At 57.8% G+C, this 56057-nt stretch carries 56 protein-coding genes, 1 pseudogene and 1 other annotated feature (2 of these 58 cut by a window edge); of the genes and pseudogenes, 34 read left to right on the top strand and 23 right to left on the bottom strand.

Features of this window, described 5'->3' with window-relative positions:
- The 5 genes from pstB to NKJ21_RS11155 form a co-directional block, all read left to right on the top strand.
- Window positions 1-533, top strand: the 3' portion of a protein-coding gene (gene pstB, locus NKJ21_RS11175) for a phosphate ABC transporter ATP-binding protein PstB (protein ID WP_004145006.1). Its footprint begins 241 nt before the window's first position; only the last 533 of its 774 coding nucleotides appear in the window; its start codon lies off the left edge, out of view; it ends in the stop codon at window positions 531-533.
- 50 nt (window positions 534-583) lie between these two features.
- The gene (gene phoU / locus NKJ21_RS11170) at window positions 584-1309 is read left to right on the top strand and encodes a phosphate signaling complex protein PhoU (protein WP_004145007.1); all 726 of its coding nucleotides are present in this window, start codon (window positions 584-586) and stop codon (window positions 1307-1309) included.
- A 482-nt stretch (window positions 1310-1791) separates the two neighbouring features.
- Window positions 1792-3426, top strand: a complete 1635-nt coding sequence (locus NKJ21_RS11165; RefSeq protein WP_254732896.1) for a carbohydrate porin — start codon at window positions 1792-1794, stop codon at window positions 3424-3426.
- A 38-nt stretch (window positions 3427-3464) separates the two neighbouring features.
- Window positions 3465-4631: an alpha/beta hydrolase-fold protein gene (locus tag NKJ21_RS11160; protein ID WP_012969244.1), complete on the top strand. Its 1167-nt coding sequence runs from the start codon at window positions 3465-3467 to the stop codon at window positions 4629-4631.
- A 50-nt stretch (window positions 4632-4681) separates the two neighbouring features.
- Window positions 4682-5401: a glucosamine-6-phosphate deaminase gene (locus NKJ21_RS11155; RefSeq protein WP_008806733.1), complete on the top strand. Its 720-nt coding sequence runs from the start codon at window positions 4682-4684 to the stop codon at window positions 5399-5401.
- 79 nt (window positions 5402-5480) lie between these two features.
- Here the strand turns inward: NKJ21_RS11155 and yieH are convergent, their stop codons facing one another.
- Window positions 5481-6146, bottom strand: coding sequence for a 6-phosphogluconate phosphatase (gene yieH / locus NKJ21_RS11150; RefSeq protein ID WP_008806734.1), 666 nt, complete (start codon window positions 6144-6146; stop codon window positions 5481-5483).
- Between the two features lie 170 nt (window positions 6147-6316).
- On the opposite strand from yieH, the gene NKJ21_RS11145 reads away from it, so the two are divergent.
- Window positions 6317-7654, top strand: coding sequence for an NCS2 family permease (locus NKJ21_RS11145; protein WP_008806735.1), 1338 nt, complete (start codon window positions 6317-6319; stop codon window positions 7652-7654).
- A gap of 45 nt (window positions 7655-7699) precedes the next feature.
- On the opposite strand, the gene NKJ21_RS11140 is transcribed toward NKJ21_RS11145, so the two are convergent.
- The 10 genes from NKJ21_RS11140 to rpmH all read right to left on the bottom strand — a co-directional run bounded on the left by NKJ21_RS11140 (window position 7700) and on the right by rpmH (window position 15805).
- A complete protein-coding gene (locus NKJ21_RS11140) occupies window positions 7700-8266 on the bottom strand; it encodes an NADPH-dependent FMN reductase (protein WP_008806736.1) in 567 nt (188 codons plus the stop codon).
- 36 nt (window positions 8267-8302) lie between these two features.
- Window positions 8303-8872, bottom strand: coding sequence for a 4'-phosphopantetheinyl transferase superfamily protein (locus NKJ21_RS11135; RefSeq protein ID WP_162493349.1), 570 nt, complete (start codon window positions 8870-8872; stop codon window positions 8303-8305).
- A 309-nt stretch (window positions 8873-9181) separates the two neighbouring features.
- Window positions 9182-10141 carry an HTH-type transcriptional regulator YidZ gene (gene yidZ, locus NKJ21_RS11130; RefSeq protein ID WP_004151541.1) on the bottom strand — a complete coding sequence of 320 codons (960 nt, stop codon included), beginning with the start codon at window positions 10139-10141 and terminating at the stop codon, window positions 9182-9184.
- Window positions 10116-11294 (bottom strand): MFS transporter, encoded by a 1179-nt coding sequence (locus NKJ21_RS11125; protein ID WP_012543311.1) that lies wholly within the window; start codon window positions 11292-11294, stop codon window positions 10116-10118. Before NKJ21_RS11125 ends, yidZ begins: the two co-directional genes overlap by 26 nt.
- 99 nt (window positions 11295-11393) lie before the next feature.
- On the bottom strand, window positions 11394-11813 hold the full coding sequence (locus NKJ21_RS11120) for a GNAT family N-acetyltransferase (RefSeq protein WP_012969248.1): 420 nt from the start codon (window positions 11811-11813) through the stop codon (window positions 11394-11396).
- A 119-nt stretch (window positions 11814-11932) separates the two neighbouring features.
- Window positions 11933-13297: a tRNA uridine-5-carboxymethylaminomethyl(34) synthesis GTPase MnmE gene (mnmE, locus tag NKJ21_RS11115; protein ID WP_008806740.1), complete on the bottom strand. Its 1365-nt coding sequence runs from the start codon at window positions 13295-13297 to the stop codon at window positions 11933-11935.
- A 122-nt stretch (window positions 13298-13419) separates the two neighbouring features.
- Window positions 13420-15066 carry a membrane protein insertase YidC gene (gene yidC / locus NKJ21_RS11110; RefSeq protein ID WP_012967005.1) on the bottom strand — a complete coding sequence of 549 codons (1647 nt, stop codon included), beginning with the start codon at window positions 15064-15066 and terminating at the stop codon, window positions 13420-13422.
- A 2-nt stretch (window positions 15067-15068) separates the two neighbouring features.
- Entirely contained in the window at window positions 15069-15326 is a 258-nt protein-coding gene (gene yidD, locus NKJ21_RS11105; RefSeq protein WP_004151536.1) for a membrane protein insertion efficiency factor YidD, read from the bottom strand.
- Window positions 15290-15649: a ribonuclease P protein component gene (gene rnpA, locus NKJ21_RS11100; protein WP_004151535.1), complete on the bottom strand. Its 360-nt coding sequence runs from the start codon at window positions 15647-15649 to the stop codon at window positions 15290-15292. The genes yidD and rnpA overlap by 37 nt, the downstream gene beginning before the upstream one ends.
- Before the next feature lie 15 nt (window positions 15650-15664).
- Window positions 15665-15805, bottom strand: a complete 141-nt coding sequence (gene rpmH / locus NKJ21_RS11095; RefSeq protein ID WP_000831330.1) for a 50S ribosomal protein L34 — start codon at window positions 15803-15805, stop codon at window positions 15665-15667.
- Between the two features lie 621 nt (window positions 15806-16426).
- Here rpmH and dnaA point away from each other — a divergent pair.
- From dnaA to NKJ21_RS11055, 8 genes are all read left to right on the top strand, one after another.
- On the top strand, window positions 16427-17830 hold the full coding sequence (gene dnaA, locus NKJ21_RS11090; protein ID WP_012540254.1) for a chromosomal replication initiator protein DnaA: 1404 nt from the start codon (window positions 16427-16429) through the stop codon (window positions 17828-17830).
- A 4-nt stretch (window positions 17831-17834) separates the two neighbouring features.
- The gene (gene dnaN / locus NKJ21_RS11085) at window positions 17835-18935 is read left to right on the top strand and encodes a DNA polymerase III subunit beta (protein WP_008806743.1); all 1101 of its coding nucleotides are present in this window, start codon (window positions 17835-17837) and stop codon (window positions 18933-18935) included.
- A 146-nt stretch (window positions 18936-19081) separates the two neighbouring features.
- Window positions 19082-20155: a DNA replication/repair protein RecF gene (recF, locus tag NKJ21_RS11080; protein WP_008806744.1), complete on the top strand. Its 1074-nt coding sequence runs from the start codon at window positions 19082-19084 to the stop codon at window positions 20153-20155.
- Window positions 20156-20183: 28 nt separating this feature from the next.
- The gene (gene gyrB / locus NKJ21_RS11075) at window positions 20184-22598 is read left to right on the top strand and encodes a DNA topoisomerase (ATP-hydrolyzing) subunit B (protein WP_012540255.1); all 2415 of its coding nucleotides are present in this window, start codon (window positions 20184-20186) and stop codon (window positions 22596-22598) included.
- 200 nt (window positions 22599-22798) lie between these two features.
- Entirely contained in the window at window positions 22799-23611 is an 813-nt protein-coding gene (yidA, locus tag NKJ21_RS11070) for a sugar-phosphatase (protein ID WP_008806746.1), read from the top strand.
- A 149-nt stretch (window positions 23612-23760) separates the two neighbouring features.
- Window positions 23761-24843 carry a hypothetical protein gene (locus NKJ21_RS11065; protein ID WP_074155813.1) on the top strand — a complete coding sequence of 361 codons (1083 nt, stop codon included), beginning with the start codon at window positions 23761-23763 and terminating at the stop codon, window positions 24841-24843.
- Window positions 24840-25973, top strand: a complete 1134-nt coding sequence (locus tag NKJ21_RS11060) for a BamA/TamA family outer membrane protein (RefSeq protein ID WP_080923867.1) — start codon at window positions 24840-24842, stop codon at window positions 25971-25973. The genes NKJ21_RS11065 and NKJ21_RS11060 overlap by 4 nt, the downstream gene beginning before the upstream one ends.
- A 77-nt stretch (window positions 25974-26050) precedes the next feature.
- Window positions 26051-27277, top strand: coding sequence for a DUF3748 domain-containing protein (locus tag NKJ21_RS11055; protein ID WP_046622907.1), 1227 nt, complete (start codon window positions 26051-26053; stop codon window positions 27275-27277).
- A gap of 1 nt (window position 27278) precedes the next feature.
- Here NKJ21_RS11055 and NKJ21_RS11050 read toward each other — a convergent pair whose 3' ends face one another.
- Complete coding sequence (locus NKJ21_RS11050) at window positions 27279-27611, bottom strand: YceK/YidQ family lipoprotein (RefSeq protein WP_004151524.1); 333 nt, start codon at window positions 27609-27611, stop codon at window positions 27279-27281.
- A gap of 245 nt (window positions 27612-27856) precedes the next feature.
- Window positions 27857-27932: a sequence feature (ROSE (Repression Of Heat Shock gene Expression) occurs in the 5'-region of heat shock genes and acts as an RNA thermometer to modulate expression.), on the top strand.
- Here NKJ21_RS11050 and ibpA point away from each other — a divergent pair.
- The 3 genes from ibpA to NKJ21_RS11035 all read left to right on the top strand — a co-directional run bounded on the left by ibpA (window position 27926) and on the right by NKJ21_RS11035 (window position 30691).
- A complete protein-coding gene (gene ibpA, locus NKJ21_RS11045) occupies window positions 27926-28339 on the top strand; it encodes a small heat shock chaperone IbpA (RefSeq protein ID WP_004151523.1) in 414 nt (137 codons plus the stop codon). It overlaps the preceding feature by 7 nt.
- Window positions 28340-28455: 116 nt before the next feature.
- A complete protein-coding gene (ibpB, locus tag NKJ21_RS11040; protein WP_008806750.1) occupies window positions 28456-28884 on the top strand; it encodes a small heat shock chaperone IbpB in 429 nt (142 codons plus the stop codon).
- Between the two features lie 145 nt (window positions 28885-29029).
- Window positions 29030-30691, top strand: a complete 1662-nt coding sequence (locus NKJ21_RS11035) for a putative transporter (protein WP_012540259.1) — start codon at window positions 29030-29032, stop codon at window positions 30689-30691.
- Here NKJ21_RS11035 and NKJ21_RS11030 read toward each other — a convergent pair.
- A complete protein-coding gene (locus tag NKJ21_RS11030) occupies window positions 30659-31405 on the bottom strand; it encodes a GntR family transcriptional regulator (RefSeq protein WP_008806752.1) in 747 nt (248 codons plus the stop codon). The genes NKJ21_RS11035 and NKJ21_RS11030 overlap by 33 nt on opposite strands.
- 298 nt (window positions 31406-31703) lie before the next feature.
- Between NKJ21_RS11030 and NKJ21_RS11025 the strand changes: the two genes are divergently transcribed.
- The 5 genes from NKJ21_RS11025 to NKJ21_RS11005 all read left to right on the top strand — a co-directional run bounded on the left by NKJ21_RS11025 (window position 31704) and on the right by NKJ21_RS11005 (window position 35942).
- A complete protein-coding gene (locus tag NKJ21_RS11025; RefSeq protein WP_008806753.1) occupies window positions 31704-33326 on the top strand; it encodes an alpha-glucoside-specific PTS transporter subunit IIBC in 1623 nt (540 codons plus the stop codon).
- Window positions 33323-34645, top strand: a complete 1323-nt coding sequence (locus NKJ21_RS11020; RefSeq protein ID WP_008806754.1) for a 6-phospho-alpha-glucosidase — start codon at window positions 33323-33325, stop codon at window positions 34643-34645. Before NKJ21_RS11025 ends, NKJ21_RS11020 begins: the two co-directional genes overlap by 4 nt.
- A gap of 100 nt (window positions 34646-34745) precedes the next feature.
- Window positions 34746-35093, top strand: a complete 348-nt coding sequence (locus tag NKJ21_RS11015; RefSeq protein WP_002923305.1) for a YidH family protein — start codon at window positions 34746-34748, stop codon at window positions 35091-35093.
- A complete protein-coding gene (locus tag NKJ21_RS11010) occupies window positions 35083-35445 on the top strand; it encodes a DUF202 domain-containing protein (RefSeq protein WP_012967012.1) in 363 nt (120 codons plus the stop codon). The genes NKJ21_RS11015 and NKJ21_RS11010 overlap by 11 nt, the downstream gene beginning before the upstream one ends.
- Before the next feature lie 74 nt (window positions 35446-35519).
- Window positions 35520-35942 carry a hypothetical protein gene (locus NKJ21_RS11005; RefSeq protein ID WP_064176501.1) on the top strand — a complete coding sequence of 141 codons (423 nt, stop codon included), beginning with the start codon at window positions 35520-35522 and terminating at the stop codon, window positions 35940-35942.
- A gap of 3 nt (window positions 35943-35945) precedes the next feature.
- On the opposite strand, the gene dsdA is transcribed toward NKJ21_RS11005, so the two are convergent.
- Entirely contained in the window at window positions 35946-37274 is a 1329-nt protein-coding gene (gene dsdA, locus NKJ21_RS11000) for a D-serine ammonia-lyase (RefSeq protein WP_254732899.1), read from the bottom strand.
- Window positions 37275-37291: 17 nt separating this feature from the next.
- A complete protein-coding gene (gene dsdX, locus NKJ21_RS10995; protein ID WP_012967014.1) occupies window positions 37292-38629 on the bottom strand; it encodes a D-serine transporter DsdX in 1338 nt (445 codons plus the stop codon).
- A gap of 91 nt (window positions 38630-38720) precedes the next feature.
- Between dsdX and NKJ21_RS10990 the strand changes: the two are divergent.
- Both NKJ21_RS10990 and dsdC read left to right on the top strand, forming a co-directional pair.
- A pseudogene (locus tag NKJ21_RS10990) lies at window positions 38721-38840 on the top strand (hypothetical protein); the annotation flags it as partial.
- Between the two features lie 13 nt (window positions 38841-38853).
- On the top strand, window positions 38854-39777 hold the full coding sequence (dsdC, locus tag NKJ21_RS10985) for a DNA-binding transcriptional regulator DsdC (protein WP_012967015.1): 924 nt from the start codon (window positions 38854-38856) through the stop codon (window positions 39775-39777).
- 119 nt (window positions 39778-39896) lie between these two features.
- On the opposite strand, the gene emrD is transcribed toward dsdC, so the two are convergent.
- The 5 genes from emrD to NKJ21_RS10960 all read right to left on the bottom strand — a co-directional run bounded on the left by emrD (window position 39897) and on the right by NKJ21_RS10960 (window position 43436).
- Window positions 39897-41081: a multidrug efflux MFS transporter EmrD gene (gene emrD / locus NKJ21_RS10980; protein WP_012540264.1), complete on the bottom strand. Its 1185-nt coding sequence runs from the start codon at window positions 41079-41081 to the stop codon at window positions 39897-39899.
- Window positions 41082-41256: 175 nt separating this feature from the next.
- Complete coding sequence (locus tag NKJ21_RS10975; protein ID WP_012967016.1) at window positions 41257-42090, bottom strand: DMT family transporter; 834 nt, start codon at window positions 42088-42090, stop codon at window positions 41257-41259.
- A gap of 69 nt (window positions 42091-42159) precedes the next feature.
- Window positions 42160-42606, bottom strand: coding sequence for a GNAT family N-acetyltransferase (locus NKJ21_RS10970; protein ID WP_012540266.1), 447 nt, complete (start codon window positions 42604-42606; stop codon window positions 42160-42162).
- Window positions 42607-42696: 90 nt separating this feature from the next.
- On the bottom strand, window positions 42697-42816 hold the full coding sequence (gene tisB / locus NKJ21_RS10965; RefSeq protein ID WP_004145059.1) for a type I toxin-antitoxin system toxin TisB: 120 nt from the start codon (window positions 42814-42816) through the stop codon (window positions 42697-42699).
- Window positions 42817-43268: 452 nt separating this feature from the next.
- Window positions 43269-43436: a hypothetical protein gene (locus NKJ21_RS10960; RefSeq protein ID WP_162550490.1), complete on the bottom strand. Its 168-nt coding sequence runs from the start codon at window positions 43434-43436 to the stop codon at window positions 43269-43271.
- A gap of 12 nt (window positions 43437-43448) precedes the next feature.
- On the opposite strand from NKJ21_RS10960, the gene ivbL reads away from it, so the two are divergent.
- The 7 genes from ivbL to uhpT all read left to right on the top strand — a co-directional run bounded on the left by ivbL (window position 43449) and on the right by uhpT (window position 50750).
- Window positions 43449-43544, top strand: coding sequence for an ilvB operon leader peptide IvbL (gene ivbL / locus NKJ21_RS10955; protein WP_002923286.1), 96 nt, complete (start codon window positions 43449-43451; stop codon window positions 43542-43544).
- Window positions 43545-43648: 104 nt separating this feature from the next.
- Window positions 43649-45337: an acetolactate synthase large subunit gene (gene ilvB, locus NKJ21_RS10950; protein WP_064142993.1), complete on the top strand. Its 1689-nt coding sequence runs from the start codon at window positions 43649-43651 to the stop codon at window positions 45335-45337.
- Window positions 45338-45340: 3 nt separating this feature from the next.
- On the top strand, window positions 45341-45628 hold the full coding sequence (gene ilvN / locus NKJ21_RS10945; RefSeq protein ID WP_002923283.1) for an acetolactate synthase small subunit: 288 nt from the start codon (window positions 45341-45343) through the stop codon (window positions 45626-45628).
- Window positions 45629-45780: 152 nt separating this feature from the next.
- Window positions 45781-46374: a transcriptional regulator UhpA gene (gene uhpA / locus NKJ21_RS10940; protein WP_008806764.1), complete on the top strand. Its 594-nt coding sequence runs from the start codon at window positions 45781-45783 to the stop codon at window positions 46372-46374.
- A gap of 17 nt (window positions 46375-46391) precedes the next feature.
- Entirely contained in the window at window positions 46392-47873 is a 1482-nt protein-coding gene (uhpB, locus tag NKJ21_RS10935; RefSeq protein ID WP_162542802.1) for a signal transduction histidine-protein kinase/phosphatase UhpB, read from the top strand.
- 11 nt (window positions 47874-47884) lie between these two features.
- Window positions 47885-49213, top strand: a complete 1329-nt coding sequence (locus tag NKJ21_RS10930; protein ID WP_012967017.1) for an MFS transporter — start codon at window positions 47885-47887, stop codon at window positions 49211-49213.
- 145 nt (window positions 49214-49358) lie between these two features.
- Window positions 49359-50750 (top strand): hexose-6-phosphate:phosphate antiporter, encoded by a 1392-nt coding sequence (gene uhpT / locus NKJ21_RS10925; protein WP_004202242.1) that lies wholly within the window; start codon window positions 49359-49361, stop codon window positions 50748-50750.
- Window positions 50751-50797: 47 nt separating this feature from the next.
- Here uhpT and NKJ21_RS10920 read toward each other — a convergent pair whose 3' ends face one another.
- A complete protein-coding gene (locus tag NKJ21_RS10920; RefSeq protein WP_022064559.1) occupies window positions 50798-51703 on the bottom strand; it encodes a LysR family transcriptional regulator in 906 nt (301 codons plus the stop codon).
- 105 nt (window positions 51704-51808) lie between these two features.
- Here NKJ21_RS10920 and NKJ21_RS10915 point away from each other — a divergent pair, with 105 nt between their 5' ends.
- The 3 genes from NKJ21_RS10915 to nepI all read left to right on the top strand — a co-directional run bounded on the left by NKJ21_RS10915 (window position 51809) and on the right by nepI (window position 54312).
- Window positions 51809-52261 (top strand): DUF1198 domain-containing protein, encoded by a 453-nt coding sequence (locus NKJ21_RS10915; protein WP_032691299.1) that lies wholly within the window; start codon window positions 51809-51811, stop codon window positions 52259-52261.
- Between the two features lie 102 nt (window positions 52262-52363).
- A complete protein-coding gene (locus NKJ21_RS10910) occupies window positions 52364-52888 on the top strand; it encodes a hypothetical protein (protein WP_016162009.1) in 525 nt (174 codons plus the stop codon).
- Window positions 52889-53118: 230 nt separating this feature from the next.
- The gene (gene nepI, locus NKJ21_RS10905; RefSeq protein WP_008806768.1) at window positions 53119-54312 is read left to right on the top strand and encodes a purine ribonucleoside efflux pump NepI; all 1194 of its coding nucleotides are present in this window, start codon (window positions 53119-53121) and stop codon (window positions 54310-54312) included.
- Window positions 54313-54476: 164 nt separating this feature from the next.
- On the opposite strand, the gene NKJ21_RS10900 is transcribed toward nepI, so the two are convergent.
- Window positions 54477-55856 (bottom strand): carbohydrate porin, encoded by a 1380-nt coding sequence (locus tag NKJ21_RS10900; RefSeq protein WP_012540271.1) that lies wholly within the window; start codon window positions 55854-55856, stop codon window positions 54477-54479.
- 144 nt (window positions 55857-56000) lie between these two features.
- Window positions 56001-56057: the final stretch of a PTS lactose/cellobiose transporter subunit IIA gene (locus tag NKJ21_RS10895; RefSeq protein WP_002923158.1), read on the bottom strand. Its footprint extends 246 nt past the window's final position; only the last 57 of its 303 coding nucleotides appear in the window; the start codon falls outside the window, past its right edge; its stop codon occupies window positions 56001-56003.

The following is a 56057-nucleotide window of genomic DNA, read 5'->3' as shown; positions in this document are numbered from 1 at the left end:
CCAACACCCAGGATATCGCCCTGCTGCGCGCTAAGGTTGGCATGGTGTTCCAGAAACCAACGCCGTTCCCGATGTCCATTTATGACAATATCGCCTTCGGCGTGCGCCTGTTTGAAAAGCTGTCCCGTGCCGATATGGACGAGCGCGTGCAGTGGGCGCTGACCAAAGCCGCATTATGGAACGAAACCAAAGATAAACTGCACCAGAGCGGGTATTCTCTCTCCGGGGGTCAGCAGCAGCGTCTGTGCATCGCGCGCGGTATCGCGATCCGCCCGGAAGTGCTGCTGCTTGATGAGCCGTGCTCCGCGCTGGACCCGATCTCCACCGGGCGTATCGAAGAGCTGATCACCGAGCTGAAACAGGACTACACCGTCGTTATCGTGACTCACAACATGCAGCAGGCTGCGCGTTGCTCCGACCATACGGCATTTATGTATCTTGGCGAGCTGATTGAGTTCAGCAACACGGACGACCTGTTCACCAAGCCCGCAAAGAAACAAACTGAAGATTATATTACTGGCCGCTACGGTTGATTTGCCCTTGTGCTTTCAGGCTCTCACCAGTTGGGCAATCAGGAGACACCATGGACAACCTAAATCTTAACAAACATATTTCCGGCCAGTTCAACGCTGAACTGGAGTATATCCGCACCCAGGTGATGACCATGGGTGGGCTGGTGGAGCAACAGCTTTCTGATGCGATCACCGCCATGCATAACCAGGACAGCGATCTGGCGAAACGCGTCATCGACGGCGACAAGCAGGTCAACATGATGGAAGTGGCGATCGACGAGGCCTGCGTGCGCATCATCGCCAAGCGCCAGCCGACCGCCAGCGACCTGCGCCTGGTGATGGCGATCATCAAGACTATCGCTGAGCTGGAACGCATCGGCGACGTGGCGGATAAAATCTGCCGCACCGCGCTGGAGAAGTTTTCCCAGCAGCACCAGCCGCTGCTGGTGAGCCTCGAATCGCTGGGCCGTCACACGGTGCAGATGCTGCATGACGTACTGGATGCGTTTGCGCGTATGGATCTCGACGAAGCGGTACGTATCTATCGCGAAGATAAAAAAGTCGACCAGGAGTATGAAGGCATCGTACGCCAGCTGATGACCTACATGATGGAAGACTCGCGCACTATCCCCAGCGTCCTGACCGCGCTGTTCTGCGCGCGCTCCATCGAGCGTATTGGCGACCGCTGCCAGAATATCTGCGAATATATTTTCTACTTCGTCAAAGGTCAGGATTTCCGTCACGTTGGCGGCGATGAGCTGGATAAACTGCTCGCCGGCAAAGATCCGAAAGAGTAATAATCATTCTGTCTAATTCTGGTAAATGGCTTTATCAGAATTAGATATGATTTATCTCGTGGCAGCGAGATTGCTGAGATTATCGTCACAATTAACAATCTGCCCGTTTGAGTTATTCATTTTATCGCGTAACAATCAACGCCCACTCCTGAGCTTAAACGCTCAGGGTGGTTTAAACGGATTGTGACTGCGACAGCAGGCAAAACCTGATATTGCCCCTACGGCGGCGGTATCAGGTTTTTTTGTTTTATGCGGGCCAATAATGGCTGAATGAGGGTTGCTACCGCGATGTGCGGGCAAAACCTGAAGAGGATTATCTGTTAAGGCAGATGGTCTTCTTCAGGTTTTTTTTTGCTTTTGTCTAACTGCAAAAATAACAGCCGCCGCGACCTCAAACGGTATGGATAGGGCTATTAGAACCTGCGCGGGATGGTTGTTGCTGTCGTGTTTTATTTACGCCAATGCTTATATAAAGGAATATTATGATGAGAAAAAACAGGATCGCTTCGGCGATAGTCTTGCTGGCGCCTCTTTGTTATTCCACCACTCTGATAGCAAGCCCGTTGACGGTGGAGCAACGACTTGAGCTGCTGGAGAAAGCGCTCAAAGACACGCAAAAAGAGCTCAAAAAATATCAGGACCAGGAGAGAAAAAGAGACCAGATTTGGGCCTCATGGTCTCCTCCTGCGGAAGGTCAGAAGCGTAAGACAGGGGTGGCGGCCGCCGGTCCGAAAACGGCGGTTAAACCGGATGCGGTGCTGGTTAAAAATCAACAACCTGCCACGGATGGCGCGCCAGCCTACAGCGCGATGACGCTGAAAGATTTTAGCACGTTCGTGAAAGATGAAATTGGCTTCAGCTATAACGGCTACTTCCGTTCCGGCTGGGGCACCGCCTCGCACGGCTCGCCAAAATCGTGGGCGATCGGTTCGCTTGGCCGCCTGGGCAATGAATATTCCGGCTGGTTCGATCTGCAGCTGAAGCAGCGGGTGTTTCAGGAAGGTGATAAACGCGTTGATGCCATCGTGATGCTCGACGGGAACGTCGGCCAGCAGTACTCCTCAGGCTGGTTTGGTGACAATGCCGGCGGCGAAAACTACATCCAGTTCTCGGATATGTACGTTAACACCAAAGGGTTCCTGCCGTTTGCCCCGGAAGCCGATTTCTGGGTCGGCAAACACGGGGCGCCAAAAATCGAAATCCAGATGCTGGACTGGAAAACGCAGAGAACCGATGCGGCGGCCGGCGTGGGGCTGGAAAACTGGCAGGTGGGCGCCGGGAAATTCGATATCGCATTGGTCCGCGAAGATGTCGATGATTACGATCGTTCTTTGAGCAATAAGCAGCAAATTAACACCAATACTCTGGACGTTCGCTACAAAGAGATTCCGCTGTGGGATAAAGCCAGCCTGATGGTCAGCGGACGCTATGTCGCCGCGAATCAAAGTTCCTCAGAGAAATATAAAGAGGGCAATGAAGGTTATTATCCGTGGAAAGATACCTGGATGGCAGGCACTTCGTTAACACAGAAATGGGCAAACGGCGGCTTTAATGAATTCTCTTTCTTACTGGCGAATAATTCTATTGCCAGCAGCTTCTCGCGCTATACCGGATCCAGCCCCTATACCACCTTTAACGGCCGCTATTATGGCGATCATACCAATGGCACCGCCGTGCGCTTAACCTCGCAGGGGGAAACCTATTTACGCGATGACGTTATTATGGCGAATGCCATCGTCTACTCCTTTGGTAACGATGTCTATAGCTACGAAACCGGGGCCCACTCCGATTTTGAATCCATTCGCACGGTCCTGCGACCGGCTTATATCTGGGATAAATATAACCAGACCGGCGTTGAGCTGGGATACTTCAAACAGCAAAACAAAGATGTTACCGGCAAGAAATATAACGAGTCCGGCTACAAGACCACGCTGTTCCATACCTTCAAAGTCAATACCAGTATGCTGACCTCGCGCCCGGAAATTCGCTTCTATGCCACCTATATTAAAGCGAAGGATATCGACCTGGATAAGGCAGCGAATAATACCACCAGCATTTTTGAAGACGGTAAAAACGATCAGTTTGCCGTGGGGGCGCAGGCGGAAATCTGGTGGTAAGACGATAACAGAACGGACACAACGGAAGAGGACTAACGATGAAACGACATGCAATGTATTTCGCACTGGCGCTGGCGGGCGCGGCATTTACCCTCCAGGCGGCGCCATTACCCGCGATGCCGGATCCCACCCTGCCGGTGAGCCACTTTATTACCCAGGTTAACGCGGATAAGAGTATCACTTATCGCCTGTTTGCTCCTGATGCCCGGCGGGTGTCGGTAGTGACCGGCGCCACGCCGGACTCCTTTGTCTCACACGACATGACCAAAGAGGCTCAGGGGGTGTGGACATGGAAAAGTGAGCCGATGAAACCCAATCTCTATGAATACTATTTCGATGTGGATGGCTTCCGCTCGGTGGATACCGGCAGCCGCTATCAGAAGCCGCAGCGCCAGGTGAATACCAGTTTGATTCTGGTACCTGGTAGTATTCTCGACGATCGGGCGGTCGCGCATGGCGATCTGCGCACCCTCACCTATCACTCGAAGGCACTGAACGCCGAACGTCGTCTCTATGTCTGGACGCCGCCGGGCTATAGCGGAACCGGCGATCCGCTGCCGGTGCTCTATTTCTATCATGGCTTTGGCGACAGCGGTCTGTCGGCCATCGATCAGGGGCGTATCCCGCAGATCATGGATAACCTGCTGGCGGAGGGCAAAATCAAGCCGATGCTGGTGGTGGTCCCGGATACCGAAACCGATACCCCGGAAGCGATAGCGGAAAACTTTCCGCCGCAGGAGCGGCGCAAAAACTTCTATCCGCTCAATGCGCAGGCGGCGGATAACGAGTTGATGCAGGATATCATTCCGCTGATCGATACCCGGTTTAACGTGCGTAAAGATGCCGACGGCCGGGCGCTGGCTGGCCTGTCACAGGGCGGTTATCAGGCGCTGGTTTCCGGAATGAACCATCTGGATAGCTTTGGCTGGCTCGCCACCTTTAGCGGCGTCACGACCACGACAGTGCCGAATGCCGGCGTGGAAGCGCAGCTGAAGCAGCCTGACGCGATCAATAAGCAGCTGCGCAACTTTACCGTGGTCGTCGGGGAAAAAGATTCCGTCACCGGCAACGATATCGCGGGTCTGAAACGCGAGCTGGAAAAACAGAAGATCAACTTCGACTATCACTCGTATCCTGGCCTGAACCATGAAATGGACGTCTGGCGCCCGGCCTACGCCGAGTTTGTGCAGAAACTGTTTAAATAACCGTTAGGGGGGCCTTCAGCCCCCGTTTTGTGCTTGTGAAGGACGACAAGATGAAAATGATTGTGACCGAAGATTATGAAGAGATGAGCCTGGTCGCCAGCCATCATGTTCTGGGCTATATCACGGCACCGCGGCGGGTGAATCTCGCCGTGACGGCCGGCAGTACGCCAAAGCGGATGTATGAGCATCTAACCGCCGCCGTGAAAGGCAAAGCATTCTATGATCGGGTGCACTATTACAACTTCGATGAGATCCCCTTTCGCGGCCAGTCGCGAGAAGGCGTCACGATATCTAATCTGCGCCAGCTGTTTTTTACCCCGGCGCAGATCAAAGAAGAGAACATTCACAAGCTGACGCTGGACAACGCCGCTCAGCACGATCGCCAGCTGGAAGAGGCTGGCGGCCTTGATCTGATGGTGCTGGGGCTGGGGGCTGACGGCCATTTTTGCGGCAACCTGCCGAATACCACCCGCTTTCATGATCAGACGGTCGAAGTGCCGATTCATGGGGAAATGATTGGTATTGTCGCTAACGGCGAGATGGGCGGGGATTTTTCCGTCGTGCCCGATAGCTATGTCACCATGGGGCCGAGAAGCGTGATGGCGGCAAAAAATCTGCTGTTGATCGTGAGCGGCGCGGCGAAGGCGCAAGCCCTTAAGCAGGTGGTTGAAGGCCCGGTCAGCGAGCAGGTGCCGGCGTCGGTGCTCAAATTACACCCTTCACTGGTGATTATTGCCGATAAAGCGGCAGTCACTGAATTGCAGCCATAACCAGTCGCTGATTCTATTCCCCGCTTGCACAGACGCTTAGCGGGGCTACATCGATGCCAACGTGCCGCTCACCAGGCCCTTAACGCGTGATATCCCAGCCGCGCGCTTGCCACAATGCCGGCAGCTCTGCCAGATCGGTAAAGGTCGTCACTTTGGGATGATCGATCGGCTGGTTATGCGGATCGGCGCAGAAATAAAACACCTCCATGCCGGCGGCAATCCCCGACTGAGCACCGGCGCTGGAGTCATCCACCAGGATACAGTTTTCGGCTTTTACCTGCATGGCCTCTGCCGCATGAAACATCAGCGCCGGGTCAGGCTTCCAGCGCTGAATATCATAGCCGCTGTACAAGCGGTCAGCGAAATGGTGCAGCAGGCCGGTGCGGCCAAGAGAGTGCTGCATTTTACTGACCGGGCCATTGGAAACCACGCACATCGGGACGCTTACCGCATCCAGCAGCGCCTGGGCTCCGGCAATCACCTCCAGTTCGCTATCAAACAGGCGAGCGACCTCCGCACGGTAAATTGGCTCCAGCGTCGCTTTTTGCAGGTTAACGCCATGCTCAGCGTTGATGGTGTCGATAATTTCGTACAGCTTCACCCCTTTGAAGCGCTTAAAAATCTCGGCAAGGTCCAGCGTAATGCCGAATTCCTGGAACATGTGAACGTAGGCGCGGGAGCAAATCACCTCACTGTCGACCAGTGTGCCGTCACAGTCAAAAAATACTGCTTCTGGTTGAGTCATAGTCTTTCCGTATTAACAAGTTTAACGTTTTCGTCATGCCCAATGCCGCGACGCAATCGTTGCCGTATAAGCAAAATAAATGAAAAAAATTACCATACAACTGCGCCGGGTGCCCTGTTTTGGTATAGGATAGCCTCGAATTTTCCCTCCTTTACGTTCGGAAACCGATAATGAGTCAACAACAAACCAGCCAGTCTTCTGGCCAGGGTCTGCTGGAGCGCGTATTTAAGCTGCGCGAGCACGGCACCACAGTGCGTACGGAAGCGATCGCCGGTTTCACCACGTTCCTGACGATGGTGTATATCGTTTTTGTTAACCCACAAATTCTTGGCGTAGCGGGCATGGATACCAGCGCCGTGTTTGTGACTACCTGTCTGATTGCTGCGTTCGGCAGTATCCTGATGGGCCTGTTCGCGAACCTGCCGGTGGCTCTTGCGCCGGCGATGGGTCTGAACGCCTTCTTCGCCTTTGTGGTGGTGCAGGCGATGGGCCTGCCGTGGCAGGTAGGCATGGGCGCGATTTTCTGGGGCGCCGTCGGCCTGCTGCTGCTGACGATTTTCCGTGTACGCTACTGGATGATCGCCAATATTCCGGTGAGCCTGCGCGTCGGTATCACCAGCGGTATCGGCCTGTTTATCGGCATGATGGGTCTGAAAAATGCCGGGGTTATCGTCGCTAATCCGGAAACGCTGGTCAGCATTGGTCATCTGACCTCCCACAGTGTGCTGCTGGGCATACTGGGCTTCTTTATCATCGCGATTCTGGCATCACGTAACATTCATGCCGCGGTCCTGGTGTCTATTGTGGTCACCACCCTACTGGGCTGGATGCTGGGCGATGTGCACTACACCGGCATCGTCTCCGCGCCGCCGAGCGTGACGTCGGTGATTGGTCATGTCGATCTGGCTGGCTCCCTGAACCTGGGCCTGGCCGGCGTGATCTTCTCGTTTATGCTGGTCAACCTGTTTGACTCCTCCGGGACGCTGATTGGCGTCACCGATAAAGCGGGTCTGGCTGATGCACAGGGTAAATTCCCGCGCATGAAGCAAGCGCTGTTTGTCGACAGCGTCTCGTCCGTTGCCGGTTCCTTTATTGGTACCTCTTCGGTGACCGCCTATATCGAATCCTCCTCCGGCGTTTCCGTGGGCGGACGCACCGGCCTGACCGCCGTTGTCGTTGGGATCCTGTTCCTGCTGGTTATCTTCCTGTCACCGTTGGCAGGGATGGTTCCGGCCTATGCCGCCGCCGGCGCGCTGATTTACGTTGGCGTACTGATGACCTCAAGCCTGGCGCGCGTGAAGTGGGATGACCTGACGGAAGCGGTACCGGCGTTTATCACCGCGGTGATGATGCCGTTTAGCTTCTCAATCACCGAAGGTATCGCCTTAGGCTTTATCTCTTACTGCGTGATGAAGATCGGTACCGGCCGTCTGCGCGAGCTCAGCCCGTGCGTGATTATCGTCTCGCTGCTGTTCGTGCTGAAAATTGTCTTTATCGATGCACATTAATCCGCACGCATGATGAAAAAGCCCGGCATCGCTGCCGGGCTTTTTTTATGCTTTAACCCGCCGAATATAGTCGCCAAAGGCGGTCAGCTGGCCACGCAGATGGTCGAGGGTGCTCTGATCGACTACTTCACCCGACTGCGGATCCACTTTGTTCTGGATGACGCCGCCCATAAATTCCGGTTTATTCATTACCATCGCATCAAGGAAGACCAGAATCTGGCGCAAATGATACTGGCAGCGCGCACCGCCGATGGCGCCCATTGAGCTGGTCTGAATCAGTACCGGTTTGCCGGACAGCGGCTGCTCGGGCAGGCGTGACAGCCAGTCGATGGCGTTTTTCAGGCCGCCAGGCACGGAATAGTTATACTCGGGAGTGACGATCACCACGCCATCCGCTTCGCGGATCTGTTGCGCAATATCCTGCACGCGCTGTGGGAACCCCTCTTCCTCCTGCATATCAGCATCGTACAGCGGGATATCACCGATCGACGGCAGCGCGGAGATATCCATGCCCGCTGGCGCGATGCCGGGCAGGGTGCGCGCGACCATTCCATTAAACGACCCTTTGCGCAGGCTGCCGAGTAACGTAACCACTTTTAAGGTATCTGACATGATTGCTCCTTTGTATCATGATGCCGGCAAAACCGGTCAATTGAGGGATAAGGTTTTTTCCATCGGTAAGCTGGTAAAACGCATCAGACGGGCCGACGGTTCGCGTGCGCGCTGCTGAGCATCCGGCAGGCTGCGCCATTCGCCCCCCTTAGCATCATATTCCCAGACCTTCAGCGAGCCGATATTTGGGCTGGCGGCAATCGACCACACCAGCAGCGATTCGGCATCACAGACGGCTTCGATCGGCTGGCTACCGGCGGTGCGCAGGCGGCCAGAACCCGGCAGCAGCTGCGTTGATGCTTCGCCGGTCAGTTTCAACACGCTTCGCCGCAGGGCCACCAGCTGGCTACGCGCTTCATCCGGGTCATGCTGAATGTTAATCCACAGATTTTCATTGTTACTGAAATTGTGCCGGTCGGCGTCGTGACCACGCACCGTGCGCTGCAGTTCCATGTCGAGGCCACAATCCCCCTCGGTGGTCAGCGCGACGCCAACAATATTGCCAGTATAAGAGATAGAGAAGCGAGGAAGATGACGATCGCTAAAAACCGGTCGGCCATTGGCTTCATTGATAATTTCAGGCAGCTCGCTGATACCGTAAAGCATAAACAGCAGTTCGGCGAGTAGCGAACGCGAAGCGCGAAAGCGAGCCTGACGGTATTCAGGGAGTAGGCGTGCGGATTGATGACAGGCCGCTGACAAACGTGTCGATAGCGGCTCCCCGGTACTAAGTATCCCTCTTGCAAAATGCGTTGCCATACGTCGCTCCGTGAGTAATGGTCTGGATAAAATTGCGGGCGCTATTATCGCCTGGTATTAACAGGTTTTAATGCCGAAATCCCCCCTTGAAAAGGGAATTTGTTTGAATTTTACAAATTCTTGCGCAAATAAGGGGCGATAGACACGAAACAAGGCTTACAGCGTACCGGAATAGAGTGCTTTCAGCGTATCTCTAAGCCAGACGAGCTTCGGGTTGTAGCTGTTGCGCTTATGCCATAGCAGGGTGAAGGGAACGCGCAGCTTTTCCAGATGCTGCGCCTCCAGCGGTAGCGGCCGGGAGACTAGCGGCAGCTGGTGCTGCTGATTATAGTGCTGGCAGTAGCGCGGCGCGGTAGCCAGCATGGTGTGTTGCGGTTGAGCGGCCATAAAAAGCGATTGTTCAAACCCTGGCACGGTCAGCGCCACGTTACGCTTATACCCCAGCTCCTGCAGCACATCGTCCAGCGCCCAGGTATCGCGTTGTTCCCAGCAGATAGTGATATGCGGATAGCGTAAGAATGCCGCCAGATCCCACTCTTCCCTGAGCGCTGGATGATCGGCGCGCAGCCAGACCTGCGGCAGGTCGGTGAACAGTACCTCAAAATCGATATACCACGGCAGCAGGCTCAGCAGCTCCCGCGACTGTGGATGGCTTTCACGCCCGCAGAAGCCGATATCCACCTCGCCGCGAATGATGGCGTCCAGCGAGTCGTAGTCCCAGTTGCGCAAACGAATCAATGCCTGCGGATAGCGCTGATAGATGCGCTGGGAGAGGGTATTAAACAGGATCATCAGCAGCGGCGTTTCCGCCGCCAGCTCGAATTTGAGGCCGCTGGGCATGGTGTGGTGTGGTTTATCGAGGATCTGGTTGCCCATCTGCATCCAGTCCGCCAGATCCTGCTCCATGCTGCTGACCAGCGGCGTAGGCGCCAGACCCAGCGGGGTTTTCACAAACAGCGGGTCGTCAAACCAGGCGCGCAGTTTGGCCAGCGACTTGCTCACCGCTGACGGCGAAACGTTCATCCGCTTCGCCGTACGGGTAACGCTGAGCTCCTGGGTCAGGAGCTGCAGGCAGAGGAGTAAATTAAGATCAAGACTCGACAGCGGCTTCTTCATCGTATTGCGCAACCCGCGGCGGGGTGACGACCAGTAACAAAACAAGGCTCACTATGCTACAGGCAATGAGTATCCCGATCAGCATATTCATTGCGCTGAGTCCGATGATGGCGGCGAGCCAAATCCACAGCGATGAACCGCACACCTGCGCGATGCCGAGGACCGAACTGGCGACGCCCGCGCGCAGCGTGAACGGCCCCAGCGCCTGGCTCATTGCGACGCCGAATCCGACGGAGAAGCCGGCGCAAATCATGCCCAACCCGATCAGGGTGAGGGTCTGGCGGGTGGCGAGGCTCAGTGCCAGGCCTGCCGCCAGGAACAGTACCTGCGAGGTCAGCATTAAGGTGCGGGGGGTAAACAGCGACAGGGCGAACGGCGTCGAGAAGGAGACCGCCATGCTGATCATCGCCATCAGGGCCATCGCCATTGAGTAAGTTCCCCGGTCGAACCCCATCTCTTCCATCATCAGAACCGGAGAGACGTTCACGTAGGTCAGGATCGCCGTCACGCTGAGGGTGGTAATGAGAATGCGGCTGAGAAAAAAGCGGTTCAGCAGCGACTCACTGCCGCCATGCTGCGGTGTCGCAGTCTGCGGGTGTGCCGTCGGGCGCGTCTCGCGCAGGATAAAGACCGACAGCAAACCGACCATGACGCCCATGCCGGTCATGGTGTAGAACAGGCTCTGCCACGGATATTTCAGCATAATCAGGTGGCCAAGCACCGGCGCCAGGACGGGGATAATGCAGGTAATGCCGTTGAGCAACGACAGCACCTTGGCGCGGCGGCGATCGTCCAGCGTATCGCGCAGGATAGCGAAAGCCACCACGTAGCAGCTGCCGGCGCCGATCCCCTGGATAAAGCGTCCGACGAGGAAGTGGCTGCTGGCGTGCGCCTGGGCGCAGAGCAGGGAGGCGACAACAAAGATCACCGCGCCCACAATGGCGACAGGCTTACGTCCTGACCGGTCGGCGATGCGACCAGCAAACAGCATCGCGGAGGCCATACCGGCCAGATAGACTGAAAAGGCGATATGTAATTGTGCCTCGCTGGCCCCCAGGTCCTGAGCAATACGCGGCAGGCCGACCAGATACATATCGATGCCGGAGGGATAGAGCAGAACCAGGGCGAAACTGCAGAGAAGAAAGCGTGTCATGGGATCCTCGCGATGTGAATGGCGTTCAGCATAGTGAGGAACGCGCCACAAGACGAGTTGCCATTTGGACAACACTCTTTTCCTGGCAGGAAACGCGAGTTAACGACTCCGGGTTCGCCAGACGCGGGCCATCCCTTCGCTTTCCGGCCGAACGCTTTCAAAGCCGAACTTCGCATACAGCTCCGGCACATCCGCCACCAGCGTAACGTAGGCCCCGTCAAAGGCGTTAGCGTCCAGCCAGGCGATCAGCTTCTCCATCACCAGCCGGCCTAGGCCTTTTCCCTGATGAGCCGGATCGACGGCGACGTCGACAATATCGAAATTAATCGCGCCGTCGCCGACGATACGTCCCATCGCGATCGGCGTCTCCTGCCAGAGGATATGTACGCCGTAACAGCTATGCGGCAGCCCGGCTCTGGCGCCTTCCAGGGGGCGCGGCGACATGCCTGCCGCCACCCGCAGGTGGCAAAACGCTTCGGCGGAGGGCACCTTCTCGATCACGGTATATTCAACGGTCATGCTTTAGTCTCGTGGTAAAAGGGGAGATAAAAGTAGAGAACGTTGCGCCGCAAAGGGCAAGAAAAAACCCGCATTAACGCGGCGTTAATGCGGGTGAGTGAACGTTTACGGACTAAACGTTATTTGCCGATACAGAAGCTGGAGAAGATGCGGCCCAGCAGGTCGTCGGAGGTGAACTCCCCGGTGATCTCGCTCAGCGCCTGCTGCGCGAGGCGCAGCTCTTCCGCCAGTAGCTCCCCGGCCCAGGCGCCCAGCAGCTGGGCTTTGCCCTGCTGCAGATGGTTCGCCGCCTCTTCCAGCGCCTGCAGGTGACGGCGGCGGGCGAGGAAGCCGCCTTCCATGCTGGTATCGAAGCCCATGCTCTGCTTAAGGTGGTTCCGCAGCACCTCCACGCCTTCGCCGGTTCGCGCCGACAGGCGGATCAGTGAGTGGCCATTGACTTCGCTGAGACCCAGCGCTTCGCCAGTGACGTCGGCTTTATTACGCACCACGGTAATCGGCAGTTTAGCGGGCAGGCGCTCGATAAAGTCTGGCCAGATCTCCGCCGGATCAACGGCGCTGGTGGTGGTGCCGTCGACCATAAACAGCACCCGATCCGCCTGCTCAATCTCCTGCCAGGCGCGCTCGATGCCGATACGCTCCACTTCGTCACTGGCGTCGCGCAGGCCCGCGGTATCGATGATATGCAGCGGCATGCCGTCGATATGGATATGCTCGCGCAGCACGTCGCGGGTGGTGCCCGCAATGTCGGTGACGATCGCCGCTTCGCGGCCCGCCAGGGCGTTGAGCAGGCTCGATTTACCGGCATTTGGTCGCCCGGCGATCACCACTTTCATCCCTTCGCGCAGCAGACTGCCCTGGCGAGCTTCCGCGCGGACGGCGTCGAGGTCGGCCATCACGCCGTTCAGCTGGGCTTCAATTTTGCCGTCTGAGAGGAAATCGATTTCTTCATCCGGGAAGTCAATAGCCGCTTCCACATAGATGCGCAGGTGAGTGAGCGCTTCCACAAGATGATTCACCCGCGCGGAGAACGCCCCCTGCAGCGAATTCAGCGCCGAGCGCGCCGCCTGTTCTGAACTGGCGTCGATGAGGTCGGCGATGGCTTCTGCCTGCGCCAGGTCGAGCTTGTCGTTGAGGAACGCGCGCTCGGAAAACTCGCCCGGCCTGGCGATGCGTACGCCGGGCAACGTCAGAATACGTTTGAGCAGCAGATCGAGAATGACCGGGCCGCCGTGGCCCTGCAGCTCAAGCACATCCTCCCCGGTAAAGGAGTTCGGCCCGGGGAACCACAGCGCAATTCCCTGATCCAGCGGCGTACCGTCAACGTCGTTGAACGGCAGGTAGTCGGCATAGCGCGGCTTCGGCAGCTTGCCGAGTACCGCCTGCGCGACATCGCGCGCCTTAAGGCCGGAGATACGCAGGATGCCCACCCCACCGCGTCCCGGAGGGGTTGCCTGGGCGACGATAGTGTCGTTATGGCTCATGGTGACTCTCTATGTAGATGTAAAAAAGGCGGTCCATTGACCGCCTTCTCTGGCATTAACGTTACCGTAACTACTCTAAATTATCCAAGTCGCAGATGCGTTGGCTTGAAGAATGAAGAGTATCAGGATTTCTTCTTCTCGCGGCTATGCAGGCCACGTTTCTCCAGACCACGGTAAATCAGCTGCTGCTGAATAATGGTGACCAGGTTGCTGACGATGTAGTACACCACCAGGCCAGACGGGAACCACAGGAAGAACACCGTGAAGATGACCGGCATAAAGGTCATGATCTTCTGCTGCATCGGGTCGGTCACGGTGGTTGGCGACATCTTCTGGATGAAGAACATGGTCGCGCCCATGATGATCGGCAGGATGTAGTATGGGTCTTGTGCAGACAGGTCGTGGATCCACAGGATAAACGGCGCATGACGCAGTTCAACCGAGGCGCTCAGCATGTAGTACAGCGCAAGGAAGATCGGCATCTGAATAATCAGCGGGAAGCAGCCACCCAGTGGGTTCACTTTTTCCGCTTTATACAGCGCCATCATTTCCTGGCTTTGACGTTGTTTATCGTCGCCCAGACGCTCACGCATGGCCTGAATCTTCGGCTGCAGCATACGCATCTTCGCCATGGAGGTGTACTGCGCTTTGGTCAGCGGGTACATGATGCCACGAACGATAAAGGTGATAACGATGATCGAGAAGCCCCAGTTGCCGAGGAAGCTGTGGATGAATTTCAGCAGCTTAAACAGCGGTTGGGAGATGAACCACAGCCAGCCGTAGTCGACGGTCAGATCCAGGTGCGGCGCAACGGCAGCCATTTTGTCCTGAATAGCCGGGCCGACCCACAGCACGCTCTGCAGTTTGTCGGTTTGACCTGGCTGCACCAGTACCGGCTGCGATTTGTAGCCAATAGCCACAATGCCGTTGCCGAGGTTAGCGGTGTAGAAGTTATTCGTTCCATTATTCTGCGGCACCCACGCGGTGGTGAAGTACTGCTGCAGCATGGCAACCCAACCGTTCTTGGTGCTGACGTTCAGGTTTTCGTTGTCCAGAATGGTATCGAATTTATATTTTTCGTATTTCGTATCTGAAGTCGAGAACGCTGCGCCACGGAAAGTATGCATCGTGGACAGGCCGCCGGTCTGCGTATCGCGACTGGTCGGCAGCGCCGCGGTCTGCTTCAACTGACCGAAGGTCGAGACTTCCAGAGGCTTCTCGCTGGCGTTCTGCACGCTATAACCCACGTTCACCGCATAGCCGCCACGTTTCAGGGTGAAGGTTTTGGTGAAGACGTTGCCGGCTTTGTCGGTGTAGGTCAGCGGAATGACGATTTCATCCTGGCCATCTGCCAGCACAAACGCCTCTTTATCGACGTTGTACAGCGGACGCGGGCCATTCGCCGGGTTATCCGGACCATCACGACCGGTTAAGCCGCTCTGCGCCTGGTAGACAAACTGCGGCGTGGTTTCCAGTAACTGGAACGGTTCGGTCGACTTCAGCGTTTTTGGATACGCCAGAAGCAGCGCCTGCTCAATATCGCCACCGTTGGTGTTGATAGTCAGTTCAAGCACGTCGGTTTTAACCGTAATCAGTTTCCCCTGGCCACTGGCCGGTACGCCCTGGTCGGCGGCGCTACCCGCTGCTGTGGTCGTAGTCTGCGTGGTCTGCTGCTGGGGCTGCGGATTTTTGTCCTGCTCCCAGGCTTGCCAGATCATGAAAGACACGAACAACAAAGCGATGATAAGAAGATTGCGTTGCGAATCCATCGTTAGTGTTCTCTGGTATCAAATGGTCCAGGCGGGACGGGATCGTCACCACCAGGGTGTAAAGGGTGGCATTTTAATACGCGTTTCATTGTCAACCAACTGCCTTTTATCACACCAAACCTGCGTAAGGCCTCAATTCCGTATTGAGAACAGGTTGGGGTGAAACGACAATGCGGCCCGAGTAGCGGACTAATCAGGCGCTGATAAACTCTAATCAGGCCGATCAGGACCCGCGAGCCAGGCGACAATGGCGGCGCCATAATTTTTCCAACGCTTCCGAGAGAGCACGGTTATCGAGGTCGGCAACCCCTCTTTTCGCCACCACCACGAAATCCATTGGCGGGAGTTCATGTTGACGCAAACGAAAACTTTCACGCGTCAGACGTTTAATCCGATTGCGTTCATGTGCGCGTTTCACGTTTTTCTTGGCGACGGTGAGACCGATGCGGGGATGCCCCAGCGAATTCAGGCGGCCGAGGATGGTGATTTGCGGCGTGCCAGCCCGTTGTGGCTGCTGGAAGACGAAAGTGAAATGACTGGGAGTTAACAAGCGTAACTCCCTGGGAAATGCGAGCTTAACCACGCAGGGTTAGCTTTATTACTTGGAAACGGTCAGACGAGCGCGGCCTTTAGCACGACGACGTGCCAGAACCTGACGACCATTTTTAGTAGCCATACGAGCACGGAAGCCGTGAGAACGGTTGCGCTTCAGTACAGACGGTTGAAAAGTGCGTTTCATGGCGATTTCTACCTAAACTTGAATAAATTCACTGACTTTTGCGTAGACCCGAACGAACTTCGAACGACTTACGCCTCAGCGTGGGTGATTAAAGAGGCCGGATTGTAATAATTGTACACTCCGGAGTCAATTCTCTTTCCTTATTTCTCGCACCTTGTCGCACAAAAAATAAGCTGAGACGCGTGACGAAAACGGGCATTACGCGCCGGGTGGGGGATTATACGGCCTGGCCAGTAAAGCGCAAGGATCCTGAAGGATCTTTGTTAGATCGTTTCCGCCCAAAACCAGCATAGCTCATTAATTTTTCCAATATGCGGCGGAAATCGTGCTTCACTCTCCCCAGGATCGATTACACTTACCCGGTTTCGATCCTTCCTGTGGATAAATCGGGAAGAATCTGTTGAGAAACACAAGATCTCTTTCTCAGTTTAGGCTATGATCCCCGGTCCCGATCGTGATCCACGGATCCGCAACGGGTAATAACCGCAGATAGCGGTTCGCACGTCACCCCTTTTGTGCAGGGGCTTTTCGGCTAATGCAGGGTCTTGTCGACGTGTGCCAACAATCATGATTGTTTCTGTTTTTCTTTGATATCGATTTTATGTTCGAGTGGAGTCCGCCGTGTCACTTTCGCTTTGGCAGCAGTGTCTTGCCCGATTGCAGGATGAGTTACCAGCCACAGAATTCAGCATGTGGATCCGCCCATTGCAGGCGGAACTGAGCGATAACACGCTGGCACTGTATGCGCCAAACCGTTTTGTGCTCGACTGGGTAAGGGACAAATACCTCAATAATATCAATGGACTCCTCAATGACTTTTGCGGTGCTGATGCCCCGCAGCTGCGTTTTGAGGTGGGTGCTAAGCCAGCCAGCTCGCTGCAGAAAGGAGCGGTAAGCCCGGCTGCGGCGGCCATTCCGGCGGCGCAGGTGCAGACCGCGCGCGTGGCGCCGACGATCGTGCGCCCAGGCTGGGATAATGTCCCGGCGCCAGCGGAGCCGACCTACCGCTCTAACGTTAACGTGAAACACACGTTTGATAACTTCGTCGAAGGTAAATCTAACCAGCTGGCCCGCGCGGCGGCGCGTCAGGTGGCGGATAACCCGGGCGGGGCCTACAACCCACTGTTCCTTTATGGCGGCACCGGTCTGGGGAAAACCCACCTGTTGCACGCGGTGGGTAACGGCATTGTGGCGCGTAAGCCGAACGCCAAAGTGGTCTATATGCACTCCGAGCGTTTCGTCCAGGACATGGTCAAAGCGCTGCAAAACAACGCCATCGAAGAGTTTAAACGCTACTACCGATCCGTTGACGCCCTGCTGATCGATGACATTCAGTTCTTTGCTAATAAAGAGCGATCCCAGGAAGAGTTTTTCCACACCTTCAATGCCCTGCTGGAAGGTAATCAGCAGATCATCCTGACGTCGGATCGTTATCCAAAAGAGATCAACGGCGTAGAAGATCGTCTGAAATCCCGCTTCGGCTGGGGTCTGACGGTGGCGATCGAGCCGCCGGAGCTGGAAACCCGCGTCGCGATCCTGATGAAAAAAGCCGATGAAAACGACATTCGCCTGCCGGGCGAAGTGGCGTTCTTTATTGCCAAGCGACTGCGCTCAAACGTGCGTGAGCTGGAGGGGGCGCTGAACCGCGTTATCGCCAACGCCAACTTCACCGGCCGGGCGATCACCATCGATTTCGTGCGCGAAGCGCTGCGCGATCTGTTGGCGCTGCAGGAAAAACTGGTCACCATCGACAATATTCAAAAGACGGTGGCGGAGTACTACAAGATTAAGGTAGCGGATCTGCTGTCCAAGCGCCGCTCCCGTTCGGTGGCGCGTCCTCGCCAGATGGCGATGGCGCTGGCCAAAGAGCTGACCAACCACAGCCTGCCGGAAATCGGCGATGCGTTTGGCGGCCGCGACCATACCACCGTGCTGCACGCCTGCCGTAAGATTGAGCAGTTGCGTGAAGAAAGCCACGACATTAAAGAAGATTTTTCCAATTTAATCAGAACATTATCCTCGTGACGCTATGAAATTTACCGTAGAACGTGAACATTTATTAAAACCGCTGCAACAGGTGAGCGGTCCGTTAGGTGGTCGTCCGACGCTGCCCATTCTCGGTAACCTGCTGCTTCAGGTCGCGGACGGCGCACTGTCGCTGACCGGTACCGATCTTGAAATGGAGATGGTGGCGCGCGTGGCGCTGGTTCAGCCGCACGAAGCGGGCGCAACGACCGTTCCGGCGCGTAAATTCTTTGATATCTGCCGCGGCCTGCCGGAAGGCGCGGAGATCGCGGTTCAGCTGGAAGGCGATCGGATGCTGGTGCGTTCCGGCCGCAGCCGCTTCTCGCTGTCGACGCTGCCTGCTGCCGATTTCCCGAATCTGGATGACTGGCAGAGCGAAGTGGAATTTACCCTGCCGCAGGCGACCATGAAGCGTCTGATCGAAGCCACTCAGTTCTCGATGGCGCACCAGGATGTGCGTTACTACTTAAACGGCATGCTGTTTGAAACCGAAGGCAGCGAACTGCGCACGGTGGCCACCGATGGTCACCGCCTGGCGGTCTGTTCGATGCCGCTGGAAGCGTCGCTGCCGAACCATTCGGTGATCGTGCCGCGTAAAGGGGTGATTGAGTTGATGCGGATGCTCGACGGCGGCGATACCCCGCTGCGCGTGCAGATTGGCAGCAACAATATCCGCGCTCATGTGGGCGATTTTATCTTTACGTCGAAGCTGGTTGATGGCCGTTTCCCGGATTATCGCCGCGTATTGCCGAAAAATCCGGATAAACATCTCGATGCTGGCTGTGACATTCTCAAGCAGGCCTTCGCCCGCGCGGCAATCCTCTCGAACGAGAAATTCCGCGGCGTGCGGCTGTACGTCAGCGAAAATCAGCTGAAAATCACCGCTAACAACCCGGAGCAGGAAGAGGCGGAAGAGATCCTTGACGTGACCTACGCCGGAACGGAGATGGAGATTGGCTTCAACGTTAGCTACGTGCTGGATGTGCTCAATGCGCTGAAATGCGAGAATGTGCGCATTCTGCTGACGGATTCGGTGTCGAGCGTGCAGATTGAGGATGCGGCTTCACAATCCGCCGCCTATGTCGTCATGCCTATGAGATTGTAGTGGAAAATATCAGGCTATCTTACTTGCCATTTTCAACCTGGGCTGTGCTCGCCCCTGTCACGTACTTCGTGTACGCTCCAGGGTCTGCGCGCAGTCCGCGTTGAAACTGGCTGCGCCGATAACGCCCTGGCCCAAAGAACGCTGATATGTCACTGACGCGCTTGCTCATCAAAGACTTCCGCAATATTGAAAGCGCGGATCTCGCTTTATCTCCCGGCTTTAACTTCCTGGTTGGCGCGAACGGCAGCGGCAAAACCAGCGTGCTGGAAGCTATCTATACGCTCGGTCATGGCCGGGCGTTTCGTAGTTTGCAAATTGGCCGGGTGATCCGCCACGAGCAGGAGGCTTTTGTCCTGCACGGCCGCCTGCAGGGCGAAGAGCGGGAAACCGCCATCGGCCTGACCAAAGACAAACAGGGAGACAGCAAGGTGCGCATCGACGGCACTGACGGCCACAAAGTGGCGGAGCTGGCGCACCTGATGCCGATGCAGCTGATCACGCCGGAGGGGTTTACTTTACTCAATGGCGGCCCCAAATACAGAAGAGCATTCCTCGATTGGGGATGTTTTCATAACGAAGCCGGATTCTTCACCGCCTGGAGCAACCTGAAGCGCCTGGTCAAGCAGCGCAACGCCGCGCTGCGTCAGGTCAGCCGCTATGCCCAGCTGCGACCGTGGGATCTGGAACTCATTCCGCTGGCGGAACAAATCAGCCGCTGGCGTGCCGAATACAGCGCCGCTATCGTCGAAGACATGGCGGATACTTGTCAGCAATTTTTACCGGAATTCACGCTCACCTTCTCTTTCCAGCGCGGTTGGGAAAAAGAGACCGACTACGCGGAGGTGCTGGAGCGGAATTTCGAGCGCGACAGAATGTTAACCTACACCGCCCACGGCCCGCATAAAGCGGATTTCCGTATTCGCGCCGACGGGGCGCCGGTGGAAGATACCTTGTCGCGCGGGCAGCTTAAACTGCTGATGTGCGCCCTGCGTCTGGCGCAAGGTGAGTTCCTCACCCGCGTCAGCGGGCGGCGCTGCCTGTACCTGATAGATGATTTTGCCTCGGAACTTGATGATGCCCGCCGCGGTCTGTTATCCAGCCGCCTGAAAGCGACGCAGTCGCAGGTTTTCGTCAGCGCGATCAGCGCTGAACACGTTATGGACATGTCGGACAAAAATTCGAAGATGTTCCGCGTGGAAAAAGGTAAAATAACGGATTAACCCAAGATTAAATGAGCGAGAAACGTTGATGTCGAATTCTTATGACTCCTCCAGTATCAAAGTCCTGAAAGGGCTGGATGCGGTGCGTAAGCGCCCGGGTATGTATATCGGCGACACGGATGACGGCACCGGTCTGCACCACATGGTATTCGAGGTTGTGGATAACGCTATCGACGAAGCGCTCGCGGGTTACTGCAAAGATATCGTTGTCACCATCCACAGCGATAACTCCGTCTCCGTACAGGATGACGGTCGCGGCATCCCAACCGGCATTCACCCGGAAGAGGGCGTCTCCGCAGCGGAAGTTATCATGACCGTCCTGCACGCCGGCGGTAAATTTGATGATAACTCCTATAAAGTGTCCGGCGGTCTGCACGGCGTAGGCGTCTCGGTGGTTAACGCCCTGTCGCAGAAGCTGGAGCTGGTTATCCAGCGCGATAACAAAGTCCACAAACAGATTTATGTGCACGGTGTACCGCAGGCGCCGCTGGCGGTGACCGGCGAGACCGATAAAACCGGCACCATGGTGCGTTTCTGGCCGAGCCATGAAACCTTCACCAACGTTACTGAATTCGAATATGACATCCTGGCGAAACGTCTGCGCGAGCTGTCGTTCCTGAACTCAGGGGTCTCTATCCGCCTGCGCGATAAGCGCGACGGCAAAGAAGATCATTTCCACTACGAAGGCGGCATCAAGGCGTTCGTTGAGTATCTCAACAAGAACAAAACGCCGATCCATCCGAATATCTTCTATTTCTCCACCGAAAAAGACGGTATCGGCGTGGAAGTGGCGCTGCAGTGGAACGACGGTTTCCAGGAAAACATCTACTGCTTTACCAACAACATTCCGCAGCGTGACGGCGGTACTCACCTGGCGGGCTTCCGCGCGGCGATGACCCGTACCCTCAACGCCTACATGGATAAAGAAGGCTACAGCAAAAAAGCGAAAGTCAGCGCCACCGGCGACGACGCGCGTGAAGGTCTGATCGCCGTGGTATCGGTGAAAGTGCCGGATCCGAAATTCTCCTCACAGACCAAAGACAAGCTGGTCTCCTCTGAGGTGAAGTCGGCGGTAGAACAGCAGATGAACGAACTGCTGAGCGAATACCTGCTGGAAAACCCATCCGATGCCAAAATCGTGGTCGGCAAAATTATTGACGCCGCGCGCGCCCGTGAGGCCGCACGTCGCGCCCGTGAAATGACCCGCCGTAAAGGCGCGCTGGATCTGGCAGGCCTCCCGGGCAAACTGGCGGATTGCCAGGAACGCGACCCGGCGCTGTCTGAACTGTACCTCGTGGAAGGGGACTCCGCGGGCGGCTCTGCTAAACAGGGTCGTAACCGTAAGAACCAGGCGATCCTGCCGCTGAAGGGTAAAATCCTCAACGTTGAGAAAGCCCGCTTCGATAAAATGCTCTCTTCCCAGGAAGTGGCGACGCTGATCACCGCCCTTGGCTGCGGCATCGGCCGCGATGAGTACAACCCGGATAAACTGCGCTATCACAGCATCATCATCATGACCGATGCGGACGTCGACGGCTCGCACATTCGTACCCTGCTGTTGACCTTCTTCTACCGTCAGATGCCGGAAATCGTCGAACGCGGCCATGTCTACATTGCCCAGCCGCCGCTGTACAAAGTGAAGAAAGGCAAGCAGGAACAGTACATTAAAGACGACGAAGCGATGGATCAGTATCAGATCGCTATCGCTCTTGACGGTGCGACCCTGCACACCAACGCCAATGCGCCGGCGCTGGCGGGCGAACCGCTGGAAAAACTGGTTGCCGAGTTCAACGCCACCCAGAAAATGATTGGCCGCATGGAGCGCCGCTTCCCGAAAGCGATGCTGAAAGAGCTTATCTATCAGCCGACCCTGACCGAGGCCGATCTGGCTGACGAGCAGAAGGTAACCCGCTGGGTGAACACCCTGGTTTCCGAGCTGAATGAGAAAGAGCAGCACGGCAGCCAGTGGAAATTTGATGTCCGTGAGAACAGTGAATTGCAGCAGTTTGAGCCGATTATCCGCGTCCGTACCCACGGGGTGGATACCGACTATCCGCTGGATAACGAGTTCATCATGGGGCCGGAATATCGCCGTATCTGCACCCTGGGCGAGAAACTGCGCGGCCTGATGGAAGAAGATGCCTACATCGAGCGCGGCGAACGCCGTCAGCCGGTAGCCAGCTTCGAGCAGGCTCTCGACTGGCTGGTGAAGGAGTCCCGTCGCGGTCTCTCCATCCAGCGCTATAAAGGTCTGGGCGAGATGAACCCGGATCAGCTGTGGGAAACCACCATGGATCCGGACAGCCGCCGCATGCTACGCGTAACCGTTAAGGATGCGATCGCTGCCGACCAGCTGTTCACCACCCTGATGGGCGATGCCGTTGAGCCGCGTCGCGCCTTTATCGAAGAGAACGCCCTGAAAGCGGCGAATATCGATATTTAAGTCGCGTATTTCCCGGTAACGCGTTTTACCGGGGCAACAGGATGTATAAGCCCGGTCGCATCGCGTGACCGGGCTTTTTTTTGCTGCTAAAAGGGGATTCTTCGCTCCCGCTTCCATCCCCCTTTCTGCCCGACACTTTTACTGTTTTTTGAGCGGAATCGCGTTAGCATGAGGGAAGACTCATCTTACCCGGGGATCCTATGGCTATTAAACTGATTGCAATCGATATGGACGGCACGCTGCTGCTGCCAGACCATACCATCTCTCCTGCGGTGAAAGCCGCCATCGCTGCGGCGCGCGAGCGGGGTGTCAACGTGGTGCTGACCACTGGTCGCCCTTACGCTGGCGTCCACAGCTATCTGAAAGAGCTGCATATGGAGCAGCCGGGTGATTACTGCATTACCTACAATGGCGCGCTGGTGCAGAAGGCCGGTGACGGCAGTACCGTTGCGCAAACCGCGCTAAGCTATGACGACTATCGTTTCCTCGAGCAGCTCTCCCGCGAGGTTGGCTCTCACTTCCACGCGCTCGATCGCAACACGCTCTACACCGCGAACCGCGATATCAGCTACTACACCGTCCACGAATCCTACGTGGCGACCATCCCACTGGTGTTCTGTGAAGCGGAAAAAATGGACCCTGAGATCCAGCTGCTGAAGGTGATGATGATCGATGAGCCGGCGATCCTGGATAAGGCCATCGCCCGTATCCCGGCGGAAGTGAAAGAGAAGTACACCGTGCTGAAAAGTGCGCCGTACTTCCTCGAAATTCTGGATAAACGCGTCAATAAAGGCACTGGCGTGAAGTCCCTGGCCGATGCGCTGGGTATCAAACCGGAAGAGATTATGGCGATTGGCGATCAGGAAAATGATATCGCGATGATTGAGTTTGCCGGCGTCGGCGTGGCGATGGATAACGCCATTCCCGCGGTCAAAGAAGCGGCGAACTTCATCACAAAATCTAACCTCGAAGATGGCGTCGCCTTCGCCATTGAAAAATACGTTTTAGCGTAAGCGTTCTTCAGGCCCGGCGTTGTCCGGGCCGATCTTCTCTTTTTTCATGAACAGATGTTAATCCGCATTTAAATCCCTTATTCCGTACAGGGGATTCTATAAGCTACCCGCCCTCTTTTTCGCAATGCTTCACTAACATCATAATTTTCATGAATATATACCACCGTTTGATGTTGGTTGCGCTGCCATTCGCCTCTGTACAGATTTGCGTGGCCGCGGAACCAACGGCGCCGCTTGAGCCGGTATACGCCTATCACGGCGCAGAACCGGCGGATCTGCCTGCGCCGGTCAAAACCGAGACCGCAGTAGCGGAACCAACCGCGATATTGCCTTTTTTAGGCGATGAGGCCAGAAAACGCGGCTACGTCCTGCCGCTGCCGTTCGGCGTCAGCATGAACTATATGGATATGCGGCAGAATATTAATGTCGACAGCATTAACTTCACCGGGCTGTCGCTGGATGGCCGTAACATCGATTGCGGTAAGGATCCTGTCTGCAAACACGCCGTGAATAACATTTTCGCTAATGGACCGGTCTCGCTGGATAACGCCTTCCAGATTGGCGTCGGTAATACGCGGGAAAGCAGCAAAACCGAGACGCTTAAGCTGGATGCCTGGCTGCTGCCATTTATGAACGTTTATGGCCTCGTCGGACACACCGAAGGGCATTCGATTTCGCAGATTGCCGTTGGTCTGAAGGGGCCAAACGGTAAAGTAGTGCCCCTGCCGGGGATGCAGGATCTCGACTTTCGTCTCGATTTTAAAGGCACCACCTACGGGATGGGCACCACCCTGGTGGGCGGCGTCGGCAACTGGTTTACCGTGCTGGACGCCAACTACACGCAAACGCGCTTTGATATCCTCGACGGAAGTATCGACGCGTTTACCTTTTCGCCGCGCGTAGGCTATCGTTTTAATACGCCATCGGTCGATACGCTGCATCTCCCCGCCGGAAAGCTGAACCTGTGGGTCGGCAGCATGTATCAGGACGTACAGCAGGAGTTTAAGGGCAGTCTCAACGATCTCTCAATGCCGTCGCCGATGCTGCAAAATATGGTCAATCTGGCCAATCAGGACAATAACGGTCGCTTCGATGTGAAACAGCATTTGCAGTCGCCGTGGAACGTACTGGTGGGCGCGCAGTACGAGCTGACGCAGCATTTCAATATTACTACCGAGTTTGGCTTTGCCGAACGTAACAGTTTTTTTATCGCCGGTGAGTATCGCTTTTGAGCCGACTGTTTATCCTTTTTCTGCTGCTGTTAACCTACCCGATCTGCAGCCAGGCCGAGACGCTCAGCCGCGAGAAAATCAACGGCTGGCTGCAGCATCTCGGCGCCAGCGATAAGTTCGACGCCAGCAAAGGCATCGACTGGGGCGTGATGCCCGGTCCGTTCTATACGCCGGAGCTGGGGCTGGGCATCGGCACCGCGGTCGTCGGCATGTATCGCCCCGATCCGCAGGATACCACCAGCCAGAATTCCACCCTGACGCTCAGCGGCTACGCCAGCTCCACCGGCGCGTTTGGCCTCAGCGTGAAAAACTACGCCTTTTTCGACAACGATCTGTGGCGCGTATTTGTTGAAGGGTCGATGGCCAATACCCCGACTTACTACTGGGGGCAGGGTTTTCACGCCGGAGATAAAGACAACGAGAAGGAAAAATATACCGCCCAGGTGCTGACCCTGCGCCCGACAATCTACCGGCAACTGATCGACAATGTTTATCTCGGCGCGGGGTGGTCGCTGGCGGCGCAGAATGCCGATGAGATGGACCACGACGTTTTACCGAAAATAGAAAGTACCCCACAGGGACCGTCGGTATTCAGCTCTGGCGCCAGCATCGATATCAACTGGGACGATCGCGACTTTGTCCCCAACCCGCGCCGGGGCCAGTATGCCAACTTCCGCTACACCCATTACGCCCCCGGGTTAGGCAGCGATACCCGTTTTGATGAATTTCAGCTGCACTATAGCCATTATCATGCCCTGAGCGAGAAAAGCGTGCTCGCCTGGGAGGCCGATGGCGCCTTCACCCAAGGGGATGTACCGTGGAGCATGATGCCCCTGCTGGGCAGCGACGAGCGGATGCGCGGCTACTATCAGGGGCGCTACCGGGATAAAAACGTCGTTAGCAGCCAACTGGAATACCGTCGGCAGCTCACCTGGCGGCACGGGATTGTGGCCTGGGTCGGGGCGGGAACCATGGGGCCGTCGCTGTCATCGCTGAACAATGGCCGCTGGCTGCCTACCGGCGGCGTTGGCTATCGTTTCGAGTTCAAGCCGCGGGTCAATATCCGTCTTGATTACGGCATCGGCAAAGGCAGCAGCGGGTTCTATTTCCAGGTTGGAGAAGCGTTTTAAGCACATTGTCGGGCATTCAACCCCGCGCGGATTGCGGTATGCTAACGCCACTCTTATATCGGCCCGGTCAGCACGCCATGAAACAAGTTACCTTTGCCCCTCGCAACCACCAGCTCACTAACACCCGCACCTGGACCCCCGACAGCCAGTGGCTGGTGTTCGACGTCCGCCCGTCCGGCGCGTCGTTCACCGGTGAAACCATTGAGCGAGTGAACGTAAACAGCGGTACTGTGGAGACCGTCTATCATGCCACGCAAGGCGCGCATGTCGGCGTGGTGACCGTGCATCCAACCCAGGAGCGCTATGTGTTTATTCATGGCCCCGAGCAGCCGGATGCGCAGTGGCAGTATGATTTTCATCATCGCCGCGGGGTGGTGGCCTTTCAGGGGGCCGTCGAGAATCTGGACGCCATGGACATTACCGCCCCTTACACACCCGGCGCGCTGCGCGGCGGCAGCCACGTCCATGTCTATAGCCCCAACGGTCAGTTCGTCAGCTTTACCTATAACGACCACGTGCTGCACGAGCGCGACCCGGCGCTGGACTTGCGCAACGTCGGCGTGGCGGCGCCATATGGGCCGGTGACGCCGCAGGGAAAGCATCCGCGCGAATATAGCGGCAGCCACTGGTGCGTGCTGGTAAGCCGCACGACACCGACTCCCGTGCCGGGCAGCGATGAGATTAATCGCGCCTATGAAGAGGGCTGGGTCGGGAACCATGCGCTGGCGTTTATTGGCGATACCCTGGCGGAAAATGGCGATAAAGTGCCTGAGCTGTTTATTGTCGATCTGCCGCAGGATGAAGCCGGCTGGAAGCAGCCTGGCGGGGCGCCGCTGGCCGGTACCGCAACCACAATGCCGGCGCCGCCGGCGGGCGTCAGTCAGCGTCGTTTGACCTTCACCCACCATCGCCGCTACCCGGGACTGGTGAACGTCCCGCGCCACTGGGTGCGCGCCAATCCCCAGGCGACGGCGATAGCCTTTCTGATGCGCGATGACGCCGGCGTGGTGCAGCTGTGGCTTATTTCACCGCAGGGGGGCGAGCCGCGTCAGTTGACGTATCATGCGTCGGGTATCCAGTCGGCGTTTAACTGGCATCCATCAGGAGAGTGGCTGGGCTTTGTGCTGGAGGATCGGATTGCCTGCTGCCATGCCGGCACAGGCGATATCACCTTTTTAACCAAGGTGCATGCGCATGCGCCCTCGGCTGATGCGATCGTCTTTTCGCCAGACGGTAAACAGATTGCCTGGATGGAGGAGGTGGACGGTTATCGCCAGCTGTGGGTCACACAGACCGGACGATAACTTACTGGGCAGGCATCGGCGCTGGCGGTATCACCGAGTTGGTCGCCAGCGTGGCCTTCTCGCTTTTTTCGACCCGTGATTTGATTGAGCTGTCGGTGCGGAACATATCCCACGGCAGCAGCAGGGTATCCATGACGGCGGTGAACGGCATGTCCAGCGCCACCAGTGATTTCACACCCCAGTTGGTATCGCTGTCTCCCAGCGTTTGCGCACTGGATCGCGTGCCCGGATAGGTTCCCTCTTTGCCACCGGTATGTGACATTACGCTGGAGCAACCGCTCAGGCTTATTATCCCGCTGAACAGGACCAGCTTTAACAGTCGTCTGCTTTTCATTGTTCTTCCATCGTCGTTTCGGGCGTTGAGATAACCTTTCAGCGGTTATATCGGGCCAACCCGTGAATGCATAGCGTTATTGCGCCGCACTGTGGCGGGCATCGCACTTTGCTTTTTGTGCTCCTCCCCCCAGTCTAAGCAATCATCGGCAAACTGCAAAAAAATTCGCCCTCAATCCCTTGAAAAGCACGGGGAGAAACCCATTTTATAGGTGTAACCCACTGAGAATACGCCTGAGGGGTATTCCGGATTACCGCGGCCTGTCCACGATGGAAGGTCATTTGATTCTCGCTGATTTTCAGGAGCTATTTACTATGCGTAACTTCGATCTCTCCCCGCTATATCGTTCAGCCATTGGTTTCGACCGCCTGTTCAACCTGCTGGAAAACAATCAAAGCCAGAGCAACGGCGGCTACCCTCCGTATAACGTCGAGCTGGTAGACGAAAACCACTATCGCATCGCTATCGCGGTGGCTGGCTTTGCTGAAAGCGAGCTGGAGATCACGGCCCAGGACAATCTGCTGATCGTCAAAGGCGCCCACGCCGCCGAGCAGAAAGAGCGGACCTACCTGTATCAGGGGATCGCCGAGCGTAACTTCGAGCGCAAATTCCAGCTGGCGGAAAATATTCACGTCCGCGGCGCCAACCTGGTGAACGGCCTGCTGTATATCGATCTGGAACGCGTGATCCCGGAAGCGAACAAGCCGCGCCGCATCGAAATCAACTAATTGTCCGTTTCAGGCCGCGTGGCGGCCTGATGTCACAACCTGCTCGCCGTCAGGGAGCAGATGCGAATTGACAGAATTCGCAGGTATTCACTCGCTTCTTAGAAGGAGAAAACACTATGCGTAACTACGATTTATCCCCCCTGCTGCGTCAATGGATCGGCTTTGACAAACTGGCCAACGCCCTGCAAACCGCCGGTGAAAGCCAGAGCTTCCCGCCCTATAACATCGAAAAAAGCGACGATAACCACTATCGCATTACCCTTGCGCTGGCCGGTTTCCGTCAGGAAGATCTGGATATTCAACTGGAAGGCACCCGTCTGGTGGTGAAAGGCACGCCGCAGCAGCCGGAAAAAGAGACCACATGGCTGCACCAGGGGCTGGTGAGCCAGGCCTTCAGCCTGAGCTTCACCCTCGCCGACAACATGGAGGTCTCTGGCGCGACCTTCACCAATGGCCTGCTGCATATCGATCTGACCCGCAATGAGCCTGAGCAGATTGCCCCGCAGCGTATCGCCATCAGCGAACGACCGGCGCTAAATAGCTAATAAAGTAACCTACTGATAAGGCCCCGTTTTTCGGGGCTTTTTTGTGCCGGTCTGTTTGCTGGTATTGTGCGCCAGGCGGCATACAACCCGTCTGGCAGCGGTCATAATCCCTGTAGTTAATGGTGTTATTCACAGGGACGATACCATGAGTGAGATAGCATTGACGGTCAGCGTGCTGGCGCTGGTGGCGGTAGTGGGGTTGTGGATCGGCAATGTCAAAATCCGCGGCGTCGGCTTTGGCATTGGCGGTGTCCTGTTTGGCGGGATTATTGTCGGCCACTTTGTCGATCAGGCGGGTGTCGCCCTCAGCAGCCCGATGCTGCATTTTATTCAGGAATTCGGCTTGATCCTGTTCGTCTACACCATCGGTATTCAGGTGGGGCCGGGCTTTTTCGCCTCGCTGCGGGTCTCAGGCCTGCGGCTCAATCTGTTCGCTATCCTTATTGTTATCCTCGGCGGCCTGGTGACCGCGGTGCTGCATAAACTGTTCGATATTCCTCTCCCGGTGGTGCTCGGTATCTTCTCCGGTGCGGTGACCAACACGCCAGCGCTGGGGGCCGGGCAGCAAATTCTCCGCGATCTCGGCGTACCGTTCGAGGTGGTCGATCAGATGGGGATGAGTTACGCGATGGCGTATCCGTTCGGCATCTGCGGCATTCTGCTGACCATGTGGCTGGTGCGCCTGTTCTTCCGAATCAATGTGGAGAAAGAGGCCCAGCGGTTTGAGGAGAGCAGCGGCAACGGCCACGCTCATTTGCACACCATTAACGTGCGGGTGGAGAACCCCAACCTCAACCAGATGGCGATTCAGGATGTGCCGATGCTCAATAGCGACAACATCGTCTGTTCGCGGCTGAAGCGCGGTGAGCTGTTGATGGTACCTGCTCCGGGCACCCTTATTCAGGCGGGCGACCTGTTGCACCTGGTGGGGCGACCGGAGGATCTGCACAATGCGCAGCTGGTGATTGGCCAGGAGGTGGCCACCTCGCTGTCGACGCGCGGCACCGATCTGAAAGTCGAGCGGGTGGTGGTCACTAACGAAAAAGTGCTGGGGAAGAAAATACGCGATCTGCACGTCAAACAGCGCTATGACGTGGTGATCTCCCGGCTGAATCGCGCTGGCGTCGAGCTGGTGGCCAGCAGCAGCGCCAGCCTGCAGTTTGGTGACATCCTCAACCTGGTCGGTCGTCAGGAGGCGATTGACGCCGTGGCCGCCGAACTGGGTAACGCTCAGCAGAAGCTGCAGCAGGTCCAGATGCTGCCGGTGTTTATCGGCATCGGACTCGGGGTACTGCTGGGGTCTATCCCGTTGTTTATTCCCGGCTTTCCTGCCGCACTGAAGCTGGGGCTGGCCGGTGGGCCGCTGATTATGGCGCTGATCCTCGGGCGTATCGGCAGCATCGGCAAGCTGTACTGGTTTATGCCGCCGAGCGCCAACCTGGCGCTGCGCGAGCTGGGGATCGTGCTGTTTCTGGCGGTGGTCGGGCTAAAATCGGGGGGCGACTTTGTCGCCACTCTGACCCAGGGCGAGGGCCTGAGCTGGATCGCCTACGGCATTTTCATCACCGCCATTCCGCTGCTAACGGTAGGCATTCTCGCGCGCATGCTGGCGAAAATGAACTATCTGACGCTGTGCGGCATGCTGGCCGGCTCCATGACCGACCCACCGGCGCTGGCCTTCGCCAACAATCTGCACGCCACCAGCGGCGCGGCGGCGCTCTCTTACGCCACCGTCTATCCGCTGGTGATGTTCCTGCGGATTATCACCCCGCAGCTACTCGCCGTGCTGTTCTGGGGGCTGAGCTAGCGGGCTTTGCGCCTGGACGCGGCGCAGGTGGTAATCCACCTGATACTCGCTGGCGTTGCGGAACATGACGGAATAGTTAAGAAACTCGCCGCTGTCGCTGTAGGAAAGGGAGGTAATACGCAGCAGCGGCGTCTGCTCCGGGACGTTCATTGAGCGCGCCAGCTGCTTGTCCGCCAGCACTGGCGTCAGCGTTTCATAATTCCCGCTGATGATGATCCCGCACTCCTTCTCAATATAATCAAATTTCGAACCCTCCAGATGGCTCAGCGACAGGTTGCGGAACAGCTTCACTGGCATATAGCTATCCTCCAGCATCAGCGGCTTGCCATCGACGTAGCGCACCCGCCGTGAGAAGTAGATCCGTTCATCAATTTTAATCCGCAGCAGGCTGGCGATGGCCGGCGGAGCAGGCATCACCTCGAAGGCCAGCACCTGACTCACCACCTCTTTACCCTGCTTGCGCAGCACTTCCGCCAGGCCAGTGAGATTGCTGGTTTCATGATGGACGTCCTTACGCGCCACGAACGTCCCCGAGCCGTGGCGACGCACAACCAATCCCCAGTCCACCAGCAGGTCGATGGCTTTGCGGATAGTCATGCGCGCCACCCCGAACTCCTCGGCCAGTTTTTTCTCTCCCGGTAGCGGGCTACCGATGGCGAAGTCGGCGGAATTCAGCCGCAGCCGCAGGCGGTCAGCAATGGATTTGTAGATCACCAGTAGTCCTCTTGTGCAGGAAAGTGGAATGTCGCTGTCTTCTCTTTTCGTTAAAAAAATAGATTTATTACAAGTAATTAATACTCATTCATTTCGTTAATTCCACTGTCTGACTTATCGATGTCTAACTTTGGTTATCGAAGTAGACAACTTTGGCCAAATTAAAACCATGAATGGGATCACGAATCGCAACGGCGCGACATGTTGTCGGACGGGCAAATTTCTATTCTCGAGTCAGGCCGGTAATCAAGAAAAAGAAGGCCACTCACCCTACGAGTTGTTACATGAGGATTTTCAAATGCTCAGTCAAATACAACGCTTTGGCGGCGCCATGTTTACTCCGGTTTTGTTGTTTCCTTTTGCCGGGATCGTGGTCGGTATCGCCATCATGCTGCGCAACCCGATGTTCGTCGGCGAAGCGCTGACCGCACCCGACAGCCTGTTTGCCCAGATCGTTCACATCATTGAAGAGGGCGGCTGGACCGTCTTTCGTAATATGCCGCTGATTTTCGCCGTCGGTCTGCCGATCGGCCTGGCGAAACAGGCCCAGGGCCGGGCCTGTCTGGCGGTGCTGGTGAGTTTTCTCACCTGGAACTACTTTATTAACGCCATGGGGATGACCTGGGGCCACTTCTTCGGCGTCGACTTTTCCGTTGAACCCACGGCAGGCAGCGGCCTGACGATGATTGCCGGGATCAAAACCCTCGACACCAGCATTATCGGCGCCATCGTCATCTCCGGTCTGGTGACGGCCCTGCACAATCGCTATTTCGATAAACCCCTGCCGGTGTTCCTCGGCATCTTTCAGGGATCATCGTTTGTGGTCATTGTCGCCTTCCTCGCGATGATCCCCTGCGCCTGGTTGACCCTGCTCGGCTGGCCAAAGGTTCAGCTGGGCATTGAATCGCTGCAGGCCTTCCTGCGCTCAGCCGGGGCGCTTGGGGTGTGGGTCTACATCTTCCTTGAGCGCATTCTGATCCCCACCGGTCTGCACCACTTCGTCTATGGCCCGTTCATCTTTGGCCCGGCGGTGGTGGAGGGCGGTCTGCAGGTCTACTGGGCGGAGCATCTGCAGGCGTTCAGTCAGAGTACGGAACCGCTGAAGACGTTGTTCCCGGAGGGCGGCTTTGCTTTGCACGGTAACTCGAAAGTGTTTGGTTCGGTGGGGATTGCGCTGGCGCTCTACTTCACTGCCGCGCCGGAAAATCGCGTCAAGGTCGCCGGCCTGCTGATCCCCGCCACCCTGACCGCGATGCTGGTCGGGATCACCGAACCGCTGGAGTTCACCTTCCTGTTCATCTCGCCGCTGCTGTTCGCCGTTCACGCGGTGCTGGCGGCGACCATGGCGACGGTGATGTACATCTGCGGCGTGGTAGGCAATTTCGGCGGCGGTCTGCTCGACCAGTTCTTGCCGCAAAACTGGATCCCGATGTTCCATCACCACGCCTCAATGATGTTCATTCAGATAGGCATCGGCCTCTGTTTCACCGCCCTCTACTTCGTGGTCTTCCGCACCCTGATCCTGCGTCTGAACCTGAAGACGCCTGGCCGGGAAGAGAGCGAAATCAAGCTCTACAGCAAGGCCGATTACCAGGCGGCACGAGGTAAAACCACGGCTGCCGCCGCGCCAGAGACCCGGCTGGGTCAGGCCGCTGGCTTCCTGCAGGCCCTCGGCGGCGCCGACAACATTGAAAGCATCAACAACTGCGCCACCCGACTGCGCATCGCGCTGGTCGATATGGCGAAAACGCAAAGTGACGACGTCTTTAAAGCGCTGGGCGCCCACGGGGTAGTACGCCGCGGCAACGGGATTCAGGTCATCGTCGGCCTGCACGTTCCCCAGGTGCGCGACCAGCTGGAAAACCTGATGAAAGATTCTCTTTCGACCGAACATACCACCATGACGGAGGCAGTATCATGAAAAAATTCTCAGTTGTTATCGCAGGCGGCGGCAGCACCTTCACCCCGGGCATTGTTCTGATGCTGCTGGCAAACCAGGATCGTTTTCCGTTGCGGTCGCTGAAATTTTACGACAACGACGGCGCGCGTCAGGAGACCATCGCCGAGGCGTGCAAAGTGATCCTCAAAGAGCAGGCGCCGGAGATTGAATTCAGCTATACCACCGATCCGCAGGCGGCGTTTACCGATGTTGATTTCGTCATGGCACATATCCGCGTCGGTAAATATCCGATGCGTGAACAGGATGAGAAAATCCCGCTGCGCCACGGCGTGCTGGGCCAGGAGACCTGCGGTCCGGGGGGGATCGCCTACGGTATGCGCTCTATCGGCGGCGTGCTGGAGCTGGTGGATTATATGGAAAAATATTCGCCGAACGCCTGGATGCTTAACTACTCCAACCCGGCAGCGATTGTGGCGGAAGCCACCCGACGTCTGCGGCCGAACGCCAAAATCCTCAATATCTGCGATATGCCGATCGGCATTGAAGGGCGGATGGCACAGATTGTCGGCCTCAAAGATCGCAAACAGATGCGCGTGCGCTACTACGGCCTCAATCACTTCGGCTGGTGGACATCGATTGAGGACCTCGACGGCAACGATTTGATGCCGAAACTGCGTGAATATGTGGCGAAATATGGCTATGTGCCGCCCTCTAACGATCCGCACACCGAGGCCAGCTGGAACGATACCTTTGCTAAAGCGAAAGACGTGCAGGCGCTGGATCCGCAGACCATGCCGAACACCTACCTGAAATATTACCTGTTCCCGGACTACGTGGTGGCTCACTCCAACCCGGAGCGTACCCGCGCCAATGAGGTGATGGATCATCGGGAGAAAAACGTCTTCAGCGCCTGCCGGGCGATTATTGCCGCCGGGAAATCCACCGCTGGCGATCTGGAGATTGACGAGCATGCGTCGTATATCGTCGATCTGGCGACGGCCATCGCCTTTAACACGCAGGAAAGGATGCTGCTGATTGTGCCAAACAACGGCGCGATCCATAACTTTGACGCTGACGCGATGGTGGAGATCCCTTGTCTGGTGGGTCACAACGGACCGGAACCGCTGACGGTTGGCGACATCCCGCACTTCCAGAAAGGGATGATGAGCCAGCAGGTAGCAGTGGAAAAACTGGTGGTCGATGCCTGGGAACAGCGCTCTTATCACAAGCTGTGGCAGGCGATTACCCTGTCGAAAACCGTACCGAGCGCCTCGGTGGCGAAAGCGATCCTCGACGACCTGATTGCGGCCAACAAAGATTACTGGCCTGAGCTGCATTAATCCCCGCTGTTTGACCGGCGCCCGCGGGGCGCCGGTTCTTCTCCCCGGTTCCTGATTTACGCTATGCTGAAGCCTGCAGCGCGATGAACAAGGAACTGTAATGAAAATCTCCCGCCTCGGCGAAGCGCCGGATTACCGCTTTTCGCTGGCTAACGAACGCACCTTTCTGGCGTGGATCCGCACGGCGCTCGGTTTTCTCGCCGCCGGCGTCGGCCTTGACCAGTTAGCGCCGGACTTTGCCACGCCGCTGATCCGTGAAATTCTTGCCCTGCTGCTGTGTCTCTTTGCCGGCGGCATGGCCATCTATGGCTATCTGCGCTGGCTGAATAACGAGAAAGCGATGCGTCTGAAACAGGACCTTCCCTATACCCGCACGCTGCTGGTGATTAGCATCCTGCTGTTGGCGGTGGTGGCCGCGGTGATGCTGCTGGTGGTGTATGGCGGATAAACGCCGGGCGCGGCGGGAAGGCGATCCGGGACTACAGCCAGAGCGCACCTCGCTGGCCTGGTTTCGCACTCTGTTGGGCTATGGCGCGCTGATGGCGCTGGCGATTAAACACAGCTGGCACCGCGCCGGCCTGCCGTTCTGGCTGTCGATCGGCGTGTTGGCGATAGTGGCGGTGATCCTCTGGGGCTATACCCGCCGTCGTCATCTGATGGACGTCGATGACAGCGATTTTTTTCAGCCGCGGGCGGTTCGTGACAAATTTTTGATCGCACTCGCAGTACTTTCTCTGGCATTCCTGTTTGCTGTTACTCACCTTCAACCGATCGTTTTATTCATTAGGGATATGTCATGACAGGATGTCCGGCGAATTTGCCTCTCACTCATGCCCCCGGCCAGCAACATGACACTCCCTTTCAGGCTGTCGTGGTGGAGGCGCATCATTGCCATCAGCCGCAGGCGTTCTATGCACAACTGCGTCAACAGGGTCTCACCGTTATCCATTTTATTCCGCAGCTGGCGGCCGGCGACGCCGCGCTCTGGGGGGAGTTTCTCTGCACTGTCTTTCACCGCTGGGTGCGGGAAGATATTGGGCGCATCAATATTTTGCTGTTTAGTGAGACGCTGAGCGCCTGGTGCGGCGAGCCGCTGACCCAGCCAGGCGCGCCAGCGGCCAACAGCACCTGCTACGGCTGCCCGTGGTTGCGCCTGTGCCGCTGCGGCGAACAGGAAGACCCGCTGTGCGCGGGTTATCGGCAGTTCTACGATCTTAGCGGGCCCTATATGCGAGTGATGCGGGACCTGCGCCGACAGCAGCGGCCGCCAGAGGCGCTGATGCCGCTGCTGCGCTGAAGATTAGCGCCCCTTCGCCAGATATTGCGCCATCTCCTCTTCCGGCACCATGCCGCCGCCGGTGGCCCACACCAGGTGGGTGGCCTGCTGCAGCTGTTGTTCACTCAGACCTTGTAGCTGATGGTACGCTTTGCTGGCGCAGACCCGCTGCGGCCCGGCCATTCCGGCCAGCGCGGACGGTTCAAGGCGAATGTTTTCCGCTGTCGCCAGCCAGCCCAGCATGTCGTACATCGTCTGATCATCAAGGGTATAGAACCCGTCGAGCAGGCGCTCCATTGCCCGGCCAACGAACCCGGACGCCCGGCCGACCGCCAGACCGTCGGCGGCGGTCAGGTTATCAATGCCTAAATCCTGCACCGCTATCTGGTCGTGGAGCCCGGTATAGACGCCGAGCAGCATGCAGGGCGAGTGGGTCGGTTCGGCGAACAGGCAGTGAACGTGGTCGCCGAAGGCCAGCTTCAGGCCGAATGCCACGCCGCCGGGGCCGCCGCCAACGCCGCACGGCAGGTAGACGAACAGCGGGTGATCGGCATCGACCACGCGCCCTGCTTTGGCAAACTGCGCCTTCAGGCGCTCGCCGGCTACGGCATAGCCGAGGAACAGCGTGCGCGAGTTTTCATCATCAATGAAAAAGCAGTTCGGGTCGGATTCCGCTGCCTTGCGCCCCTGTTCGACGGCGACGCCGTAGTCCTCTTCGTACTCAATGACCGTCACGCCGTGGCTGCGCAGTTTGGCTTTTTTCCACGCTCGGGCATCCGCCGACATATGTACCGTAACCTTAAAGCCGATGCGCGCGCTCATGATGCCGATCGACATCCCGAGGTTGCCGGTGGAGCCGACAGCGATGCTGTACTGGCTGAAGAACTGTTTAAATTCCGGTGTCAGCAATTTGCGATAATCATCTGCGGTGGTGAGCAGTCCGGCCTCCAGCGCCAGCTTTTCCGCATGGGTCAGCACTTCATAAATCCCGCCACGCGCCTTAATGGAACCCGAAATCGGCAGGTGGCTGTCTTTTTTCAGCAGCAGATCGCCGCTAATCGGCTGGCCGAACTTTTGCTCAAGGCTGCGTTTCATTGCCGGAATGGCAACCACTTCCGATTCGATAATCCCGCCGCTGGCGGCCGTTTCCGGGAAAGCTTCCGCCAGATAGGGCGCGAAGCGCTGAAGGCGGGCATGGGCGTCTTGCACATCGTCGGCGGTCAGACCGACGTAAGGTAACCCTTGCGCCAGGGTGGTGGTGGCCGGGTTAAACCAGGTGGTTTCTTTCAGGGCGATCAGATCCTGCACAAGCGGGAAGGTCGCGGTTAAGGTGGTCAGGTCAGCGTGTTTCATCATACGTCTCTTTGCGCTCAGATAATGAAAGAAAGCAGGAAGGTGGCGGCCAGTGCAAGTAGTGACGCGATAAATGTCGCTGTCGTGTAGTACTTGAACGTTTCGCTGAGGCTGGCGCCGCAGTACTGTTTTACCAGCCAGAACAGGGAATCGGTGACGATCGTGCAGCCAATGGCGCCGGAACCGATGGCAATGGCGATGATCTCCGGGCTTACGCCAGGATAAAGCGGCAGCATCGGCGCAACGATGGCGGTAGCGCCCATCATCGCCACGGTAGCGGAGCCGACGGCGGCGTGCAGGATAAGCGCCACCAGCCAGGCCAGCAAAATCGGATGCATATGCAGATTCGAGAGGATCACCGCCAGGCTATCGGCCAGGCCGCTGGATTTCAAAATCGCGTTGAACGCGCCGCCGGCGCCGATAATCAGCAGAATGTTGGCGATCGACCCAAAGCCGTTTTCAGTATGAGTCAGCAGGACGCCCATCCCCATCTGCCGACGAATACCGAGAATGTAATAAGCGACAAAGACGGCAATAAACATCGCGGTGATGGGGTTGCCGATAAATTCCAGCACTGTATACAGCGTGCCGCCTTGCGCCATATTCAGTTCAGCGACGGTTTTCACCAGCATCAGCCCAATCGGTAACAACACGGTAAATAGCGTAGCGCCGAGCGAGGGCAGCGTCGATTCTTCGCGTACGTCGAGGTTGGAAAACTCGGCTGGCACCGATTTAAACGGCAGGCGGTTGCCGAGCAGCCTGAGGAACAGCGGGCCGCCGACCAGCGAGGCGATCAGACCGACCAGCAGGCCATAGACGATAACCGTCCCGATATCGGCGCCCAGTTTATTCGCCACGAACAGCGCAGCCGGATGCGGCGGCACCACGCAATGCACCGCCATCAGGGCCGTACACAGCGGAATAGCCAGCTTCAGCAGCGAGGTATTGGTTTTTTTAGCGATGGAGAACGCCAGCGGGATCAGCAGCACCACGCCGACTTCGACAAACAGGGTAATACCGCAGATCAGGCCGACCAGCACCATAATCACGTCCGCCGACAGCCAGCGGCAGCGCTGCAGCGTCAGGCCGATGCGCTCCGCCGCGCCGGAGACTTCCATCATCTTGCCGAGGATGGTACCGAGACCGATCACCGCCGCCAGGAAGCCCAGCGTGCCGCCGATCCCACTCTCAATGGCGTTGACCATCTCCAGCGGGCCCATCCCCATCATCGCCCCAACGAAAAAGCTCGCCAGCAGCAGCGCCAGAAACGGATGAAACTTCAGTTTGACGATCGTTAAGACGATTAACACGATGCTAATCAGCAGCGTGCTCACAACCCAGATTTGCGATTCCATACCCCACCTCGCCGTAAGTAACGTGTGGTTATTGAACAGAAACTCGGCATGGGCTGACAAACGATATAAATGGCCTTTCAGGTGAGTCAAATTGAATCAAAAAGGTGATTTAGCTCTAAAATCGACCTATGAATATGCTATGGGTCAAATTAATTCATCCTTGAGCGGAAGTTCTGGCGTTATTTTTTTATCATCCAGATCCCCTTTTTTGCCAGGAGCGCATAATGGATGTACTCAAAACCTTAGGTACCCGGTTGCTCAACGGCTGGCAACTCTCCAGGCTGTCGACGTTTGAGGTGGCGGCGCGGCACGAGTCGTTCGCCCTGGCCGCAGACGAGCTTGCGCTCACCCCAAGCGCCGTCAGTCACCGGATTAATCAGCTGGAAGAGGAGCTGGGGATCCAGCTCTTTGTCCGCTCGCACCGCAAAGTGGAGCTGACGCGAGAAGGGAAGCGCGTTTACTGGGCGCTGAAGTCGTCGCTGGATGGCCTCAATCAGGAGATTCTGGACATCAAAAACCAGGAGCTCTCTGGCAGCCTGACGGTCTATTCGCGCCCGTCGATAGCCCAATGCTGGCTGGTGCCGGCGCTGGGGGATTTCACTCACCGCTACCCGGCCATCTCGCTGACTGTGCTGACCGGCAACGATAACGTCAACCTGCAGCGGGCGGGTATCGATCTGGCAATCTATTTTGATGATGCGCCGTCGTCGCAGCTGAGCCATCATTTTCTGATGGATGAGGCGATCGTGCCGGTATGTACGCCGAATTACGCCCGCCAGCTGCAGTTAACGTCAAATCCTGCCAGTCTGCGCCACTGTACGCTGCTCCACGATCGCCAGGCATGGAGCAACGACTCGGGGACCGATGAGTGGTATAGCTGGGCGCAGAAATTTGCGGTGGAACTGCCGCCATCGTCGGGCATCGGCTTCGATCGATCCGATTTAGCAGTGATTGCGGCGATGAACCATGTAGGGGTGGCGATGGGACGTAAACGGCTGGTGCAGAAGCGGCTGGAGAGCGGCGAGCTGATTGCGCCTTTTGGCGACATGACGCTGAAATGCCATCAGCATTATTACGTGACGACCCTGCCGGGCCGTCAGTGGCCGAAAATCGACGCCTTTATCGAGTGGCTGCATAGCCTGACCTGAAAAGAGGTGAGCAACGGCTCGGTGCCTGATAATCGCCCGGCGGCGCTGCGCTTGCGCGGGCCTACAGTCCGGTAGCCCGGATAAGGCGTCAGCCGCCATCCGGGGAACGACCGCCGCGCTTATACCGGCTGCTGATGGTGGGTGAAGCGCGAGGCCAGCGGCAGCCAGCACAGCAGAATCAACAGGCCCATCAGCATCATCAGCAGGCCGAGGCTGCCCTGACCGGTTTGCGGCATCATCGCCGACAGCCAGGCCAGCACGCCGGAGCCGATATTCTGCAAGCCGCCCACCAGGGCCCCGGCGGTACCGGCGAGAAACGGGAACGGCTCCATCGCGCCGCTGGTGGCCAGCGGGAATAACATCCCGGCGCCGAAGAAGAACAGCGCCGCCGGCACCAGCAGGGTCCAGACGGTCATGATGCCCAGCAGTCCAGGGATCCACATCATCAAACCTGCCAGCAGGCAGCAGATCACCGACTGCCACATCAGCGTCGGGAAACGCTTGTTCGGCCGGCCGGCAAACCACGCGCCGAAGAACGCCGCCGGGATCGGCAGAATAAACAGAATACTCACCGCCATGCTGCTCAGGCCGAGCACCGCGCCCATCAGCACCCCGGAACAGGCTTCGAACACCGCAATCCCGGCCAGGCCGCCGATCAGCATCAGCAGATAGCAGTTAAACGCCCCGGTACCGAACAGCGTTTTGTAGCTGGTCAGGAGTTTGGTGCGTGGCGCCCCTTCCGGGCGCGTTTCCGGCATCCACTTCGCCATGCTGAAGGTCACGCCCGCGCACAGCACCAGCAAGAAGGCGTAGCAGGCGCGCCAGCTCCACAGGGTGTCGAGGATGCCGCCGAGCAGCGGCGCAATCAGCGGGCTGACCAGAATACCCATATTTAACAGGCTATTGGCATGACGCAGCTGCGCGCCTTCGTACAGGTCGCGGGGCAGGGTGCGCGCCATCACGCCGCCGACCCCGGTGCCCATCCCCTGCATGGCGCTGGCGGCGATCAGCACCGGCAGGCTATGGGTGGTAATAGCTACCAGCGTCGCCAGCATAAAAATCGACATCCCGACGAGGATCACCGGACGGCGACCGACGCGGTCCGAGAGCGGGCCGTAGAACAGCTGTGAAATACCATAGGTCAGCAGATAGGCCGCCATCACGCTTTGTACCGCCCCTTCGCGGACGTTCAGCGCGACCGCCATGTCGGCAATAGCCGGAATATAAATGGTCTGCGCCATCTGGCCGACGGCCACCAGCAGTACCAGCATCAACAACAAATTGAAGTTCTTATGCCGTTTCATGTCGATGAATACTTTGCGAGTAATTAGAAGTGAAGAATATGTGACTGGCACACCCCGTAAACGATGGAGGAATCTACCATATAAAAATGACAGAACAACTGCAAAGTACCGATTGCTGGGGGGAGTCGAGGCAGATTTTGTAAACAGGTTCGGCAACTAATGTTGCCATTTCAGGCTACGCCAGGCGCAGGAGGATCGCCCCGGCGGCAATCCCGCAGGCGGCCACGATGCGCAGCGGCATCAGTTGTTCTTTCAGAACGATAAAGGCGATCAGCGCGCCGAAGAGAATGGAGGTTTCACGTAGCGCGGCGACCACCGCCAGCGGGGCCTGGGTCATCGCCCATAGCGCCAGGCCGTAGGAGCCCATGGTGCCGACACCGCCGAGGATGCCCTTTTTCCAGTGCTGACGTAAATAACGACTGGCCTCTCGCCGTCGCGCCACCATGGCCCAGCACAGCAGGCAGAAACCATTCATAAAAAAGGTCCACAGGGTGTAGCCTAGCGCCGAGCCCGCCAGCCGGACACCGGTGCCGTCCACCAGTGTATATCCCGCGATAAAGCAGGCGTTGATCAGCGCCAGCACGATGCCTTTGCGGGAGCTAACGCTGCCGTGAAAGGCCATCGCCAGAATCGCCAGGCAGATAACGCCGATGCCCAGCCAGGCCAGCGGCGACAGACGATCGCCGAGGAACAGCACGCTTATCGCCGCGACCAGCAGCGGCGCGGTGCCGCGCATCAGCGGGTAGGTCTGGCTCATATCCGACACCTGATAGGTCTTCGCCACCAGCACCGTATACACCACCTGTAACGCGCACGACGCCAGCAGATAGGGGGCGCTGGCAAGCGCGGGCTGCGGGGCAAAGGGCAGCATCACCAGGGCGATCAGCGCGGCCGAGCCGCTGACGCCGATCGCCGCGTACATTTTATCGCCGCTGGCTTTGACGATAGCGTTCCAGCTGGCGTGCAGCAGGGCGGCGAACAGCAAAATGCAGAATACGGTGAGGGTCATCGCAGACAGGTTCAACAGTGAAGGTCACCGGAATGTAACACGCGCCCGCGCTGCCTGCCAGCGGGGGGGTTAAAGCGAACAAAACAGGCGATGCGTCACCCGCGGTTCATCGTAAACCGGGCGAAAACCAAGCCTTTCATAAAAGGGCCAGGCCTGCGCCGGGGCATGGGTGTTAAGAAAATCGAACCAGGCGCTGGAGTGGGTAATGACCGAGACCAGCAGCTGCTGGCCGATGCCCCGGCGACGGTAACGTTCGCTAATGTAGAGATGGCGAATGCGCCCGACCCGCGGCTGCGGACTGAAGGGATCGCTATTGATGCCGCATACCCCTACCAGCTGGTGGTTGACGAAGGCGCCCAGCAGCGTTTCGCCCGGCGCGTTAAAGCGGTTTTTGCCGCTCTGCCAGTTTTCCGCCAGGCGGCGCAGCATGTTGAAATGCTGTTCAAGGCTTTCAGTGCGCAGCGCAACGAACCCCGGATCGTCCGGCGTTGTGGCGGCAATTAACAGGGGTGGCATAGCTTCCTCCATCAAGTCATCCCGGGACGCCCGGCGGGCGCCTGCAGGGGGGCGGTTTCCCGCCCCCCTCAGGTGCGACTTGAACCTGAATCAGCGGAACTGTTTCAGGACTGCATCAAGTAGTTGCAACACAGCAACCATGAGTTTCAGGATTAAAATAATAATATCCATTCCGCCCATACGCGCGTCTCCTGTGGTTAAGGAGCACAATAAGCTGACGTACCTTTCCGCTGCCCGTTGCCAGCTTATCCCTGCCTGTCGCCGGCGGCGTCTGCCCTGGCCGATAGTTCATCCTTTCCATGAACGGCTTCCCGGCCCGCCGCCTGCAACGACAGGGGTGCGCAGCGCTGAGCCACGCGTTGCCGCGCGGGCCAGTGACTGCACGTTGTTGACGTAACACAGTGTGCTCTCTCGGGGTTAAGGCACTGACGGCACCACCCGTTTCAGCCAGGACTTCGTTGCGCCGGTCAAACTTGCGGCCCCCGAATGGCACAAAGTGAACACACCCAGTATAGATAAATACTGTATGGATGAACAGTATTTTTTGGACAAATACGCCCCTCTCATCCATACTCTATGACAGAGAAAAACCGACCTTAAATTGCGCGAACTGCAGCGATCGCGTATACTTTTGGCGTTGACGTAATACAGTGTGCTTGCGGCTACCACCTGTAACCATGCTGATAAAAACCTCGCTCCGGCGGGGTTTTTTGTTTTCTGCCCTTTTGCGCCGAATTGTGATCTTTCACGCAAATTATCGTGGATGAAAATAAATCCATTGTGAAATCGCAAAACCTGTGTTTGTATAAATTCAGCTTATTTTTCGACACAACAGGTCCCTAATGAACGCAACCCTGATCGCTTCGACCCTACTAAAAACCGCGCCAGCCGCGGTGGTCGTCGTGTCTGTGGTGGTCGTCGTCGGCAACGCGCCGTAGGGTCCGGAACAACACGAATTCCAAACCCCGCCGGCGCAAACCGAGCGGGGTTTTTTGTTGGCGAGCCCCCCGGTAAAGTCGGCCCAGAATAAAAGGACTGGAGCATGGCAAGTTCGGGCACCACATCAAACACAATGCGCTTTACCGGCGCGCAGCTGGTTGTTCATTTACTGGAACGCCAGGGCATCACTATGGTCAGCGGCATCCCGGGCGGTTCTATCCTGCCTATCTACGATGCCTTAAGCCAAAGCACGCAGATCCGCCACATCCTGGCGCGCCACGAGCAGGGCGCGGGGTTTATCGCTCAGGGGATGGCGCGAACCGAAGGTAAACCCGCAGTCTGTATGGCCTGTAGCGGCCCTGGCGCCACCAACCTGATTACCGCCATCGCCGATGCCCGCCTCGATTCAATCCCGCTGGTCTGCATCACCGGCCAGGTGCCGGCCTCCATGATCGGCACCGACGCTTTCCAGGAAGTGGACACCTACGGCATCTCTATCCCCATCACCAAGCATAACTACCTGGTGCGCGACATCGCCGAGCTGCCGCAGGTGATGAGCGATGCCTTCCGTATTGCCCAGTCCGGGCGTCCCGGACCGGTGTGGATAGACATTCCTAAGGACGTACAGTCGGCCACTATTGAACTGGAGACCTTGCCAGAACCGGGCGAGCGCGCCCCGGCACCGGCATTCGCCCCCGAAAGCGTGCGCGAAGCGGCGGCAATGATCAATGCGGCGAAGCGCCCGGTGCTGTATCTGGGCGGCGGCGTGATTAACGCGCCGCAGCCGATTCGTCAGCTGGCGGAAAAAGCCAACCTGCCGACCACCATGACCTTGATGGCGCTGGGGATGCTGCCGAAGGCGCATCCGTTGTCGCTGGGGATGCTGGGCATGCACGGCGCGCGCAGCACCAACTTTATTCTGCAGGAAGCGGATTTACTGATTGTTTTAGGCGCGCGTTTTGATGACCGGGCGATTGGCAAGACCGAGCAGTTCTGCCCGAACGCGAAGATTATCCACGTCGATATCGACCGCTCTGAGCTGGGTAAAATCAAGCAACCGCACGTCGCGATTCAGGGCGATGTGGCGGAAGTCTTAGCCCAGCTCATCCCGCAGATTGAGGCGCAGCCGCGCGACGAGTGGCGCCAGCTGGTGGCCGATTTGCAGCGTGAATTCCCCTGCGCCATCCCGCAGGAAAGCGACCCGCTCTCCCATTACGGCCTGATTAACGCCGTGGCCGCCTGCGTTGACGATGAGGCGATCATCACCACCGATGTGGGTCAGCATCAGATGTGGACAGCGCAGGCCTACCCGCTCAACCGTCCGCGCCAGTGGCTGACTTCCGGCGGCCTCGGCACCATGGGCTTCGGCCTGCCGGCGGCCATCGGCGCGGCGCTGGCGAATCCGCAGCGCAAGGTTATCTGCTTCTCCGGCGACGGCAGCCTGATGATGAATATTCAGGAGATGGCTACCGCCGCCGAAAATCAGCTGGATGTCAAAATTATCCTGCTGAACAACGAAGCGCTGGGGCTGGTGCACCAGCAGCAGAGCCTGTTTTATCAGCAGGGCGTGTTCGCCGCCACCTATCCGGGGATGATTAACTTTATGCAGATTGCCGCCGGTTTTGGCCTGCAAACCTGTGATTTAAATAACGAAGCCGATCCGCAGGCGGCGCTGCAGGCGATTATCGACCGCCCAGGTCCGGCGTTGATCCACGTGCGTATCGACGCGCAGCAGAAAGTGTATCCGATGGTACCGCCGGGTGCGGCCAATACTGAAATGGTGGGGGAATAAGCCATGCAAAAACAATGTGATAACGTCATTCTGGAACTCACCGTCCGTAACCATCCCGGCGTCATGACCCACGTTTGCGGGCTATTTGCCCGTCGGGCGTTTAACGTCGAAGGCATTCTCTGTCTGCCAATTCAGGGCAGCGAACACAGCCGCATCTGGCTGCTGGTAAATGATGACCAGCGATTGGGGCAGATGATTAGCCAGATTGAAAAGCTGGAAGATGTCACCAAAGTGGCGCGTAACCAGTCCGATCCCACCATGTTTAACAAAATTGCGGTGTTCTTCGAGTAAATCGCGCAAGGCTTGAACGGTAAGGTGCTTATGGTTAAGGTAAGCGCCTTTGCCGGATGGCGCTGCGCTTATCCGGCCTACAGGGAGTGGATCCGTAGGCCGGATAAGGCGTTTACGCCGCCATCCGGCGCTTTCAGGCACCAGGAAACACCATGACTACCATCGCCCTTATTGACGATCATTTGATTGTCCGCTCCGGTTTTGCTCAGCTACTGGGGCTGGAAGCTGATTTTCAGGTTGTCGCTGAATTTGGTAGCGGCCGCGAGGCGCTGGCGGGGCTACCGGGGCGCGGCGTGCAGGTCTGTATCTGCGATATCTCCATGCCGGATATTTCCGGGCTGGAGCTGCTCAGCCAGTTGCCGAAGGGGATGGCGACCATCATGCTGTCGGTACACGACAGCCCGGCGCTGATCGAGCAGGCGCTGAACGCCGGCGCGCGCGGCTTCCTGTCGAAACGCTGCAGTCCGGATGAACTTATCGCCGCGGTCCGCACGGTGGCGGCGGGTGGTTGCTATCTCACGCCGGATATCGCCATGAAGCTGGCCGCCGGGCGCCAGGATCCGCTCACCAAACGCGAACGCCAGGTGGCGGAAAAGCTGGCGCAGGGCATGGCGGTGAAAGAGATTGCCGCCGAGCTCGGCCTGTCGCCGAAAACCGTTCACGTTCACCGCGCCAACCTGCTGGAAAAACTGGGCGTCAGCAACGACGTTGAGCTGGCGCGCCGCATGTTCGATAGCTGGCAATGAAGGCTGTCGTCTCACGATTGCTGTCGGTCATCGGCTGCGCCTTTATCTTCTCCGCAGCCTGGTTCTGCCTGTGGAGCATCAGTCTGCATCTGGTGGAGCGTGCGGATTTAGCGGTGCTGCTGTTTCCCTTTGGCCTGCGTTTAGGGCTGATGCTGCAATGCCCGCGTGGCTACTGGCCGGTGCTGCTGGGAGCCGAGTGGCTGCTTATCTTCTGGCTGGCGCAGGAAGTGGCGCTGGCGCACCCGATAATTTTGATGACCGGAAGTCTGCTGACTCTGCTGCCGGTGGCGTTGATCTCTCGCTATCGCCATCAGCGCGACTGGCTGACGCTGCTGCGCCAGGGCGGGGCGCTGATCGCCGCCTCGCTGCTGCAATCGCTGCCGTGGCTGGCGCAAGGGAGCGAAGGATTGACCGCCCTGCTGTTAACGCTAACCGGCGGCCTGACGCTGGCGCCGACCTGCCTGGTTATCTGGCACTATCTTACCAGTACCGTCTGGCGGCCACTGGGGCCCGCGCTGGTCTCGCAGCCGATTAACTGGCGCGGCCGGCATCTGATCTGGTACCTGCTGTTATTCACCATTAGCCTGTGGCTGCAGCTTGGGCTGCCCGCCGAGCTTTCCCGCTTTACCCCGTTTTGCCTCGCGTTGCCGATTATCGCCCTCGCCTGGCACTACGGCTGGCAGGGGGCGCTGATCGCCACCCTGATGAACGCGATTGCGCTGATTGCCAGCCAGACCTGGCACGATCACCCGGTCGATCTATTGCTTTCGCTGCTGGCGCAGAGCCTCACCGGGCTGCTGCTGGGGGCGGGGATCCAGCGATTGCGCGAGCTTAACCTGTCGCTACAGAACGAGCTGGCGCGAAATCGGCGGCTGGCGGAACGTCTGCTGGAAACGGAAGAGAGCGTGCGGCGTGACGTGGCGCGCGAGCTCCATGATGATATCGGCCAGACGATCACGGCAATTCGCACCCAGGCGGGGATCGTGCAGCGTCTGGCGCCAAACAACGCCAGCGTACGGCAGAGCGGCCAGTTGATAGAACAGCTGTCGCTGGGGGTGTACGACTCGGTGCGCCGCCTGCTTGGTCGTCTGCGTCCGCGCCAGCTTGACGATCTGCCGCTTGAACAGGCGGTACGTTCGTTGATGCGCGAGATGGAGCTGGAGGACCGCGGCATTGTCAGCCATCTCGACTGGCGGATTAACGAGGCGGGACTGAGCGAGAACCAGCGTGTGACGCTGTTTCGCGTTTGCCAGGAGGGGCTGAATAATATCGTCAAGCACGCCAGCGCCAGCGCTGTTACCCTGCAGGGCTGGCAGCAGGATGAGCGACTAATGCTGGTGCTGGAAGATGACGGTTGCGGCCTGCCGCCGGGGTCGAATCTGCAGGGGTTCGGCCTGACCGGCATGCGCGAACGTGTGACCGCGCTGGGCGGTACGTTAACTATCTCCTGCACACACGGTACCCGCGTGTGCGTCAATCTACCGCTGCGTTACGCCTGAGAGGAGCGCCGATGTTTGCCTTTTTAAAAGCGCCGCCGGACGCCGCGCCAGTTAGCGATAAACGCGAGCTGGACGAGCGTTATCGTTACTGGCGTCGACATATTCTGCTCACTATCTGGCTTGGCTACGCGCTGTTTTATTTCACCCGCAAAAGCTTTAATGCCGCGGTGCCTGAAATTCTCGCCAGCAACGTCCTGACCCGCAGCGATATCGGCCTGCTGGCCACGCTGTTTTACATCACTTACGGGCTGTCGAAATTTTTCTCCGGTATCGTCAGCGACCGCTCCGACGCCCGCTATTTTATGGGGCTGGGGCTTATCGCTACCGGGGTGGTGAATATTCTGTTCGGTTTTTCCACCTCGCTGTGGGCTTTCGCGCTGCTGTGGGCGCTGAATGCCTTCTTCCAGGGCTGGGGCTCGCCGGTCTGCGCCCGGCTGCTGACGGCCTGGTATTCGCGGACCGAACGCGGCGGCTGGTGGGCGCTATGGAATACCGCGCATAACGTCGGCGGCGCGCTGATCCCGATGGTGGTGGGGGCGGCGGCGCTGCATTACGGCTGGCGTGCGGGGATGACGATTGCCGGCTGTCTGGCGATCCTCGCCGGACTGTATCTGTGCTGGCGGCTGCGCGATCGCCCGCAGGCGGTGGGGTTACCCGCCGTGGGCGACTGGCGTCACGATGCGCTGGAAATCGCCCAGCAGCAGGAAGGTGCCGGGCTGACGCGCAAAGCGATCCTGACCCGCTACGTGCTGGCCAATCCCTATATCTGGCTGCTGTCGCTGTGCTATGTGCTGGTGTACGTGGTGCGGGCGGCGATTAACGACTGGGGTAATCTGTATATGTCGGAGACGCTCGGCGTCGATCTGGTGACCGCTAACTCGGCGGTGACCATGTTTGAGCTGGGCGGTTTTATCGGCGCGTTGGTGGCGGGATGGGGCTCGGATAAGCTGTTTAACGGCAATCGCGGGCCGATGAATCTGATTTTCGCCGCCGGAATTTTGTTGTCGGTTGGCGGGCTGTGGCTGATGCCGTTTGCCAGCTACGTCATGCAGGCGGCCTGCTTCTTCACCACCGGGTTCTTCGTCTTCGGCCCGCAGATGCTGATCGGCATGGCGGCGGCGGAATGTTCGCATAAAGAAGCCGCCGGGGCGGCAACCGGGTTTGTCGGCCTGTTCGCTTATCTTGGCGCCTCGCTTTCCGGCTGGCCGCTGGCGCAGGTGATGGATATCTGGCACTGGACAGGATTCTTCGTGGTGATTGCGATTGCCGCCGGCATTTCCGCGCTGCTGCTGCTGCCGTTTTTAAACGCGCAGGCGCCGCGTACCGCCAGCGAAGCGTGATGTAGTTCACCCTTTGGCCGCGAACGGGGCAAAACTAAGAAATTTTCTTGGTTTCACCTGGACGTCGTCTCAGGCCAGACGGCGCGCGGGTTTTTACAATGCCTGGTTATTACGCAGGCATAAAAAATCAGCTCAGGAGATACCCATGCTGGCCTTTCTGAATCAGGTGCGCAAGCCGACCCTGGATCTGCCGCTCGATGTGCGGCGCAAAATGTGGTTCAAACCTTTCATGCAGTCCTATCTGGTGGTCTTCATCGGCTACCTGACCATGTACCTGATCCGCAAGAACTTTAACATCGCGCAGAATGATATGATCTCCACCTACGGGTTGAGCATGACGCAGCTGGGGATGATTGGCCTGGGCTTCTCCATCACCTACGGCGTGGGCAAGACGCTCGTGTCTTATTATGCCGACGGTAAAAACACCAAGCAGTTCCTGCCGTTTATGCTGATCCTCTCCGCCATCTGTATGCTGGGCTTTAGCGCCAGCATGGGCGCGGGCTCCACCAGCTTGTTCCTGATGATCGCCTTCTATGCGCTGAGCGGCTTCTTCCAGAGCACCGGCGGCTCGTGCAGCTATTCCACCATCACCAAGTGGACGCCCAGACGCAAACGCGGCACCTTCCTCGGCTTCTGGAATATCTCCCACAACCTCGGCGGCGCGGGCGCGGCGGGCGTGGCGCTGTTTGGCGCCAACTATCTGTTCGACGGCCATGTGATCGGCATGTTTATCTTCCCGTCGATTATTGCGCTGATCGTCGGCTTTATTGGCCTGCGCTACGGTAGCGACTCGCCGGAATCCTATGGCCTCGGCACGGCGGAAGAGCTGTTTGGTGAAGCGATCAGCGAAGAGGACAAAGAGACCGAAGAAAATGCGATGACCAAGTGGCAGATCTTTGTTGAGTACGTGCTGAAAAACAAAGTGATCTGGCTGCTGTGCTTCTCCAACATCTTCCTCTACGTGGTGCGTATCGGTATCGATCAGTGGTCCACCGTGTACGCCTTCCAGGAGCTGAAGCTGTCTAAAGAGGTGGCGATTCAGGGCTTTACCCTGTTTGAGGTCGGCGCGCTGGTCGGCACGCTGCTGTGGGGCTGGTTGTCGGATCTGGCCAACGGCCGCCGCGCGCTGGTGGCTTGCATCGCGCTGGCGCTGATTATCGCCACCCTCGGGGTTTACCAACACGCCAGCAACCAGTACGTCTATCTGGCCTCGCTGTTTGCGCTGGGCTTCCTGGTGTTTGGTCCGCAGTTGTTGATCGGCGTCGCCGCCGTCGGCTTTGTGCCGAAAAAAGCGATCGGCGCCGCCGATGGGATCAAGGGCACTTTCGCCTATCTGATCGGCGATAGCTTCGCCAAGCTGGGTCTCGGGATGATCGCCGACGGCACGCCGGTCTTCGGCCTGACCGGCTGGGCCGGCACCTTTGCGGCGCTGGACGCCGCCGCCATCGGCTGTATCTGCCTGATGGCCATCGTGGCTATCTTCGAAGAGCGTAAAATTCGCCGCGAGAAAAAGAACCGTATTTTGCAGACTGCCTGATTCACCAGGTATTTGGTAACCTTGCCCGGCCATTGCGCCGGGCTTTTTTATTGTTCTTGCTGGCTGGATTGCAGCAGCAGCTCCCGCAGCCACTGCTGCGCCGGGTCATGATGGTTACGCTCGTGCCAGGCCATGCTTTTGGTGAAACCCGGGATCGTCAGCGGCGGTGGGGCTATTTTCATGCCGCTGGCTCTTTTCGCCAGTCGGCGCGGTACCACGGCGATCATGTCGCTCACCGCCAGTATTTCCGGCAACACCAGGAAACTGCTCACCGACAATCCCACCCGCCGGGTTCGACCAAGCGCCGCCAGCGCGTCGTCGGTCACGCCGCGAAAGCTATCGCCCTGCCATGAAACCAGCACATGTTCCAGCGCACAGAAGCGGTCGAGCGTCAGCGGCTGGCTGGCCTGCGGATGGTCTTCGCGCATCAGACAGACATAGTCTTCCTGATACAGCGCCCGGCTGTGCAGCGCCGGCGGCGTATCGTGGGGCGTCAATAGCGCAATATCCACTTCACCACGTTCGGACTGTGCCAGCAGCGTGGCCGGTGATTCGGGAATGATGCGCACGCGGATACCCGGCGCCAGTGGCTTCAGCGCGGCGATAAATGGCACGATCACTGCTTTCAACGCATAATCCGTCGCGGCGATGGTCCAGGTAAAATTGGCTTCCAGCGGCTCGAAGATGGCGGGTTGCAGCAGGGTTTCAGCATCGATCAGCAGCTGCTTTACCGGAGCCGCCAGCGCCTGAGCGCGCAGCGTCGGCACCATACCGTGCGGGGCGCGGATAAACAGCGGGTCATTAAAGGCGTCGCGCAGGCGGGTGAGCATGCCGCTGACCGCCGGCTGGGTGAGCGCCAGCCGCGCTGCCGCCCGGGTGACGCTGCGCTCATCGAGCAGCGCATCCAGGGCTTTCAGCAGGTTGAGATCGAGGTTTCTGATATCAGATTTCATGATAGCTATCCGCAAACGCGATAAGTCACATTATGGTATGCCCGGTAGTCGACAGCAGGCAAATTCCCATTATGATAGTGAGGCTGCGATTGGATGAGAGGATGCATGATCTGGATAGGACTGGCCACCCTGGTAGTGGTATTTGTTGTGGGATTTCGGGTGCTTACCTCTGATTCACGCCGCGCGATTCGTCGCCTGAGCGAACGCCTTGGCATAACGCCTGTTCCGCTGGAATCGATGATCGATCAGTTGGGAAAAACCGCCGGTAATGAGTATTTGCGCTACCTGGAGCGGCCGAATGAAGCGCATCTGCAGAACGCCGCACAGGTACTGCTGATCTGGCAGACCGCTATCGTCGATGCCAGCGAAAAAAACCTGCATTACTGGTATCGCCTGATGCAAAAAGCGCGTTTAGCGGCGCCGATTACCGACGCGCAAATTCGTCTTGCGCAAGGGTTTCTGCGCGAGCTGGATCCGGATGCAAGCGATTTGCATAACCTACAGCAGCGTTATAACGCGCTGTTTCTGCCGGAAGACGGCGTGCACTGGCTGCACTGATATCATAATTGCTTATGTGTATTATCAAGGATGGTGATTCGATTTATATCACTCACCGACGCATGATTAACCTCGTTAAAACAATCGTTCACGAGGTTAATCATGAAACAGCCCCTGCTGCAAAGCGCCATCGTCTGGCCGGAAGAGTATCTGCCAGGCACGACCGACAATTTTGCCTCTAATGAAATTATCGTCAGCGGCCTGACGGCAGCTCAGATATGGGCGCAGCTCGATGACACCACGCTGTGGCCGGGCTATTACAGCAACGTTGCCGATATCCATTTCCATGACGGCAGCGGCCCGACCCTCAGCGCCAACGCCCGTTTCCGCTTCAGCACCTTCGGCTTCCCGATTGAGGCGCAGATTACAGAGTATGTACCTCCCGCTGCCGGGCAGGCGGCGCGCGTAGCCTGGCACGGCTGGGCGGAAGGGGATGCAACGACGCGTCTTGATGTGATCCACGCGTGGCTATTTGAAGATTTGCCCGGCGGGCGCGTACGTATCCTCACCCAGGAGTCGCAAAAAGGCGTTCCGGCGCAGGAGTTGGCGCGTACCTTGCCCAATCCGATGATTAACGGTCACCAGGAGTGGATCTGCGGGCTGGTGAAATCGGCTCGCGGTGAGTAAATCCGAGTGCCGGATGGCGGCTGCGCCTTATCCGGCCTACGGTTTCCGCACTCGTCACTTGTAGGCCGGATAAGCGTAAGCGCCATCCGGCAGAATGGCGAAGGCTATATTCTCAGGCTATCCCTTTGTATCATGCCGTGAAAAGCGATGAGAGTTGTGAAAACGTTAAATTCGTCACAAACAAAATGTTACACTGCGCGGCTTTCAGCCACTTTCTTCGCAGGTCACTCATGAGTCATTCAAATGAAGCCAAACCCCATGCACGCGAGCTGGCGCGACCAAACTGGTCGGCGGTTTTCGCGGTTGCTTTCTGCGTTGCCTGCCTGATTACCGTCGAATTTCTACCGGTCAGTCTGCTGACGCCGATGGCGCTGGATTTAGGCATCTCCGAAGGGATGGCCGGGCAGTCGGTGACGACGACGGCATTCGTAGCGATGTTCTCCAGCCTGTTTATCACCTCCATCATTGGCAAAACCGATCGCCGCTACGTGGTGATCCTGTTTTCGCTGCTGCTGACCCTTTCCTGCCTGCTGGTATCGTTTGCCGATAGCTTCACCCTGCTGCTGCTGGGACGAGCCTGTCTGGGCCTGGCGCTCGGCGGTTTCTGGGCGATGTCGGCCTCGCTGACCATGCGGCTGGTGCCGATGCGCGTGGTGCCGAAAGCGCTATCGATTATCTTCGGCGCGGTATCAATCGCGCTGGTGATCGCCGCCCCATTGGGCAGTTTCCTTGGCGGGCTTATCGGCTGGCGCAACGTCTTTAACGGCGCGGCGGTGATGGGCGTGCTGTGTACGCTCTGGGTGCTGAAAGCGCTGCCGTCGCTGCCCGGTGAATCGGCTTCTCAGCAGCAAAATATGTTTGGTCTGCTGAAGCGTCCGGGGGTGATGGCCGGGATGTGCGCCATTTTCATGGCCTTTGCCGGGCAGTTCGCCTTCTTTACCTATATTCGCCCGGTTTACATGACCCTCGCCGGTTTTGACGTCGACGGCCTGACGCTGGTGCTGTTGAGCTTTGGTATCGCCAGCTTTATCGGCACCTCGCTCTCCTCGGTGCTTCTCAAGCGTTCGGTAAAAGCGGCGCTGGCGATCTCGCCGCTGGTGCTGACCGCCTGCGCGGTGGCGCTGGTGCTGTGGGGAGAAAGCAAAATCGTCGCCTCGACGGTGGCGATTATCTGGGGCTTCGCGTTTGCGCTGATCCCGGTGGGGTGGTCAACGTGGATCACCCGTTCGCTCTCCGATCAGGCGGAAAAAGCCGGGTCGATTCAGGTGGCGGTGATCCAGCTGGCCAACACCTGCGGCGCCGCGGTCGGCGGCGTGGCGCTCGACCACTTAGGGCTGCTGTCGCCGCTGGTGTTGTCAGGAATATTAATGCTGTTTACCGGGTTGCTGGTGGCGACCAAAGTGAAGGTGAATCCACCCGCTTAAGGCCGCTCGCCTTTTGCCAGCCGGCACTACCGCGGGTACGGCGCCTGACCGCCCGGCGGCGCTGCGCTTGCCGGGCCTACGGGTGGTATCCCGCAGGCCTCCTCAGTCGTAGCCCGGCTAAGCGTAGCGCCAGCCGGGAACGCTCCTTCGACAACGCTATCGCATCAGAACCACGCCTCAAACATTCCACCGACGTTCAGTGAATCCAGCTGCTGGTCCTGGGTGCCGTTAACCTTCGCGGTATGCTCGTTGTCCACCTGACCGCCGGTCACATAGAAGCGCAGCATCGGACGGAACTCCGGCCCCATGCCGATGGCGATGTTCTGCGACAGCGTCAGCTTCCAGCCGTGGTTATCCCCGCCCTGGTCGTAATCCACGCGCTGGTAGCCCGCTTCCAGCCAGGTGGAGTGCACGTCGTTCCAGAAGTACATCGGCCGGACGATGGCGCCGTAGTTTTTACGGTTGTCGGTGTTGTCCTTGCCGTTGTCGTAGTCATGGAAAGCCAGCAGGTATTCGATCTGCGCCTGCTGGGTGAACTTATGGCTGCCCTCGAAGCTGGCGTAGACCGTGGTCAGGTCGTCGGTTTTGTTGTAGACGCTGTTATCCGAGTTGTCGGAGTAGCGCAGGATCACCTTGTTCACCCCGCTGTCGTTGGTGTGGCTCAGCACCAGGCCGCCCTGCCAGGCTTCGAGGCGCGCGTCGCTGTCCACCGCCTTCGAGTCAAAGCCGTAGTTGGCGTACACCTCGACGTCGATCGGCCCGGCCTTGATGTTGTGGGTTTTGGTGGTCAGCGCGTAGTGGCCGTTGTCGCCGGTGTCGGAGCTGCCGGTACAGGTGATACGCGACGGGTTGGTCTCGTCTGCCATCACTTCCGGACTACAGGATTTCACCTGCGACACCGTCGCCACGTCAAACTGCACGCCGCCGATATCAAAGTTCTTCACCCCGGCGCCCTGGCCGTCGTGGTTCATCCAGAAGTAGTCGTTGATCCCCTGTTGCGGACGCTGGTGGAAGTCGCGGCCGGCCCAGATATAGGCGTTGGGGTTGGATTCCAGCACGTTGGTGACGCCGACGTAGGCCTTCTTCAGGTTAACTTCGTCGCTCCAGTGGTCGAACATCACGTTGAGATCCCAGATAGCCCCCTGCGCGCTTTTGAAGGCCTTGCTGATCTGGAATTCGCCGCCGTTGCTTTCGTTGCCGAGACGGCCGATCGCCGAGGCGCCGTTATAGGAGCCGTCGACGCCGACATATTTCTGGTCGCCGGTCTGGAAGTGGGCGCCATAGCGGGCATAGCCGCTGAACTTGAGGCCGAACGGAATGGCCATATCCGGCGAGGCGGCGGTTGTCTGCGGGTTGGTGATCACGTCGACCTTTTTGTTGGCCGCGGCGTCGATTTTCGCCTGGCGGTCGGCCAGCGCTTTATCAACGGCTTTGGCAACGATGGCGTCGATCTGTTCCTGCGTAAATTCTTGCGCCATGACAGAAATTGGGCACAGCGCGGCGACAACCGCCATGGCTAAAGGCAGTTTTTTCACAGTATTCATGGTTATCTCGCTTTAATAATTAATATATTTCAGATAATAACCATCCCATTCTGGCTAAAATAAATAACCAAAATAAGCTGATTTGTTTTTTAGGGTACAGCGACGCCGGAGAATAATATTCTCGCTGACGTTATTCCATATTAATTAACGCTGGTACAGATGGATTAATTCTTCTGAGAACTCGCGGGCCAGCAGCGAATT

Origin of the sequence: Klebsiella sp. SWET4 (assembly GCF_024296565.1) — a bacterium.
Lineage (GTDB): Bacteria > Pseudomonadota > Gammaproteobacteria > Enterobacterales > Enterobacteriaceae > Klebsiella > Klebsiella variicola.
Note: the sequence above shows the minus strand (reverse complement) of the source record. Positions and strands in the feature narration are given on the sequence as shown.

What these genes read in the sequence shown, in the direction of transcription:
- phoU (WP_004145007.1), top strand. Translation starts at nt 584, where the DNA reads ATGGACAACCTAAATCTTAACAAACATATTTCCGGCCAGTTCAACGCT.
- NKJ21_RS11165 (WP_254732896.1), top strand. Translation starts at nt 1,792, where the DNA reads ATGATGAGAAAAAACAGGATCGCTTCGGCGATAGTCTTGCTGGCGCCT.
- NKJ21_RS11160 (WP_012969244.1), top strand. Translation starts at nt 3,465, where the DNA reads ATGAAACGACATGCAATGTATTTCGCACTGGCGCTGGCGGGCGCGGCA.
- NKJ21_RS11155 (WP_008806733.1), top strand. Translation starts at nt 4,682, where the DNA reads ATGAAAATGATTGTGACCGAAGATTATGAAGAGATGAGCCTGGTCGCC.
- yieH (WP_008806734.1), bottom strand. Translation starts at nt 6,146, where the DNA reads ATGACTCAACCAGAAGCAGTATTTTTTGACTGTGACGGCACACTGGTC.
- NKJ21_RS11145 (WP_008806735.1), top strand. Translation starts at nt 6,317, where the DNA reads ATGAGTCAACAACAAACCAGCCAGTCTTCTGGCCAGGGTCTGCTGGAG.
- NKJ21_RS11140 (WP_008806736.1), bottom strand. Translation starts at nt 8,266, where the DNA reads ATGTCAGATACCTTAAAAGTGGTTACGTTACTCGGCAGCCTGCGCAAA.
- NKJ21_RS11135 (WP_162493349.1), bottom strand. Translation starts at nt 8,872, where the DNA reads ATGCTTTACGGTATCAGCGAGCTGCCTGAAATTATCAATGAAGCCAAT.
- yidZ (WP_004151541.1), bottom strand. Translation starts at nt 10,141, where the DNA reads ATGAAGAAGCCGCTGTCGAGTCTTGATCTTAATTTACTCCTCTGCCTG.
- NKJ21_RS11125 (WP_012543311.1), bottom strand. Translation starts at nt 11,294, where the DNA reads ATGACACGCTTTCTTCTCTGCAGTTTCGCCCTGGTTCTGCTCTATCCC.
- NKJ21_RS11120 (WP_012969248.1), bottom strand. Translation starts at nt 11,813, where the DNA reads ATGACCGTTGAATATACCGTGATCGAGAAGGTGCCCTCCGCCGAAGCG.
- mnmE (WP_008806740.1), bottom strand. Translation starts at nt 13,297, where the DNA reads ATGAGCCATAACGACACTATCGTCGCCCAGGCAACCCCTCCGGGACGC.
- yidC (WP_012967005.1), bottom strand. Translation starts at nt 15,066, where the DNA reads ATGGATTCGCAACGCAATCTTCTTATCATCGCTTTGTTGTTCGTGTCT.
- yidD (WP_004151536.1), bottom strand. Translation starts at nt 15,326, where the DNA reads ATGGCGCCGCCATTGTCGCCTGGCTCGCGGGTCCTGATCGGCCTGATT.
- rpmH (WP_000831330.1), bottom strand. Translation starts at nt 15,805, where the DNA reads ATGAAACGCACTTTTCAACCGTCTGTACTGAAGCGCAACCGTTCTCAC.
- dnaN (WP_008806743.1), top strand. Translation starts at nt 17,835, where the DNA reads ATGAAATTTACCGTAGAACGTGAACATTTATTAAAACCGCTGCAACAG.
- recF (WP_008806744.1), top strand. Translation starts at nt 19,082, where the DNA reads ATGTCACTGACGCGCTTGCTCATCAAAGACTTCCGCAATATTGAAAGC.
- gyrB (WP_012540255.1), top strand. Translation starts at nt 20,184, where the DNA reads ATGTCGAATTCTTATGACTCCTCCAGTATCAAAGTCCTGAAAGGGCTG.
- yidA (WP_008806746.1), top strand. Translation starts at nt 22,799, where the DNA reads ATGGCTATTAAACTGATTGCAATCGATATGGACGGCACGCTGCTGCTG.
- NKJ21_RS11065 (WP_074155813.1), top strand. Translation starts at nt 23,761, where the DNA reads ATGAATATATACCACCGTTTGATGTTGGTTGCGCTGCCATTCGCCTCT.
- NKJ21_RS11055 (WP_046622907.1), top strand. Translation starts at nt 26,051, where the DNA reads ATGAAACAAGTTACCTTTGCCCCTCGCAACCACCAGCTCACTAACACC.
- NKJ21_RS11050 (WP_004151524.1), bottom strand. Translation starts at nt 27,611, where the DNA reads ATGAAAAGCAGACGACTGTTAAAGCTGGTCCTGTTCAGCGGGATAATA.
- ibpA (WP_004151523.1), top strand. Translation starts at nt 27,926, where the DNA reads ATGCGTAACTTCGATCTCTCCCCGCTATATCGTTCAGCCATTGGTTTC.
- ibpB (WP_008806750.1), top strand. Translation starts at nt 28,456, where the DNA reads ATGCGTAACTACGATTTATCCCCCCTGCTGCGTCAATGGATCGGCTTT.
- NKJ21_RS11035 (WP_012540259.1), top strand. Translation starts at nt 29,030, where the DNA reads ATGAGTGAGATAGCATTGACGGTCAGCGTGCTGGCGCTGGTGGCGGTA.
- NKJ21_RS11025 (WP_008806753.1), top strand. Translation starts at nt 31,704, where the DNA reads ATGCTCAGTCAAATACAACGCTTTGGCGGCGCCATGTTTACTCCGGTT.
- NKJ21_RS11020 (WP_008806754.1), top strand. Translation starts at nt 33,323, where the DNA reads ATGAAAAAATTCTCAGTTGTTATCGCAGGCGGCGGCAGCACCTTCACC.
- NKJ21_RS11015 (WP_002923305.1), top strand. Translation starts at nt 34,746, where the DNA reads ATGAAAATCTCCCGCCTCGGCGAAGCGCCGGATTACCGCTTTTCGCTG.
- NKJ21_RS11010 (WP_012967012.1), top strand. Translation starts at nt 35,083, where the DNA reads ATGGCGGATAAACGCCGGGCGCGGCGGGAAGGCGATCCGGGACTACAG.
- dsdA (WP_254732899.1), bottom strand. Translation starts at nt 37,274, where the DNA reads ATGAAACACGCTGACCTGACCACCTTAACCGCGACCTTCCCGCTTGTG.
- dsdX (WP_012967014.1), bottom strand. Translation starts at nt 38,629, where the DNA reads ATGGAATCGCAAATCTGGGTTGTGAGCACGCTGCTGATTAGCATCGTG.
- dsdC (WP_012967015.1), top strand. Translation starts at nt 38,854, where the DNA reads ATGGATGTACTCAAAACCTTAGGTACCCGGTTGCTCAACGGCTGGCAA.
- emrD (WP_012540264.1), bottom strand. Translation starts at nt 41,081, where the DNA reads ATGAAACGGCATAAGAACTTCAATTTGTTGTTGATGCTGGTACTGCTG.
- NKJ21_RS10975 (WP_012967016.1), bottom strand. Translation starts at nt 42,090, where the DNA reads ATGACCCTCACCGTATTCTGCATTTTGCTGTTCGCCGCCCTGCTGCAC.
- NKJ21_RS10970 (WP_012540266.1), bottom strand. Translation starts at nt 42,606, where the DNA reads ATGCCACCCCTGTTAATTGCCGCCACAACGCCGGACGATCCGGGGTTC.
- ivbL (WP_002923286.1), top strand. Translation starts at nt 43,449, where the DNA reads ATGAACGCAACCCTGATCGCTTCGACCCTACTAAAAACCGCGCCAGCC.
- ilvB (WP_064142993.1), top strand. Translation starts at nt 43,649, where the DNA reads ATGGCAAGTTCGGGCACCACATCAAACACAATGCGCTTTACCGGCGCG.
- ilvN (WP_002923283.1), top strand. Translation starts at nt 45,341, where the DNA reads ATGCAAAAACAATGTGATAACGTCATTCTGGAACTCACCGTCCGTAAC.
- uhpA (WP_008806764.1), top strand. Translation starts at nt 45,781, where the DNA reads ATGACTACCATCGCCCTTATTGACGATCATTTGATTGTCCGCTCCGGT.
- NKJ21_RS10930 (WP_012967017.1), top strand. Translation starts at nt 47,885, where the DNA reads ATGTTTGCCTTTTTAAAAGCGCCGCCGGACGCCGCGCCAGTTAGCGAT.
- uhpT (WP_004202242.1), top strand. Translation starts at nt 49,359, where the DNA reads ATGCTGGCCTTTCTGAATCAGGTGCGCAAGCCGACCCTGGATCTGCCG.
- NKJ21_RS10920 (WP_022064559.1), bottom strand. Translation starts at nt 51,703, where the DNA reads ATGAAATCTGATATCAGAAACCTCGATCTCAACCTGCTGAAAGCCCTG.
- NKJ21_RS10915 (WP_032691299.1), top strand. Translation starts at nt 51,809, where the DNA reads ATGATCTGGATAGGACTGGCCACCCTGGTAGTGGTATTTGTTGTGGGA.
- NKJ21_RS10910 (WP_016162009.1), top strand. Translation starts at nt 52,364, where the DNA reads ATGAAACAGCCCCTGCTGCAAAGCGCCATCGTCTGGCCGGAAGAGTAT.
- nepI (WP_008806768.1), top strand. Translation starts at nt 53,119, where the DNA reads ATGAGTCATTCAAATGAAGCCAAACCCCATGCACGCGAGCTGGCGCGA.
- NKJ21_RS10900 (WP_012540271.1), bottom strand. Translation starts at nt 55,856, where the DNA reads ATGAATACTGTGAAAAAACTGCCTTTAGCCATGGCGGTTGTCGCCGCG.